Below are 41,158 nucleotides of genomic sequence, written 5' to 3'. Positions count from 1 at the left end.
GACCGTGAAACGACTCCACGCCGATGATAGTGCGGATTGCCCGTGTGAAAGTAGGTAATCGTCAGGCTCCCCTGCAGCATCGGAAACCCCACCCCACAAAGGTGGGGTTTCTGCGTTTACGCCGCTTCCCAGGCAGCAATGCATGCAGCGTCGCAATGAGCGTGGGATCGTGCACAAGACCGCCGGGTACGATGACCGCATTCCTCGCTAAAACCGGCCCACCCGGAATGGAGATGGATCGACAGTCAGATCCGAGCCAGTCATCATCTCCGCAATCATGCGCCCCGTGATCGGACCAAGCGTGAGACCGTGGTGCGCGTGGCCAAAGGCAAACCAGAGGTCCTTATGACGCACTGCCGGCCCGATAATCGGCATCATGTCGGGCGTACACGGACGGCAGCCCATCCACGGCTCGTCGTCGATGCGTGCGCCGAGCGGGAACAGCTTGCGTGCGATCGGTTCGACCGCTGTGAGCTGGTCGGGCGTCCTGGGCGCGTCCCGATGCCCGAATTCGACGCCGGTTGTGAGCCGGATGCCGCGCGCCATTGGCATGATCAGATAACCGTTCTCGATATCCAGTACCGGATGGTTCAGGCGTGCGTCGCCGTCGGCCGCGTAGTGCATGTGATAGCCGCGTTTCACCGCGAGCGGTAGCCGGTAGCCGAGTCTCGTGCTGAGCAGATCCGACCACGGTCCCATCGCCACCACCGCAGAGCGCGCTTCGATTCGACCATGATCGGTGTTCACGGTCCACCCGGGCTCGAGCGACGTCGCGTCGCCGGGCAGAATGCGTCCACCGAGCCTCTCGAAATAGCTCGCGTACGCGCAGACGAGCGCATTCGGATCGCTGACCGAATCTGACGCCGTATAGCGCAATGCGCCGAGCAGAGACGGACTCAGGCTCGGCTCGACCTGCCTCAATTGCGCGGCGTCGAGCGACTCGAACGTGACGCCGAACTCATCGTTCCAGCGCTGCGCAGTACGTGTTTCCTGGTCCTGCTTCGCGGCGCTGCGAAAAATCTTCATCCAGCCGGACTGGCGTATGAGCGCACTTGCGCCAGCCGCTTCGGCGAGCGCGCGATGCTCGCTGACGCAGTGCTCGATCAGCGTCGCGTACGATCGCGCGATCGCCGCGTGGCGGGCAGGATGCGAGTGATGCCAGTAGCGGTAGAGAAACGGCGCGAGTTTCGGCATTGCGCTCGGGTGATAGCGCACATCAAGCGAGCGGTTGCGCGCGTATTGCATCAGCGTGCTGAGCGCGCGCGGGAACGCGTACGGATAAACACCTTCGCGCTGGATCAGCCCGGCATTGCCGAAAGACGTCTCGTTGCCCGGCCGCTTGCGGTCGATGAGGGCGACCGCCCGGCCTCGTTGCTGCAGATGCACCGCCACCGAAACGCCCACTATGCCGCCGCCAAGTACGACGGTGTCGAATTTCATTGCCATGTTTTGTTGACTCGTACCTTGATGTGCAAAGCGGGCAATGGAATCGCCATTCGCGCATCGCGGCAAAACCCTCTCGCCCTTACGACAGAGCCGTTACCGCGACTTCCACGTCGAGGCCGGCCTTCATCAGCAGCGCCTGTACGCATGCACGCGCAGGAGCATGGCCGGCTGGCACCCATGCCTCCCAGACAGCGTTGAATTCGTCGAAATGCTTCGGATCGCTCAACCAGATATTGGCTGTGACGAGACGCGTCTTGTCGACGCCGGCAGACGCAAGCAACGCGTCGATCCGCTTGAGGATTTCGGTCGTCTGCACAGTGATCGACGCGTCTGCCGTGTCGGGCACCTGGCCGGCCAGATGGACGATGCCATTGGCGATCACCACCTGGCTCATCCGGGCGTTGGTCTGCAGGCGTTTGATTTCGTTGGACATGATTTAAACCGCCGAAGTACCGGCATGACTTTCACCGGTTGAGTGGAAAAGGGGTGGCGCCGTTACGATCGACTTCAGCGAAGGCGTAGGCTGCGCGAGCTTTGACAGGTCGGGACGCGGACGGCGCAGCGCCGGCGATGCGTCGAAAGCCTGTTCGAACGCAAGCGCCACCGCGAGGGTCTTGCGGTCGCCACGATACGGCCCGACGATCTGCAAGCCGAATGGCATGCCCGCGTGATCGACACCGCACGGCAGGGACAATGCGGGGTGCGTCGTCAGCGTGACCACATAGGTGAGCGCGAGCCACCGGTAGTAATTTTCCTGCTCGCGACCGTTGATCTGTGCCGCATAGAGTTGCTGCCAGGGAAACGGCGACACGGGCGTGGTCGGCGAAAGGATCACGTCGTAGCGGTCGAACGCGGCCTGGAAACGCTTGAAGATGCGCGTCTGTTCGGCTTGCGCCCACGCGCTGTCGGCGAGCGACATTTTCGCGCCCATTTCGTAGTTCGCCCGGGTGTTCGGGCCGAGCGCGCCGGGGTCACGCGTGTACGCGTCGCGCAAGCCCGCGACGAAGCTCTCCGCGCGAATCACGTCGAAGCAGCGGTGCACATCGCCCAGATCGAACGCGACCTCCTCGCAGGTGCGAACCATCGGCGCGATCGCGTCGATGCGCGAGCGGAAGACGGCGCGGATGGCGTCGTCGACGTCGCAACTGCCGAAGTCTTCAGTCCAGCCCACGCGCAGTGACGACAGGTCGAGCGGCGCAGGCATCGCGAAGGCGAGCGGATCGACTTCGTAGCTCAGCGGGTCGCCGGAGGAAAGGCCGGCGGTCGCGGCCAGTTGCAGCGCGGTTTCAGCGACGGTGCGTCCCATCGGGCCGACCACCGAGATTGGCGTCCAGCCGAGCAGCCGCCGCGAGTTGGGCACCAGTCCTGCCGACGGGCGGAAGCCGACCACCCCGCATTTCGACGCAGGAATACGCAGTGAGCCGCCGGTATCCGAACCGGTGCACACGGGTAGCATGTCGCATGCGAGCGCCGCCGCCGATCCGCCTGACGAGCCGCCCGCGTTCAGTTCCGGATTGAACGGATTGCCGGTGGCGCCCCAAACCGCATTGCGCGTGTTCGCACCCGCCCCGAGTTCCGGCACATTGGTTTTCGCGACCAGAATCGCACCAGCCGCGCGCAGCCGTTCGACCAGCACGACGTCGTGCGCCGGCACATTGCCGCGCGACATGGGCGAACCATATGTTGTCAGGAGGCCGGCTGTGTCTTCGAGATCCTTCACGCCGAGCGGCAAACCGTGCAGCAGGCCGAGCGGTTCGCCCTTCAACACCTGACGCTCGGCGGCTTTCGCGGCTTCGCGCGCTTGTGGATAGCAGGTCGCGGTCACTGCGTTCACCGCAGGGTTGATCGTTTCTATGCGCTCGATGCAGGCGTCGAGCAGCTCGACCGGCGAAATCTCTTTGGCGCCGATCATCCGGCGCAAATCGACGGCAGAGCGGCTGACCAGATTGGCGTTCTCAGTCATGGCGTAGCGTCTTCTAGCAGATAGGGTTCAGTCAAGGATCAGTCGAGTGCTTCGCCGGTTCGGTCGCGTAGCCAGATCACCGGCACCAGCGACACGGCGCAGGCGACGGCGACGTACCACGCCGGCGCAAGCGGGTTGCCGGTATGCGCGACGAGCCCGCTCGCGATGAATGGCGAGAAGCCGCCGAAGAACGATGCACTGACAACATAGGTCAATGCGATGCCAGTGGCGCGAACGTCCTTCGGAAAGAGTTCCGGGATCATCACGAGCACAGGCACGATCTGGCCAGCCACGAAGACCGCGAGGAACGCAGACACCACGCACAGCGTCAGCATCGAAGGATACGCGCCGAGCATTGCAAATGCAGGGTAGACGGACAGCAGCAGTACGACCCGGGAGATCACCAGTACCCGCTTGCGGCTGAAACGGTCCGCGAGGCGGCCTGCGATCGGCGCGGCGACGAACAGCACGAGCGAACTGACGACGCCCGATACAACAGCCGAGGTCGGCGAAAGATGCAGCACACGCACCGCGTGGCTTGGCAGAAAGAACGCGGTGATATACACCGACACCGAGCCGCCAAGTTCCGCAAACGTGCCGAGCACTGTCAGCTTCAGGTGCGTGGTCAGTGCGGCTTTGAGCGCGCCGCTCGGCCGCGTCGTGCCGGACGACGCGTGAGTGAGCGTTTCCTCGAGACGGCGGCGGATCAGCATCCCGACTGGCGCGGCGACAATACCGAGCAGAAACGGCACCCGCCAGCCCCATGCGAGCAGCGCATCTTTAGGCAGCGCGACATTGACGAGCGTTGCGACTACCGCGCCGAGCGCGAGTCCGAGCGCGGTCGCGGCAAAATTCCAGCTCGCGAAAAATGCCCGCGTGTTTTCGGTTGCGTATTCGACCAGGAGTGTCGTGCCCGGCCCGAATTCGCCGCCCGCGGCGAAGCCCTGGATCAGCCGGGCGGCGAGCACGATGAACGGCGCCGCGATGCCGGCCATCGCATAAGTCGGCGCGCAGGCGATCAACGCACAACTGAGCGCCATCAGCATGATGGTCAGCACCATCGCCTTCTTGCGCCCCACGCGATCCGCGTAGGCACCGATCACGATTCCGCCCAGCGGCCTCACGACAAAGCCGACGCCGAATACGCCGATCGACAGCAGAAACTGGTTGACCGGCGATGCGGCTGGAAAAAACAACTGACCGATCTGGATCGCGAAGAAGCTGTAGATCGTGAAATCGTAGTATTCGAGTGCGGTCCCGAGGGTCGTCGCGACGATGACCTGTCCTTTGGAAAGACTTGCCTTGTCTAGTGCGAGGGTGGACACGATCGGGATCCCTTCACGGTTGGAAATCGACGTGAGTTATCATATACGAGAAAAAAATAATTCTCGTATACGACAGAACCCGTACTGAATTTGAGTCTTCATGCCAAAAACGGCCGCTCTCGTACCTGTCCCATCTCCTTCTGATACGCCGCCGCAGATCGATCTCAAGGCCGTCGGTGCGCGCGTTCGCAAAGCGCGCAAGGCGCGTGGTCTGACGTTGATGCAACTGTCCGAACAGTCGGGCATCGCGGTTTCGACCATCTCGAAGACCGAACGCGGTGACATCGCGCTGACGTACGACAAATTCGCAGCGCTCGCGCACGCGCTGCGTTTGGACCTCGATGCGATCTTCGGACGACCGAAGCGCGCCAGGGCGAGTGTGATGACCCCATCGTTCACAGCCGACGGCGAGCAGATGATCTACGACACGCCGAATTACGAGTACGGCATGCTGGCCAACGATCTGACCGGCAAGCGGATGGTCCCGATGCGTGCGCACGTGCGAGCCCGCGACCTGTCCGACTTCCCGGATTACATCCGCCATGCGGGCGAGGAGTTCGTATTTCTGCTGGCGGGCGCGCTGGAACTACGTTTCGAGGACGGCAAGGTATTTACGCTGAAACCTGGCGACAGCCTGTACTTCGACAGCTCGGTTGGCCATGTGTACATCAGCCTGGGGGACGAAGACGCGGAGGTGCTCGTTTGTTGTGTAGATACAGACGACGAGCGGCCACAAGGGGCAATCTAGACGCGCGGCCCCCGAGGTGTGAAGCGTCGCGATGGCCAGTACCATCGTCAATCCTGGCGACTTCGTGTTGAAAAACGTGAAGGCGTGGGCCGACGCGCGATCCGGATCCGGTGTTGCGGGTTTGATCGTGCGCGCGGGCGCCATCGATCAAATCCCTGTTGATTCCGCCGGCCCGCAACGGTTGTCGCCGTGCTCATTCGAGACGACCTGACAGGCCCGGTCAAACGTTTCTGCCGACGGTCAGTCCGGTCGGCCGCCCAATCCCTTCAAGCCTTTGATCACCACGAGCAACGCGCGCCCGTGCTCTTCCGAACCGTCCCACGCGTCGACGATCGCGTTGCGCAGCAACTCGTTGTAGCCGGCGGCCCGTCTCCTCGAAAGGCGCGATTCGACACCGTAGAAATTGCATAGCTTATTGAATGACGCGCTTCTGCGCACCCTGCGCCCATTCGACAGCCGAAGTCTTGAGACAGTAGGCTGACTCACGCCGGAAAGCCGCGCGATTTCGCTGGACGAGCGGGCATCTGCCATCAACCGGCGCAACAGGTCCTGCACGGGCAAATCGGTGTTCGGGGCTTCCATTCCATGCATTATAGCTATACATTAACGGTTATTGAATTGGCCGTTCAACTCAGCGAATGGCAGCGTCTTGAGGAAGTCGATGACACTGAAGCACCTACCGCCCACGTTTTGCTGGACCAAAACAGGCGTCGAGTCTGGCGAGGATCTCCCTACCATCGTTCTGCAAAAGGAGTGGGAGCGCAGGCTCGGAGGCGGGCGCTTTCTGTGGGGCATCAGCCAGTCGCTTGGGAGCAGTGCACAGGTTGCAGCCCACAGGACGGGTTCGCTGATCGCTCTCTTTTCGCCTACGTCGGGCAGGCCGAAGGCGGCCGACAGAAAGCGGGAGGACGTTCTGCTCTGGAACGCGTGGGTCGACAGTGCCGGCCAGGTTCGGCAACTTCCGCCTCACGCCTTTATCGTCAGCCGCACGATGCTGCCTTCGGGGCGACGCAGAGAGCACCACTACGCGCTGGTTTGCTCCTCGCCAACTGAACTCAGCATCGGCAGCAGATTGAGGGTGTATCCCGATCACCTGCGAAGCGTCAGCACAGGAAAGGCGCTGGGCGCGGCGCAGGGTTCGGCTGTAGTCGATTGCATCGCACGAGCAGGCGAACTCACCGGCAAGAGCTATCCGCTCGCGCTCGCGGTCGAGCTCGAAGCACCGTATTTCGTGCGGCTTACGCAGCCGAGTGTCCTGAAAGCGCGCGACTTTCTGGAAGTCAGCAAGGCGCTACGCGACGGCGACTTCGGATCGTTCGCCGATCTGGTGAGACGTTTGCGCAGCCGGCCGTCTGCGGAACGAATGCGCGGATTTACGCGGGATCTTTTCGATTTGCCGCCGGCCGAATCGATCGCTTCTTTCGGTAGCGTGGCTCACGCCCAGGCGAGCTACGCGTGAAGACAGATCGAGCGCTGAACAGAGCGTCGGACAAAAGAAAAATGAAGACGGCTCAGTAGCGGCATATCGTGACGCAGCCCTGTAATTTTCGATTTGCTGCTCAAAAAAAAGACCCGAATACGATTCGGGTCAAGGGGTCGATTCGTTGCGAAAGTTCCACAGTCGACCCAGTCGTGACGGAGGAATTCCCCCTTGGTATTACACGGCACCGTAACAAGTCCCCACCCCGCAGGCGCCGTGATGTATCGGGTTGGAGAGTAGGGTTGGTGCCTTAAACGAAGCTTAAAAACGGCATAGGGTAAACGTTGCGATGACGCTCAGGCGACTGGTCGGCGCACCCGTGTTCGAAAGCGTGACGAGGCCCGGAATGTCGCGTACGGGGCCGTGTGTTGTTGCCGGTAAGGTTTGTCGAATTTGCGCGCGTGAGGCTGTGGCCGCGCAGGCGAATCGATGTTGAGCCAGGACGAGGTGCGCAGGTCAACTGAAAACGGGAATGCCAGCGCACGGCGCGTCTGATGACGACCGGCGGAAAGCGATAACCACGATAAGCTGACTTTTCATTCTTCATCGCGATCATCCTGCGTGCCAGACGTCTGCAACGTGACAGGGTTTGATCTCGTCGACGCCCTCGCGGTCACTGCGCCGTCGTCAGCGTGTTTTCACACCCCGGAAAGCGACCTATCCTAAAGGAGTCTTTCGCAATTAATTTCATCTGCTTCCTTCGAGAGGAGGTTCGTCATGTCAATGTCTGCCACCCTCCAGGACTGCCTGCGCAGCAAGGGCTCCCGGTACGAAATCGTGCATCACCCATACAGCCATTCCAGCATGGAAACGGCTGCGGCAGCGCATATTCCAGGTGATCGCCTCGCCAAGACCGTACTCCTCGAAGATGAGCGCGGCTACGTGGCGGCTGTGCTGCCATCGACCCATGCCGTGCGGTTGTCCGAGCTTTGGGCAAAGACCGGACGCCACCTTGTGCTGGCCAGGGAAGTCGATCTGCGTGAACTGTTTAAAGACTGCGAGGCAGGAGCACTTCCGCCGGTATGCACGGCCTATGGTATGCAAACCTACCTCGACGAGAGCCTGGCACAGCAGCCGGACGTCTACTTCGAGGCCGGCGATCACGAAGAACTTGTTCACATGGGTTCGGACCAGTTCCTGGATCTGATGGATCGAGCCGAGCGGGCACGCTTTGCCCATCGCATCCAGGGTAAGGCGAGCTGACTGGCGCTCGCGTTGGCGGGTGGAAAGCCCTGCCGTGTTGCTTCAGCGGCGAATCGTTGTCGCATGGGGCAGCATCGGGTCGTGGACAGGAACCGTCCGGCGCGAGCCGGCTGAAGGAGCTATTGGCGCGAATCCGCGCGTGACAGTGCAGCGCGGATACACGCCATCAAGCGGCCAGCGGCTCAGCCCTGGCATCGATCCGCTGGCGTGCGAACTTCGATTTCAATATTCCCGCGCGGACGGCTTTTGCATAAGGTCTTGCCGGGTCGGCCGGGATGGCGCTCGTCGCGCCGCGCCAATACCTATAATCGACTGTACAGTGCCCTCCTGATGCGGCAAGACTCGCAAGATGCGGCATGGCGGGCGCTGCTTCATCAAACCTTTCCGCGAGGCAGATCATGCAACGCAGCGATACGGTCCTGACGCAGGTGATGGCGGCCTTCGAGCATGAATCACACCGGAAGCTCCACAATCATTCCATTCATATGAGTTTCGACGACGGTACCTTGACCGTCGCAGGCGAGGTGCCGGACATAGCGTCCAAGAAACGCCTTCTTCGGTTGACTCAGACGCACAGCGAAGGAAAGCCTCTGGTTGACCAGTTGCGTGTCACCGCCAATCCGCCAGTCAGGGATGGCGAATTGCGGACACATGTTTGTGAACGGCTTGCTCAAGCGGTGGATTTCCGCAACTGCGTGATTTGTGCACGCGTCAAGGGTCAGCTCGAAGTGCTGCGCGGCACCATGGACCAGGCTGGCGAAGACGGCAGCGGCGTACTCGAAGTGACGGTAGAAGATGGTGTGGTGACCTTGACTGGGCAAGTGATCAGCCTGTCCCACAGGCGCCTGGCGGGTGTGATTGCCTGGTGGGTCGGCGGCTGCCGCGACGTGGTGAACCTGCTTGAGCTGGTGCCCGCCGAAGCCGATGGCGACGATGAAATTATCGAGGCCTTGCACCTGGTGCTGGAAACCGATCCCCGTTTGCGCGCCGAGCAGATCACCGTCAATGTAAAAGACCACCGGATCACGTTGGGAGGTTGGGTGGCGACCGAAGCAGAAAGCCGACAGGCGGAACAGGACGCCTGGTGCCTGGATGCGATCGAGGGCGTTGTCAACCGTATCGAAGTGCGGGCCTGACGCCGCCGAGGGGCCGGGCAACTCGAGGCGCAGCATCGATCGTGCGACCTCGTGCCCGGCAGGTACAGCCCAGCGACGCCCGGCACCACGTGTCACTGGGCTACCTTGAGACGGCACGTCCGTCGTCTATCGGGCACCCTTTTTTATTCGACTGAAGGGAGTTGTGAGCGGCCTCTCGTAATCGGTTCGCGAATGTCTGTTCACCATGAACACGCCGCGCTCTGGCGGGCGGCGATCGTCGGCCGTTGCGATCGTCCAGGGCCTGCAGCTTGCGGCCGCTTTTCAACGTCCGGTTCAACGCCTGGGATATAAACAGTACCGGCCCTTTGCCGACTGTCTCATTTGATGAAAGCTGACACTGGCTACCCGGTTAAGGTTTCCTTCAGGTTCGGCCGGTAGCATCGATTAGTGCTTCAGATACCCGCAGATGTGTCCTGTAACTCATCCATTAATCCTCTCCCTGTTGTCGATATATATTAGTAAGGAAAGCAAAATTATATCGGCATTGCCATCGATCTATATCGTCGAGCAACGCTATGAAACCGTCCACGATAGAGATGCTCCGCACCTGTCTGCTGCGTGCATCGCCTGGGGTCGTACAAACATAGGCATGTAGATCCAGATCCGTATCGCCATATGCATTCCTCCACGGTCTCTCAGGAGGTTTCATGCGCTCCTTTGAAACAGATCGCTTGCATCGACTTTCCGGTTTCGGAATCAGGCATGGCATCGTAGCGGCCACGCTCGCCATGTTTGCAGCGTGCGCGCATGCTGGCGGTGGCCCACTCGGAATCGACCACGAATGGGCATTGGATCAGAGCGGAATCTGGGCCCGCAATGTTCAGCTCGGACTCGAGTCCGCTGTCATAGCCACTGAAGGGGGTGGCGCCTTGTGGCTTGGCAACGACAATGAACTCGGCCACACGTTCTGGCAAACGCTGGACGCGTCCGCGATATCGGCGGTTGCGGCGCAGGGTCTGAAATACACGTTCAGCCGTGCCCGACCCAGCAGTGGACTGGGACCGAACCAGTGGTTCAAGAGTAGATGCTGCCAAAGCTTCCCCAGTGGTGAGGTCGCCCTGCAGGCGAGCTTCGTTACTCCGTTCATCGTCAACTATGCTCGCCGGAACCCGTGGGTATGGGCACTGGAGATCCTTCCCGTCTATGACGCCGTTGCGCGCATGAAAAACCAGGCGCACTGGCAGACCGATGTGCTCGCCGGCTGGGCCCTCGGTACGGCGGTCGGTTACTGGAGCACGACGCGGTGCCGCGCGTCAAACAAGATAAGAGCAGCGCGTCAATCAGGATGAGAGTACTGGCGTGGCGGCAGCGGTGAAGGGCGTAGCCCGGATCTGATGCATGAGCCTTGCTCCACTCCGATGGCTTGCCACGCGGCGCTGCGTTAAGTGAAATCCCTTACGGACACCGACCGATGATAACGCTACCATTGGCGCCAGTTCAGTGACCACATGAAACACATTTCCACCTGCATCAATACGTTGTCAGCCGATATTTTTCGGCCGGAATGATAGCGATACCATGGAGAAGCCCGTGACCTCGACCCGCAAGACGCCCGAACAGTTGCGCAGCTACCGCTGGTATGGCGCAAACGACCTTCGCTCGTTCGGACACCGCTCGCGCACTGCGCAGATGGGCTATCACGCGTCGGACTACATGGGCAAGCCGGTCATTGCCGTAGTCAACACGTGGAGCGAGATCAACTCCTGCCACACGCACTTCAGGCAGCGCGCCGAGGAAGTGAAACGCGGCATCTGGCAGGCGGGCGGATTCCCGGTCGAAATGCCGGTGATGACACTTGCCGAACCGTTCCAGAAGCCGACCACGATGCTCTACCGCAACTTCCTCGCGATGGAAACCGAGGAATTGCTGAAGTCGTACCCGTTCGACGGCTGCGTGCTGATGGGCGGCTGCGATAAAACCACGCCGGGCCTGCTGATGGGCGCGATCAGCATGAACCTGCCGGCGATTTTCCTTCCGGCCGGCCCGATGCTGCGCGGCAACTGGAACGGCCGAACCCTCGGCAGCGGCTCGGACACCTGGAAATACTGGGCCGAACTGCGCGCGGGCAAGATCACGGAGGAAGAGTGGAAGGGCGTCGAAAGCGGCATCGCGCGCTCGCCGGGACACTGCATGACGATGGGCACCGCGTCGACGATGACCAGCGCGGCCGAGGCGCTCGGCTTGACGCTGCCGGGCTTCTCGTCGATTCCCGCCGTCGATTCGCGGCACGCGCAGTTTGCGTCGCTGACCGGTCAACGCATCGTCGAAATGGTATGGACCGATCAGAAGCCGTCGGACATCCTGACTGCGAAGTCCTTCGATAACGCGGTGACCACGGTGCTGTCGATGTCGGGCTCGACCAATGCGATCGTTCACCTGGTGGCGGTTGCCCGTCGCGCGGGTATCGACCTGACGACCGCGCGCTTCGACGAACTGGCACGCATTACGCCCGTGCTCGCCAATCTGCGACCGGCCGGCAAGTATCTGATGGAGGACTTCTTCTATGCGGGCGGCCTGCGCGCGCTGCTCGTGGAACTGGGCAGCCTGATCGACGGCACGCAGATGACCGTCAACGGTAAAACGCTCGCGGAGAACATCGCGGGCGCTGAAATCTACGACAACGACGTGATCCGGCCGCGCAGTGATCCGCTCGTCGAACGGGATGGGCTCGCGGTGCTGACCGGCAATCTTGCCCCGGACGGCGCGGTGATCAAACCGGCGGCGATGGAATCGCACCTGCTCAGGCATCGGGGCCCGGCGGTGGTCTTCAAGGACTATGCGGACATGGCTGCGCGCATCGACACTGAAGAGCTCGACGTCACCGCAGACTCGGTGATCGTGCTGCAGCACGCCGGTCCGGTGGGCGCGCCGGGCATGCCCGAGTGGGGCCAGTTGCCGATTCCGCAGAAGCTGCTGAAAGAGGGCGTGCGTGACATGGTGCGCATTTCGGACGCGCGGATGAGCGGCACGAGCTACGGAGCGTGCGTCCTGCATGTCGCACCGGAGTCGTTTGTTGGCGGTCCGCTCGCGCTGGTGAAGGACGGCGACATCATTGAACTCGACGTGCCGGGCCGCCGCCTCCATCTCGAAGTCGGCGCGCAGGAACTGGCTGCCCGCAAGGAAGCGTGGCAAGCGCCGAAGCGTCCGTTCGAGCGTGGCTTCGGCGTGATGCATCAGATTCACGTGACGCAGGCGAACAAGGGTTGCGATTTCGATTTCCTCGAAGAGCCGCTCAAGGCCATCGCCACGACGCACGAGACCGCTGCGGCCGCCGACGCGGGCCGCAACGAACCGGAAATCCACTAAATCCAGCGCTTCTACCTATTCCAGCCAGACATCATCATGACCTCAACCGATAAAACCGTCAGCGCTGCCGCGCTCGAACAGCTTCGACATGTCAGCACTGCCACGCTGACCACGCAACTCTTCAAGCGCGGACTGCGCAATGTGTTTCTGCAGGGCGTCGCGCCGCTCGTGAAGCCTGCACCCGGCGCGCCGAACCTCGTGGGCCCGGCGTTCACGCTGCGCAATATTCCGGCGCGCGAGGATCTCGATCACGTCGGCGTGTTCCAGGACCCCGATCATCCGCAGCGCAAGGCGGTCGAAAGCGCGCCGCCGGGCAGCGTGCTGGTGCAGGACTGCCGGGGTGAACGTTCGGTGGCGTCGGTGGGTTCGATACTTGCGCTGCGCCTGGCGAAGCGGGGTGTCGCCGGCATGGTGTCGGATGGCCCGGTGCGCGACAGCGGCACGATCTCCGATCTCGGCCTGCCGCTGTGGTGCGCGGGCGCGAGCGCGCCGCTGAATCTCGCGAAGCACCACGCGGTCGACATGAACGTGCCGATTGCCTGCGGCGGCGTGCCGGTGTACCCGGGCGATATCGTCGTCGCGGATGTGGATGGTGTCGTGATCGTGCCGCACGAAATGGCGGAAGAAGTGGCGCGCGATGCGGCCGAACAGGAACTGATGGAAGTCTTCATCACCGAACGCATTGCCGAAGGCCGGCCGCTACGCGGCACGTATCCGCCGAACGAGGACACCCTGGCTGCCTACGCAGCGTGGCGCGCAGAACGACAATAACCGCCGGCAATACGCTGAGGCGCGCCGCGCCGGCGCTGCAACACGACGCTTGAATTCAGGATGCAGACCGAGGAGACACCTTGAACACCGTTATGCCAACGATCGACGAATCGCGTCTCATCAACCGCCTCGCGCTGAGGCTGATGCCGTTGCTAGGCCTGCTTTATCTGGTCGCCTACATCGACCGATCCAACATCAGCTTTGCGAAGCTGCAGATGCTAGGCAGCCTCGGGCTCTCTGAAGTCGCGTATGGGCTAGGCGCATCGTTGTTCTTCATCGGCTATCTGTTGTTCGAAGTGCCGAGCAACGTGCTGTTGCACAAGTACGGGGCGCCGCGCTGGATGGCGCGCATCATGCTGACCTGGGGCGTCGTCACCGTGCTGCTCGCCTTCACGACAAACGCGCCGATGTTCTATGTGTTGCGCTTTCTGCTCGGCGCGTCGGAGGCAGGGCTGTATCCGGGCGTGATCTATTACCTGACGCTGTGGTTTCCGGCGCGGCATCGCGTGCGCATGCTCGGCTATTTCACGGTGGGCAGCAGCCTCGGCAACATGGTCGGCGCACCGATCTGCGGCTACCTGCTCGACAAGGGCGGACTCGCCGGGCTGCAGGGATGGCAACTGGTGTTCATCGTCACGGGCTTGCCGTCGATCCTGTTGACCTTCGTCGTGCTGTTCCTGTTGCCGGCATCCCCACGCGAAGCCCGCTTCCTGTCCGACGGCGAGAAAACGTGGCTGACGAACGCGCTGGAAACGGACCGCGCCTCCATGCAAAAGAACGTCTCCGGCCATTCGTCGCTGCTGAGTGTGCTGACCGAGCCGCGCGTGATCGGAATGGCGTTGTACTACATGATGCTGTCGATTTCCGTGTATGGCGTGAGCTACTGGCTGCCGACACTCGTGAAGGGTTTCGGCGTCAGCAACACGACCAACGGCTTGCTCAACATCATTCCATGGCTGCTCGCGACGATCGTGCTCGCGTGGCTGCCGTCGAAGCTTCGCGCCGGCAATCGCGCCCTCGCCGCGATGCTGGTTTCCGCATTGCTCGGCGTGCTGTTCTTCCTGAGTTCGGTCTTTCTGCCGACCAACACGCTGCGCTTCGTGGCGCTGTGCTTCGGCGCGCCGTGCCTGTACCTGCTGATTCCGTGCTTCTGGACGCTGCCGTCGAAGTTCCTGTTCGGCGTGCGCGCCGCGGCAGGGATTGCCGCGATCAACTCGCTCGGCAACATCGGCGGCTTCATCGCGCAGAATCTCGTGCCCGCCGTCAGGCAGGCGACCGGCAGCGTACGCGCGCCGATGCTGATTCCGGCAGCCTGCCTGCTGGTGTTCGCGACCATCACCGCCCTGATCACTCGCCGCAACAGCGCGGCGAGGCAGCAACTGGACGGCACCCCCGTCGCCGAATGAAGGGATGTCCGTACGTCGCGTACGGACATCATGTGCCCCGGTATGACAACGCCACATCGGTCGCATCGTAGCGTTGGCGCGCGGCACATCGCGAAGCATGACTACAATAGCCGCAATACATGATCTCCAGCCACTGAACCATGCCGAATCACAAGCCGACCGTCGCCGCCAGCCCCGATGCACCGGAGGTGGCGACGCCCGCGAAACGCATGCGCGGCGGCCCCAAAGGGCTGCGCATCACCGATGTCGCCGCGCAGGCCGGGGTCGCGCCGATTACGGTGTCGCGTGTGTTCAATAGCCCGGAGACAGTCGCGCCCGAAACGCTCGAACGGGTGCGGCAGGTCGTGCAAAAGCTGGGCTATGTGCCCAATCGGCTCGCGGGCGGATTGTCGTCGGCGCGTTCAAGGCTGATTGCCGCGATCGTGCCGACCATCGCTCACTCGCTGTTCTCCGAAACGATCCAGGTGTTCAGCGAAACGATGTCGCGCGCTGGCTACCAGGTGCTGCTCGCGCTGAGCGGCTACAGCGATTCGAGCGAGGAGGCGCTGCTCGACGCCGTCCTGAGCCGGCGCCCGGAAGGCGTGCTGCTGACGGGCGTCGCGCACGCCGACTCGTTGCGCGAACGGCTGCGCAATGTGGGCATGCCGATCGTCGAAACATGGGATATGACGGCGACGCCGATCGACATGCTGGTCGGGTTTTCGCACTACGAGATCGGTGCGGCGGTGGCTGAGCATTTTCTGCAAAGGAAGGTGCGGGCGCCGGGTCTCGTGTCGGCAAATGACGACCGTGCGCTCGCGCGACGGGACGGCTTTCGCGCGCGCCTGGCGCAAGCGGGCATCCTCGAGATCGCTGAGGTGCTGGTGCCGCCGCCGAGTTCGGTCGCTGCCGGGAAGGCCGCATTGCCGACGCTGATCGAACAGGCGCCGCATCTCGATGCGGTTTTCTGCGGCTCAGATCTGCTCGCGATCGGCGTGCTCGGCGCGGCGAAACGCCTGGGATTGAGCGTCCCATCGCAGTTGTCGATCTGCGGTTTCGGTGACCTCGAATTCGCCACCGAAACCACGCCGCAATTGACGACCGTGCGCGTCGACGGCACGCGCATCGGACTCACGGCCGCACGCTGCCTGCTCGACAGGCTGGCCGGCGTCGAAAAAGACAAGGTGACTGACGTCGGTTTTCATATCGTCGAGCGCGAGACGACCTGACGCTCGAACATCTTTTGTCTACATCGTCATGCGAGCCGCGCGGGGGGCGCTCAGTTCCGGTACGCTCCGGCGCTATAGTCTCAACTGCTTACGCCTGAACTCTCGTCGGGTGCCGGACCTGCCTGTCGGAACCCTGTCAGTCAGGCAGGCAAACCGGTTCATCTTGACGATACCCATGCCATGCACGCGCGAAAGCAGATCGGCAAGACAAATGCGGTCAGGATGCCGTTCATTGCCATACCCAGCCCTGCGAACGCACCTGCCTCCTCGCTTATCTGAAAGGCGCGCGCTGTACCGATGCCATGGGCTGCGACCCCTATCGCGAATCCGCGCACATCGTCGCGCCGGATCCTGAGAGAACGCAAGACAGAGCTACCGAGAACGGCACCTGAAATACCGGTGGCGATCACCATGGCTGCAGTCAGAGAGGGTATGCCGCCTATCCTGGCGGAGATCAACATGGCAATGGCGGCAGTGACTGACTTGGGCGCAATCGATGCGACTGTAACGGCGGGAGAGCCGAGCAGCATGGCGATCGCTACGGCGGACACGACGGCAGTGGCCGATCCCGCGACAAGACCCCCAAGCAACGGAACCAGGGCGCCACGGAGTTTTGGCATCTGCCTGTGCAAAGGGACAGCAAGCGCGATGATGGCCGGACCCAACAGAAAGTGGATGAACCGCGCTCCGTCGAAATAAGTGCTGTACGGCGTACCGGATAGTTTCAAAAGCGCGATGAGCATTGCGATCGAGATCGCGACCGGATTGGTGAGAGGGCTTCGCTTCGATCGTCTGTGGATCCAGCATGCGAGGATATACACGCCAAGCGTAGCGGTGAGCGCAGGCAACGGAGATGCGCCGACGAATACGTCCGTAAGCCCAGTTGTTGCGCCGATTTTCATGGCAGCCTCCATGTTTGCCTGCTGAGACTGGCAGCCCTACGCTGTATGGATCTTCGCCGCTTCCGCGCGGGCTTTTTTTTGTTCGAGCCGGGCCATCAATGCAGCGCTTACCAAAGCCGCAACCGCCATCGACAGAATGGTGCTGACAACGAGCGCGATGGCAATGGCCAGCAACTGGGCTTTCATTACGTTTGCAAGCACCATCACACCGACGCCGGCCGGTACGAAGAGGAGCGAGAGATGGTTCAGCAAGCCGCGCGAAACATACTCCACCTGTTCAGTCAGGGAAGGTGCTGCTGATAGAAGAAGCAGAAACAGAACCATGCCTATAACAGGGCCTGGAATCGGCACTCTGGCAACACGCGAAATGGCTTCCCCGAGGCACTGAAACGCAAGCAGGATGCCGAGCGACAGGGTCACGGTCCATTCGCCATGTGCTGGTTGACTCGAGGCAACGGGTGCTGGCGGTGGCACGTTCACGGGATTCCCGCTGGTCGGCGGCAGGTTGCACGACGTGCCGGGAGAGAGATTGCTCATGGTCTCTACCCTCTCATGATCGGCGGATCTGGCCGGTTGGCTTGAACACAGGAGTCAAAGTGCGCGCCTGATTGCGCATCGTGACGTCGTACCAGTAAACGAGCGGGGCAAAGAAAATTTGGAGCGGAGAATGTCGCCCTTTAGCGTCGGGCTGGTCAGCGCTTTAATTTGAAAGGCGTGTCAGGCATTCGTAACAGGCAACATGGGCGGCTCGACTGCCTGAACGTCGAATGATGTTCCTTGAAGGAGCCTCGCGCACAAAAGCCATCGCGCATTACCGTGCCGGCGTGACGGACTCGACCCGATTCCGCCCCGCCCGCTTTGCGTCGTAGAGCGCGGCGTCCGCCGCCTGAACGAGGCCGCTGGGAGTGGCCGGCATGTTTCGCTGCCTCGTCGCGCACCCGGCGCTGACGGTGATCTGACCCGCGGGCACCGGCGCGGTCAAACCCAGATGCATGATTGCGAGCCGTGCCTGCTCGGCAATATCCGATGCTTCATCCGCTCCCGTATCGGGCAACACCAGTGCGAATTCTTCACCGCCGTAACGGGCGACGAAATCGCCTGGCCGACGCGCTGTTCCTGCCAGCGCGCTGGCAATGGCGCTCAGGCAGGCATCGCCGCGAAGATGGCCAAAGGCATCGTTGTAATGTTTGAAATTGTCGACATCGACCATGATGAGCGACAGCGGCTGACCGTTGCGCGCCGAACGGTCGAATTCCCTGGGAAACCGGTCGTTAAAGTAGCTGCGGTTATAAACGAGTGTTAGCGCGTCGTGGGTCGACGACTGCAGCAGAGTCGCATGCGCCTCGGACAACTGACCGTAGAGCACGGTCACTTCCCATACCAGGACGCACACCAGCACACCCGGAGCAAGCATGCTGAAAATCCGTGCGACGTACCAGCCGACGGTGAACGGGACCATGCTCAGCATATTCAGGCTGGCGTCGACGAAGGACGCCAGTACGGCGATGGCGACCCACAGATCGAGCACGGTCCGCAGTCGCCCTTTGAACAGCACGACGACGATCGCGACGACGTTCAGCGAGCAGATGACGAGTACGGTTCGCCTGCCTGACAGCACGTCCGTCTCGGCCGCCATATGAAACGGTTCCGACAGATTTGCATGAATGGCGAGTACGCCTAGCGCAGCGGCCAGCGCGACTGGAACAGCGATCAACGCCCATCTCCACAAATCGCCATGAGGCAGGTCGATCGGCCTGTTCGGGAAGCGGTCGCGGATCAGCGCCGCCAGAATGACGAGCAACGGAAATCCCGCGTGCCAGAACACCCACATCCAGGCCGCACTATAAGGGCCGGCGCCGAACAGGCCCGTGTGCGTGAACACGCCGGGGAACATCAGCAGCTGCAAAGCGACGGTAATCGCTGTGAATGCGTACGCGCCGCCGAGCGCGCCGAGCATCGGTTGTTGCGTTGCGGTAAAGCGGGCGCTGAGGAGGAAGGCGGCGATCCCCGACGTGGTGAACACCGTGAGTGCGGACATCGGCATGAACGGCGTGATGGCCGGTAACGTCTGTTGCGCGCGCGGCGCGGCGATCGCCAACGTGAGCAGAACGAGCATCGCACAGGCACCTGCAAAAACGACCTGTTTGCGTGTCGCCGGCCCGATAAGCAAGCTGTCCATTCTGACCCGTTCGATTGGTGTGCGGTTGTCTCAGTGCATCGGGCATGGCCAACGGCCCGCTGTGTATCCGGCTTTGAGCGATACGTCACCGAGTTCGCTGCGGACCTCGGTGACGCTGTCCCGGCGAAAGCGCGCTGCGCGCGTCGAGGCCTGTCGGCATGTATTGTCCTACAGATCGACCCTCGGTGATCATTGCGCCATTCAAACGCGAGATTTGATGATGGGGCGTACGAGGCAAGGAGGATCTGGGCGGAGAACTGAATGCGCTCTTCGTGCTGGAGACGGCGACGAGAAGTTCTGATACCGGCCTGCAGTCAGACGGTTGCCGCCTCTAGCCTTTCCCCCAGATATGCGTATATCGTGGCTATCATGAACGTCGGCCTTACAGCGGTTGATCAACCCCGTCAGGAGAGGAACATGAGTAAGCTGACCTCCACGATCAGGCATGAATTCATGGAGATGCTACCGCCGACGACCTACTTCTTTGTCATCCTCCACATCGTCGCCATCATGCGAGCGCTGATCAGCCGGGGCTACGAGATCACATTGCCGACGTCGGCCTCCGTTACCATCGCCGCCCTGATTCTCGGCAAATCGGTGCTGATCGCCAACATGCTGCCGTTCATCAACCGTTTTCCCGAGAAGCCGCTGATATGGAATGTCGGCTGGAAGACGGTGATGTACACCCTGGTGGCGTTGATCGTGCACTTCCTGGAGCACCTCTACGAATACTGGAAGGTGGCGCCCAGCCTGGCTGCCGCCCACCACAAGCTGCTCGCCGATCTCAACTGGGCGCATTTCGGGGCGATCCAGATCCTGTTGGTGACGCTGATCGCCATTTACTGCGTGGTCGAGGAATTGGCCCGCGTGGTCGGCCGCGACAAGCTCATGGCGATGTTCTTCGGTCCGATGCCCCCAAAGCCGGTCGGGCAGAGTGCTGGATAGAAGCGATGAGGATATGGCGTCCGATTTCCGGATCTGAAGTGCTGGCCGCGATCCGCCGACTGCTTGTGCCGCTGCTGCTGGCGATGACGTGCGCGCACTCGCCGGCATTCGCGCAGGGCGTGTCGCCGACGGTGCGGGTGACTACGTTCGTGCTCGCGCCCTTCGTGATCGAAGAGGACGGCAGGCTGGGCGGCTTCAGCGTCGAATTGTGGAACGAGATCGCGGCTCGGCTTCGTCTGCAAAGCATCTATCAGAAGACTCCCGACGTGAAGGCGCTGTTCCAGTCGCTGCGGGCGGAGCGTCTGCAGACGACCGACGCGACCGCGCGTGAGCCCTATTTTCCAGGCGTCTTTCGCGCGATGTACTGGGCGGCGACTACCCTGATGTCGCAGGGCGATCAGGCTCCGCGCCACTGGCTCGCCCGTGCGCTTGCAGTGCTCTGGATGTTCGTCGGCATCATCTTCATCGCGTCCTACACCGCGCAACTCACGACAACGCTGACGGTCCAGCACATTCGCGGTGCGATCAACGGGCCGAACGACCTGCCGGACAAGCAGGTTGCGACGCTCACGGGAAGCTCGGCAGTCGCGTACCTGGAGCAGCACGGCGTAGTGGTCCGCGAGTTTGCGCAGAACCGCAATGTGTTCCAGGCGCTGCTCGACGGTGATGCGGATGCGGTCGTGGAGGGCTCGGCGGCCCTCGACTACTATGCGACGCACGCGGGCAAGGATCGAGTGAAGATGGTCGGCCCGGAGTTCAACCCGAACGACGTGGGATTTGTGTTTCCCGTCGATAGTCCGCTGCGCAGGCGGGTGGATGGCGCGCTGCTTTCGATGCGCGAAGATGGTACCTATCAGCGGATCTACGACCGGTGGTTTGGTACGCAGTAGCGGTGCCTTGTCGACCGCTGCATTTCCTGGTCTTGCTGTGGCGGTGCATAATCTGATTGCGGCGCCCGGGTGCGGTTCAAATTCGGTACCACAAAGACAAAGACTAGCGTGACGCCGGCCGGAGGTTCAGCGGCTTGCGACCATCGCTCGACCAGGAGACATCGCGGTTCACCGCCGCGTTGATAGAAGTCATGCCAATCATCACTTGCATCGAAGATCTGCGTATCCTCGCCAAGCAGCGCGTGCCCCGCATGTTCTATGACTATGCCGATAGCGGGTCGTGGACCGAAAGCACCTATCGCGCGAACGAAGCCGATTTTCAGCACATCAAGCTTCGCCAGCGAGTGGCGGTTAACATGGAGAACCGCAGCACGCGTGCGCAAATGATCGGGCAGGACGTGGCGATGCCGGTCGCGCTCGCCCCGACCGGACTCACCGGCATGCAACACGCTGACGGCGAGATCCTTGCGGCGCGAGCCGCGGAGAAGTTCGGAGTGCCTTTCACGTTGTCGACGATGAGCATCTGCTCGATCGAAGACATTGCCGCCAGCACCACGAAGCCGTTCTGGTTTCAGGTTTATATGATGCGCGACCGCGATTTTGTCGTGAGGCTGATCGAGCGGGCGCGCGCCGCACAATGCAGTGCGTTGATGCTCACGCTCGATTTGCAGATCCTTGGGCAGCGCCACAAGGACATTAAAAACGGACTGTCGGCGCCACCCAGGCCCACCATTGCGAACCTGATCAATCTGGCGGGCAAACCTCGCTGGTGCCTCGGCATGCTCGGAACCAGGCGGCACAGTTTTGGAAATATCGTCGGTCACGCGAAGGGTGTCAGCGACCTCTCATCGCTGAGTTCATGGACTGCAGAGCAGTTTGATCCCGCACTTAGCTGGGCAGACGTGGAGTGGGTGAAAAAGCTGTGGGGCGGCAAGTTGATCCTCAAGGGAATCATGGATCCCGAAGATGCGCGACTTGCAGCGGACAGCGGAGCCGACGCGCTGATCGTTTCCAACCATGGCGGACGCCAGCTTGACGGCGCGCCGTCCTCGATCTCGGCGCTTCCGGACATCGTCAGGGAGGCCGGGTCGCGGATCGAAGTGTGGATGGATGGAGGCATTCGCAGCGGACAGGACGTCCTGAAAGCCGTCGCGCTTGGCGCCAGGGGAACGCTCATTGGTCGCAGCTTCCTGTACGGCCTGGGCGCCATGGGCGAAGAGGGCGTGACCCGATGCCTGGAGATCATTCAAAAGGAACTGGATACCACGATGGCATTTTGTGGACATACCCGTCTCCAGACTGTGGATGAGCGCATTCTCCTGGGCGGCCGCCAGGCAACTTCGACACTGGGGCGCGCGACGGGTAGTGCCGCGCATCAGACCGGTTTGACGGTCCACGAGGGGATCAGCGCAGACGAGTAGACGGCTTTTTAACGATCTTGTGCCTACATTGAAACGGAGGACGGAACAGGCGCAGCGTTGCTCCTGAAACGTTCGACAAGAAAATCGATGAAGGCTCTTGCGCGTGCAGACTGATTCCGCTTGTTCGGGTAGTAGACGTACAGGTCCGCCGATGGCTGGACGAACTCCGGAAGAACAATTCGTAGTCTTCCGCTCTCCAGATACTTCGCCAGATCCCATTCCGAGCGAACCAGGATGCCGTGACCGTCGAGCGCCCACCCGAGGACAATATCTCCGTCATTGCTTGACAGCGTGCCGTGGACCTTGACGGCTTCGCTGTGACCGTTGTGTATCAGACGCCAGATTCCATATGCGTCATTGTTCTGACGGTGGATGATGCAGTGGTGATCGGCGAGGTCGGCGAGCGTGGCAGGCGTGCCATGCCGTTCCAGATATCGTGGCGATGCGCACAGGAACCGTCGATTCGACATGACGCGCCGGGCGTTGAGCCGCTTGTCGGGCAGCGAACCAAAGCGGATCGCCAGATCAACACCGCTTTCGACAAGATCGATCGGCCGGTCCGTGACATCGAGTTGCACCTCGACATGCGGATAACGCTTTGCAAACTCGGAGACGAGCGGTGCGATGGTGGTACGCCCGAACCCCAACGTAGCATTCACGCGCAGCAGCCCCCTCGGCACTGAGCGACTGGACGATACGGCATCCTCCATCTCCCGAACCTCGGCCAGGATCCGTGTCGCGTAGTGCAGGTAGGTCTCGCCTTCACTGGTCAGGCTGATCCTGCGTGTCGTTCTGTTCACCAGTCGCACGCCGAGCCGCGCCTCCAGCTGAGCCAGCCGCCTGGTCGCGGCGGGCGGCGTCAGATCGAGCGCTCGCGCGGCCGCTGACAGGTTCCCATGTCGCGCCAGCAGGACGAAAAACTCGAGGTGGGAGGCAATGTCAGTTTTCACCGAAAGTTAATAAAGAAGTGATTCTTCGTGAATCATAACGCCGCTTTTGGCGAATACCCTGGTGACTCCTGCAGCCCGTTGCATCGACAACGTGCGATGCCCCAAGGAGACACCATGAGAATCGTTGAAATCCGCGAAAAGACCGTTCCGATCAGCTCCCCGATCCGCAATGCCTATATCGACTTCAGCAAAATGACGCTGAGTCTCGTCGCCGTTGTGACCGATGTCATTCGGGACGGCAAGCCGGTGGTCGGCTACGGCTTTAACTCCAACGGCCGCTACGGCCAGGGCAAGCTGATGCGCGAGCGTTTCATTCCGCGCCTGCTCGAAGCCGATCCGGCCACGCTCGTCAACGATGCCGGCGACAACCTCGATCCCCACAGGATCTGGGCGACGATGTTCACCAACGAGAAGCCTGGCGGTCACGGCGAGCGCTCGGTCGCCATCGGGACGATCGACATGGCCGTGTGGGATGCCGTGGCGAAGATCGAAGGCAAGCCGCTATTCCAGCTGCTGGCGGACCGTTACGGCAATGGTCAGCCCGACCGCAAGATCTTCGTGTATGCCGCGGGCGGCTATTACTATCCGGGCCAGGACCACGAAAAGCTCAAGGACGAAATGCGCAGCTATATCGACCGTGGTTATACGGTCGTGAAGAAGAAAATCGGCGGCGCATCGCTCGATGAAGACCTGCGCCGGATCGACTCGATTCTGGGCGTGCTCGGCGATGGCCAGAAGCTTGCCGTCGATGCCAACGGCCGGTTCGACCTCGACACGGCCGTCCAGTACGCCAAGGCACTCTCGCAGTACGACCTGTTCTGGTACGAGGAACCGGGCGATCCGCTGGACTTCGAACTGCAGGCGACGCTGCGCAACTACTACGACAACCCGATGGCGACCGGCGAAGATCTGTTTTCGATGCAGGATGCCCGCAACCTGATCCGTTACGGCGGCATGCGACCTGACCGCGACTGGTTGCAGTTCGACTGCGCCTTGAGCTACGGACTGGTCGAGTATCTGCGCACGCTCGACATGCTGCGTCAACACGGCTGGTCGCCGAGCCGCTGCATTCCGCACGGCGGTCACCAGATGTCGTTGAACATCGCGGCTGGCCTCGGGCTGGGCGGCAACGAATCCTATCCGGACCTGTTCCAGCCGTACGGCGGTTTCCCCGACGGGGTCAAGGTCGAAAAGGGTTACATCACCATGCCCGACTTGCCCGGCATCGGCTTTGAAGGAAAAGCCGATCTCTTTGCCGAGATGAAAAAGCTGTCCGCTTAAGCCATCAACCGGCAACAGCGCCGACACAGAAGTGTCGGCGCAGCGTTCACAAAAACAAGAACGAACGCAGGCGAAATCCTGGCGTACTCAAGGCCGCGGCAGACGCGGCTGCTGCTCGCCCTGATTCCATTGGAAGACGCCACGCATAGGAGACAGACATGCGGGTTTCAAAGATCGGAAGATATCTTTCCAGGCTCTATGTACAGGTATTGATCGGCATTGTCGCGGGCGTCCTTGTCGGGCATTTCTATCCCGACATCGGTTCGCAGCTCAAACCCCTCGGCGATCTGTTCATCAAGCTGATCCGGATGCTGCTTGCCCCGATCATCTTCGCATCCGTCGTCGTCGGTATCGCCCGCATGAATGACCTTCACGAGGCGGGTCGCGTAGGCGTGAAGGCGGTCCTGTACTTCGAAGTGGCATCGACGATCGCACTTGTGGTGGGCCTCGTCGTCGTGAACATCATCAGGCCCGGCAGCGGGATGAACATCGACCCCGCCCATCTCGACAGTTCGGGCATCGCGAGCTACACCCATGCGGCGCAACAGCACGGGATGCTCGATTTCTTCCTGAACATCGTCCCGAACAGCATTGTTGGCGCGTTCGCGAATGGAGAGATCCTGCCGATCATTTTCTTTTCCCTTTTACTCGCCATCTCCCTTGCGAGGCTCGGACCCCGTACTGCGCCGCTCGTAGACATGCTCGACATGTTCCTTCAGCGCATGTTCGGCATTGTGCGCATCGTGATGCATGTTGCGCCTGTCGGCGCCTTTGGCGGCATGGCATTCACCGTCGCCCGGTATGGGATTGGCACGCTGGCATCGTTCGGTCAGTTGATGCTCTGCCTCTATCTGACCTCCGTCTTCTTCGTGGTTGTGGTTCTTGGGCTCGTCATGCGAATGTGCGGGTTGTCGTTGTGGAAGTTCCTTCGCTACATCAAGGACGAAATCTTCATTACGCTTGGCACGGCGTCGACTGAAGCAGTGCTGCCGCAGATGCTCATCAAGATGGAGAAGCTGGGCTGCTCGCGACCGGTCGTCGGGATGGTATTGCCTACCGGCTATACGTTCAATGCCGATGGAACCGCGATCTACCTGACGATGGCCTCCATGTTCGTTGCGCAGGCGATGAATATTCAGTTGACGATCTGGGATCAGTTGCTCGTGCTTGGCGTGCTGCTGCTGACGTCCAAGGGCTCTGCAGGTGTGGCCGGGGCGGGGTTCGTGGCTCTCGCTGCGACGCTGGCCTCGATGCACAAAATCCCTGTGTCGGGGCTGGTGCTGCTGCTGGGCGTTGACCGATTTCTCAATGAGGCGCGTGCGGTGACGAACCTGATTGGCAATGGGGTTGCGACCATCGTGGTCGCGCGGTGGGAGGGGGCGCTCGATATGAACACGGCACGAGCGATGCTCAACCGCGATACCGAAACAGGCATGAGTGTCCTCGAGCCTGGCGGACAGGAGCGGGCAGACCGGCCGGCTTCCGCGGAACAATCCATCATTCGGTCCAACGTTCGTTGAGTCGACGATTGCGTCGACACGCTACATCATGATGAACCCGTGCCGCATCCCGAGCATCACCGCTTCAGTGCGGTTGGTCGCGCCCAGCTTGCCGAAAATGGAGGAGAGGTGGAATTTCACCGTGTTGTCCGAGATGTCGAGTTGCCGCGCGATGTCCTTGTTGCCGAGTCCTTCGGCGAGCATCGCAAGTACTTCGATTTCGCGTAAGGTCAGCGTTTCGAAGGGGATGCCGGAGGCCATCTGACGCGGCGGCTTCCGTTCGGCAAGTAGCCTCTCGAGAGTCTCCGGCGGCAGTACGCAAAGGCCCGCGGCGGCGGCTTTGATCGACGCGACGATTTCGTCTGGCATCGCGTCCCGATGCAGGATCGCCATCGCGTCGCCCGCCAAGGCTGCGACGATCCAGTCGCTATCCGCGTCGTCGGTCAACACGACGAGCGCGGGCGGCGCGTGCCCCAGGTCAAGTGCTGCCTTGAGCGTGTCGCTCGTCTCCGGCTCCATGTCGATGACGATCACATCGGGCACGGAGCCGACAAGGCGATCCGCGAGCAAATCGACGCCGGCTGCGCTTCCCGCGAACCCGATTGCGGGGCTGGTCTCGACAAGCGCCTGCAAGCTTGCGCGGACCTGCGGCGAATCCGCAATGACCGCGACCCGGATCAGCCCCATCTGTGTCGTCTGTGCCGTCTGCGCCATCTGTTCATCCGACAATTGACTGTTACCCGGACCTCATCGGCACGCGTTCCGTTGCGGGCGTTCACCGACGGTGACCGAACACTCGCTGCGCTCACCGCCCCGGATCAAGGCGATCTTCAACTGCTGTCCGATGCTCCCCGAGCCAAGCGCGGTGTGCAGGTCGTCCATGTCGCGGCACGGCTTGCCGTCCAGTTCGATCAGCACATCGCCGATGAGCACGCCCGCCTGTTCCGCAGGACCGCCCGGCGCGAGCGAGTTGACCAGCAATCCACGACTGGATGACGGGTTCATCTTCCTGATCCACGCCTCCGACAGGTTGACCTGCTGCGTGCCGACGCCAAGATAGCCCCTTGAGACGTGCCCCTTGGCAAGCAGTTCCTCGGTCACGCGCTCCACAGTCATCCCGGGGATCACGATACCGAAGCCACGCGCAAGCGCCGATGTGCAGATGCCCATGACTTGCCCGCGCGCATCCGCAAGGGCCGCGCCGGAGAAACCGGGATGCAGGCCGCCGTCCAGCCGCACGAGCGCGTCGAGTTGACCGCCCCTCCAGGTCCGCCACGGACCACCCGTGCCGCCGATCACGCCAAAATCAGCGCTGATGCTGGATCCGTCCGCCCGCGCGATCGCGAGCGCAAGATGGCCGGCCTTGAGCGAGCGTGCATCACCGGACTCGACTGGGTCCAGGTTCACGCCGTCCAGTTTCAGCACGGCGATGTCGGTGCCCGTGTCACGGCCCACGAGGACTGCCGCGACCGTCCGGCCATCGGTCAGCGTGACTTCGATTCCGTCGTCACGCCTGAGCGTGTGCGCAGCCGTGACGACAATGCCCTGGCGCCAGATTACCCCACTTGACGGAATGCGATGCCGGCCGTGTACCGCGACGACGCCCCGGCCGACCCGCTCGACGATTCCTGCCAGATTGTCGGACAGTTCCAGCAACGGATTTCCGCTAGACGATGCATTTTCCATGTTCAACCTCCTGCCATTTGCGATACGACCCATTCGTGCTTCACACCGCCCATTGCGCGCCGAGCCTTCGCAGGTAGCAGCGTGGCAACGGGCGGATTCGGCATGACATTCAGCATGGCAGAACGACAGGAGGCGCACACCACCCGAACGGGTAGTCCACGGCCGCCAGAGACGATCAGCTTGCGACGCCTTCTCCACGGCGATATCTGTTGTTGATCAGGCGCACGAATTGGTGACTGGCAACAAGCCGCTTGCCGTGGTTGCTCAGCAGATTGACTACGATTCGGACGCCCGCCTTCAGTCGCGACGACACACCGCAGTTGACTGCGTGCCATCGCCACCGTGACCCGACGCAACCCCGGCCGCGAGTACCTGTTAAGCCTGTGGCATGCATCTCCTTACACCGGCATTCGCGAAAGCACGCGTCTACCGGATCGAACGGGTGAAATAACCGGGGCGCAGTCTCCCGCCGGCACAGTGACCGAAGCAACGCTATACCGGGAAAATACCTAGCCCGAACGGAGAACGGTTCCTTGACAGAGTAATTCATGGGTGTGAATATAAGTTCACGGGAGAGAAATCGCGTTGTGTCGCGCTTTCTGGGCACCAACGCCGTCAACACTTCACCCCTGTTGCTGTTCAGCGCGGTCCCCGGTGTGCGTGGCGTCTCCGCCTTCGCCGGTGTTTGGGCCCGGTTCCCGGCAGCAAGGGGAACCGGAACAGGCCGTCAGGCGGGTTCACGCTGTCTGATAATAGATCAGGACTACATATTTAAAAATGGGCAGGCATGAAACAGGAAATGAATGTGTACGCAAAAGCGGGATCATTGAGCGGCTTACGTGTGGTCGACCTGTCGCGTGTCCTGGGCGGACCTTATTGCACCCAGATCCTGGCCGACCACGGCGCTGAGGTCATCAAGATCGAGCCACCGTCCGGCGACGAAACGCGCACCTGGGGGCCGCCGTTTGACGGCGACACGGCAGCGTACTTCCAGGGCGTCAACCGCAACAAGCTGGGTGTGACGCTTGACCTCACACAGACTGGCGAACGGGAAAAGCTGCTGCAGCTGCTTCAGACGGCTGACGTACTGATCGAGAATTTCAAGGTCGGCACGCTGGAGCGCTGGGGCATCGGCTACGAACAGGCATTACAGGCGCGCTTTCCGCGGTTGGTGCATTGTCGCGTGTCAGGCTTTGGCGCAGACGGACCGTTGGGTGCGCTGCCGGGTTACGACGCGGCGGTGCAGGCGTTGTGCGGACTGATGAGCGTCAACGGTGAAGCCGGTGGAGCGCCGCTGCGCGTGGGTGTGCCGGTCGTCGACATGGTAACGGGACTCAACGCGGCACTCGGCGTCCTGATGGCGTTGCGTGAGCGGGAGATCAGCGGGCGCGGGCAGTTCGTCGAATCGACGCTGTTCGATAGTGCGCTGTCGATCCTTCATCCGCACACGCCAAACTACTTCTGTTCGGGTAAGGAACCACAACGTACCGGCAACGCGCACCCCAACATCACGCCATACGACCTGTTTCATACCGGCGGCGCTGACATCTTTCTCGCGGTTGGCAACAACTCGCAGTTCGCTGCCATGTGCGCGGTCATCGACTCGCCCCATCTTGCGAGCGATCCGCGCTTCACCGACAACAGGATGCGCAGCACGAATCGTCGCGAGCTACGTGCCGAGCTGGAAAGCCGCTTTGCCTGTCGGGATGGGGTACAGCTCGCCGACACGTTAATCCGCCACGGCGTTCCATGTGCTCCGGTGCTTGCGCTGGGTGCGGCGCTTGATCATCCGCATACCGCCCATCGCGGCATGTGCGTGCAGATCGGAACCTATCGTGGCATTGCCTCACCGATCAAGTTGAGCCGTACACCTGCCACGTACCGCACCAGGCCGCCCGGACTGAACGAGCACATGGAGCAGGTATTCGGTTGCCAGGGCGGCATTGAAGACACACCTGCCTGACGCGTCGTCAAGAACCAGATCAGCAACACGCGACCCCGAGTCGCCCAGGAGACAGACATGTGCAACATTGACCTACCCGGTTCGGGCGAATCCCCACGGGCACCGGCAACGCCGAAACGAGGGGCTGCGACGTGTGCGGCTTCGTTCGCTGATCCACTGCTGCCGCCGCGCGTGACGTTCCCGCTCACCTGCCAGGGAGCCGCCCCATGCTTGCGCTGACCGGAACCGTTGCTATCGTCGCCCTGTTCGGGCTGATCATCACGAAACGCCTGTCGCCGCTGGTCGCGCTGATTCTCGTGCCGGTCGTGGCGGCGCTCGCCGCCGGCTTCGGGCTGTCGACCGGCAAGTACATCGTGCATGGCGTGCAGAACATCGGTCCGATTGCAGGCATGTTTGTGTTCGCCATCCTGTTCTTCGGGATTGTGACCGACGCGGGCATGCTCGATCCGGTCATCAACGGCGTGCTCCGTCTGGTGGGTTGCAATCCGACGCGCATCGTCATGGGCTCGGCGTTGCTAGCGCTGCTGATCCACCTGGATGGCTCTGGCGCCGTCACGTTCCTGGTCACACTGCCCGCGATGATGCCAATTTACACCCGCCTCGGGCTCGACCGGCGGATTCTCGCCTGCGTGACGTCGATGGCCGCAGGCGTGAATTTTCTGCCGTGGGTGGGGCCGATGCTGCGCGCGTCGGCGGCGCTGCATATTCCCGGCACCGTGATTTTCTATCCGATGATTCCCGTGCAGATCGTCGGTCTGTGCTTTGTCTTTGGCACTGCGTTCATGCTCGGCAAACGCGAGGAAAAGCGCCTCGGCTTTGATCGTGCAAGCGCTGCGGCGACCACAATCACGCTGCGGGAGCTGACACCGGATGAGCAGGCGCTGCGCCGTCCAGACCGCTTCTGGATCAACTGCGCCTTGACGCTGGTGGTGCTGGCGACACTCGTGTCCGGCATCGTCGATCCGATGGTCATGTTCATGATCGGCACCGTGGCCGCCCTCATCGTCAACTATCCGAACGTGCAGCAGCAGCGCGAACGCATCGATGCCCATGCGAAGGCCGCCCTGATGATGGCGAGCGTGCTGCTGGCGGCCGGTGCATTCACCGGCATCATGTCCGGCACCGGCATGCTGACCGCGATGGCGCAGGTCGTCGTCCAGCACGTGCCGGTGGAGCATGCACGCCACATGCCGTTCGTGCTGGGTCTTGTGTCGATGCCGCTCAGCCTGCTGTTCGATCCCGATTCGTTCTACTTTGGCATCCTGCCCGTGCTGGCTGAGAGTGCACAGCTGCTGGGCGTACCGCCGGTACAGATGGCGCAGGCCGCGCTGCTCGGGCAGATGACGACCGGCTTCCCGATCAGTCCGCTCACGCCCGCGACGTTCCTGATCGTCGGGTTGACCGGTGTGGAACTGGCTGAACACCAGAAGTTCACCATTCCGTTTCTTTTCGCCGCTACCGTGCTGATGGTGTTGACCTCGGTAGTGGTCGGCGTATTTCCGCTCTGAGTGCGTGCAGGCGCAGGGACAACACAGGACATCTCACATGAATTTCGACCTCACCGAAGACCAGCAATCGATCCAGTCGGCCATCGAAAAGATCTGCGAAAAATTCGACGACGAATACTGGCTCGAACGCGACCGTGAAGGTGGCTTCCCGCACGCGTTCCACCGCACGCTGGCGGATGCCGGCTGGCTCGGTATCGCGATGTCGCCGGAGTATGGCGGCGCGGGTCTTGGCATGACCGAAGCCGCGCTGATGATGCGCACGATCAGCGGCTCGGGCGCGGGTCTGTCGGGCGCCTCGGCAGTGCATATGAACATCTTCGGTCTGAATCCCGTGCAGGTGTTCGGCAGCGACGAACAGAAGCGGCGTTTTCTGCCGCCCCTGATCGAAGGGCGCGACAAGGCATGCTTTGCGGTGACGGAACCCGACGCCGGCCTCGACACCACGCACCTGAAAACCCAGGCCGTGCGCGACGGCGATCACTACGTCCTGACCGGCCGCAAGATCTGGATTTCAACCGCTCAGGTCGCCAGCAGGATGCTGATCATCGCGCGCACGACGCCACTGGAGCAGGTCGCCAGACCAACGGAGGGCTTAAGCCTGTTCTATACAGAGCTTGACCGCTCGCGCGTCGAAGTGCGCGAAATCGACAAGATGGGCCGTAAGGCGGTCGATTCGAACATGCTGTTCATCGACAACCTGCGCGTGCCAGTGGCGGACCGTATCGGTGAGGAGGGCGAGGGCTTTCGCTACCTGCTGCACGGGCTGAACCCGGAGCGCATCCTGATCGCAGCGGAAGCGATCGGGCTCGGCCAGGCAGCCTTGCGGCGCGCGACTCAGTATGCGAAGGAGCGTGTCGTGTTCGGCCGGCCGATCGGTCAGAACCAGGGCATCCAGCATCCGCTCGCGCAGGCCTGGATGCAGCTCGAAGCGGCCAACCTGATGGTGCTGAAGGCGGCGACACGGTACGACGCCGGCCAACCGTGCGGCGCTGAAGCGAACGCGGCAAAGTACCTGGCGGCTGAGGCCGCGTTCCAGTCGTGCCAGACGGCGATGGCTACGCTGGGCGGCATGGGCTACGCGAAGGAATACCACGTCGAACGCTACCTGCGGGAGTGTATGATTCCAAGGCTCGCACCCGTGAGCCCCCAGTTGATCCTGTGTTTCATCGCAGAGAAGGTGCTGGGGTTGCCGAAGTCGTATTAGGGTCCGCGAGGCCGCATATTCACAGTCCGCGCAACCATCCGTGAACGGATAAACCACTCGCCATGGACGTCAAACTTGTTGCCCGCACACTCGACCTGTTCGAACTGTTCGCCACCGAACAGCGACCGCTCTCGCTGACCGAACTCGCCCGTTTGATGGACGTGCCGATGTCGAGCTGTCTGGCGCTGGCGCGCACGCTCGTGAGCCGCGGCTATCTGTACGAGGTCAGGAAGCGCGGCGGCTACTATCCGACACGTCGCCTGCAATTGCTCGCAAGCGCCATCGATGCGGTTGATTCGATCGTCGCGATGGTGCATCCGCAGTTGGTCGAATTGCGCGATGTGAGTGGAGAGACGGCCGTTCTCGGCAAGATTCACGGCACGGCCGTTGTCTATCTCGACGTAGTCGAGTCGACTCAAGCAATTCGTTACACGCGAGAGCCTGGCGAATTGCGACCGCTTCATGCGAATTCGATTGGCAAGGCGATTTTTGGAGAGATGTCCGCGCAGGAGCAGCAGGCGTTTGGCAGTCAGTTAAGTTTTGAACGCTTTACCGAAGCCACAATCCCGAATCTGCCGGCGCTTGTTTCGGAGGCCGCGGTGGCAAAGAAACGCGGCTGGAGCGTTAACTTTGCGGAAAGCGCTCCGGAACTCTCAGCCGTTGCGATCGCGCTAAGGATCGGAGACGAGCTATATGGCTTATCCGTCGTCGGGCCAACGGAGCGCATTCGAAGGGACTGCGAAACTCACGCGAAAACACTTCAGGCCGTTAAACACGAGATTCTCGCGCTGGAGAATGGACCAACGGTCTCTACGGACTGACCTTGCGGATGCGCGCGGCGCGGTGATGGGGTTGAGATCGCGTCATGGCTGTGGGATTTTCGCAACAAATTATGTTGGGGGTAGAACCGACGCGAGTCTCGTGCGCCTGCTGCCCGAGCAGATTGCGCTGACCCGGTCATACTGGCTCGTATCACACGCGGAAACGCGCGACGTCGCGAGAGTCAAGCTGCTCGCCGACTTTATCCGCTCCGAGTCCGAAGCATCGCCGTCTTTCTGGGCAGCCTGACGATTGTCGGTCTGCGCGACGCGAGTTCTCTGGATCACCACCGCTATCGTCTTCTACTGCGCGGCACCTATCCTCTGCGTGATCGTGCCCCGAGTTGATTTGCCCCAGCTTGTCACCTAGACTTTTTGCTAGTGCCCTCTTTAGGAACCTGAAGACGTGGCTTCGAACAGCGAAAAACCGGTCACGTCGTTCGCTCCGCAGGGGATGCTCAGCCTGTGGGTCGTCCTGTTCACGGTCTGGATGATCGCCAACGCGTCGCTGGCGGTGGAACCGGCACTCACCGGCGCTGCGATCACCCTGGTGCTGGCCTACGTATTCGCCTCTTCCAGCGACGCCTGGGGCCGGATTCGCTGGACGCCGCGCGGTCTCTATCATTTGGTCGCCTATGGCGCGACCTTCATCGTCGAGCTGGCGCGCGCCAATCTCAACATGATGCGATACGTCTATGCGCCACGTATCGACATCGCACCGGGCATCGTCAAGGTCCGCACCCGTCTGACATCGCCCATGGGCCGGCTGGCGCTGGCCAATTCGATCGCACTCACGCCGGGCTCGCTTGTGATGGATCTTCAGGGCGACATCCTGTTCATCCACTGGCTGGACGTCAAGACGACCGACATCGATGCCGCAACACAGGCGCTCGTCACGCCTTTCGAAAAGCATCTGGAGAAGGTCTTTGGCTGAAATCATGCTCGAGATCGCCTCCGTACTGATCTTTTTCGCGATTCTGTTCGGTGTCATTCGCCTCGTGCTCGGCAAGACCCTTATCGACCGGGTCGTCGCCATCGATATGCTCACTGTCATTTCGATTTCGCTGATTGCGCTTTACGCCCAGTTTTCTGGTCGTTTCGTCTATATCGACGTGGCTCTGGTCTATGGGCTGCTAAGTTTTCTGGCCGTTCTGGCGATTGCCCGCTTTCTGGAAAAGGGGCTTTAGACCGTGCTGGAACTGCTCGTCCTGCTCATGTGCGCCAGCATTCTCGTCAGCGGAATACTGGCCGTTTGCCTGAAAAATCTCATGGCCGCGATGGTGAGTTCAGGGCTGGCCAGCCTGTTCGCCGCGGTGGCCTTTCTGCTGCTCGCCGCCCCCGACGTGGCGATGGCCGAAGCGTCGATTGGCTCGGGCCTGGCGACCTTCATCTTTCTGTATGCGATCCGCAAAACCGGCTATGAGAAGGGCTGACGCATGACCGAACTGATCGGCAGCGTATTCATCCTGGCGGGGGCCGTTTTCCTGTTTTCCGCGGGGCTTGGCCTGGTGCGCATGCCCGATGCCTATACGCGCATCCAGGCGGGCACCAAGGCTTCGACACTCGGCAACATGCTGGTGCTGATCGGCCTCGCGTTCTATCACCCGGACTGGACATTCCGGCTGATCCTGGTCATCGCTTTTGTGCTGGTGACCAACCCGGTGTCCTCGCATGCGCTGGCGCGCGCGGCCTGGCTCAACCGCACGCCGATGGCGCCGTCCACCGTGACCGACGCGCTCGCCGAAGCGAACGAACGCCGTGCCGGGGAGAGCGAATCGTGATCCGACGCGTGCTGGTCCTGCTGACAGTCTTTCTGTTCGCGCTGATCTTCTGCCGCCTGATCGGTGGCTATAGCGAGCTGCAGGAACTCAGGCCGCTTGCCCTGCACTATGTGATGCAAGGGCCGGCCGAACTCGGCGCGCCGAACATCGTCACGGGCATTCTGATCACTTACCGCGGCTTCGATACGCTCGGCGAGGTGGCCGTGCTGTTCATGGTGGCGGCGAGCGTCGGTGTGCTTCTGAAGAACGAGAGCACTGCAGGCGTCGCCGTTGTCGATGACGACAGCGACCCGCGCCGCGAAGCCGGCGAGATCGTCAGGACTGGAAAGCAGGTTCTGCTGCCGATGATCCTGACCTTCGGCGCCTATGTGATCGTGAACGGCCATCTGTCGGCCGGCGGGGGCTTTCAGGGCGGCGCCATCGTCGCGTCCGGCGGCATGATGATGATGCTGGCCCGGCCAGGCGCCGCGCTCAACGTCGCGCTGCTTGGCGTCATCGAATCGCTGGCCGGCGTGATCTACGTGTGTATCGGCATTTTGGGGCTGGTGCTGGCGGGCGGCTTCCTCGATGCCCGCTTTTTGCCGCGCGGCGAATTCGGCGCGTTTTTCAGCGCTGGCGCGATCCCGCTGATTTCCGCGCTGCTCGGGATCAAGGTCGGCGCGGAACTGAGCGTCATCATCGACCGGTTCAGAAGCTGAGCGAGGAGGGCGGGGCATGACGACAGGCCTACCGGTTTCGACCATTCTGCTGGTCACAGGCTTCAGCCTCTCGTTGATCGGCCTGTGGGGCATGCTGACCCATCGCAACATCCTGCGCATCATCATCGGCTTCGCGGTGATCGACACGGGGCTGCATCTCGTCATGGTCGCGACGGGCTACATCAGGGGCGGCACGGCGCCGATCATCGACGCCGCCATGAGCAAGGCGGACGCCGCGCATCGCGCAATCGATCCGATTCCGTCCGCGCTCGTGGTGACCGCCATCGTGATCGGTCTGTCGGTCACGGCGATCATGCTGTCTTTCGCGATTCGCCTTTATGCGGCTAAGAAGACGCTCTCCATCGACGCGTTCGCGGAGTCGAAATGGTAGCCGGGCTGTTCCATCCGCTCTACATCTTCATTCTTGGACTGGGCGGCGGCTTCGTCATTCCCTTGCTTTACCGGCTCGGCAAGCCGTGGCTCACCGGTGGCTTCTTCGTCGCGCTCGGCGGCATCGTGCTGGTCAGCGGCGTCTCGTTCCTCGGCCTGTTGCAGGGCGGCGAGACCATCGAAGTGCTGACTGCGGGCGCGTTGCCGCCGGTCTCCATCAATCTGCGCTTCGGCCTGTGGGAAGGCCTCTTCACCTTCAGCGTCAATGTGGTGTCGCTGCTCGGCGCGCTGCATCTGTGGGACCGCCTGCGCGGCAATTACGCGGCGTTGCTGCTCTATCTGATCATGGTCATGGGCATCGACGGCATGGTGATGACCCGCGACCTGTTCAACCTCTTCGTGTTTCTCGAAATCGTATCGATTGCCACCTATGGGCTTTTCGGCCTGGAGCGCGCGCCGGCCGCGCTGGCCGCCGCGTTCAAATACATCGTCGCGACGGTGATCGCTTCGACCTTCCTCCTGCTTGGCGCGGTGCTGCTCTATTACGTCACCGGCACGCTGAACATCGATGACCTGATTGCCGTCCGTACCCAGATCACCGACCCGATCGGCGAGACGGCGCTCCTTCTCGTGCTCGGCTGCCTCGTGATCGAACTCAAGCCGTTTCCGGCGAACGGATGGGGGCTCGACGTCTACGAAACCGCGCCGAGCGGCGTTGCCTCGATGGTGTCGGTCGGCGTTTCCGCAGGCGTATTCTTCGCGCTCTTCAAGCTCCTGCCGCTCTTCGACGGAGATCTCGGCATCATCGCCGTGTCCGGCGGGATCACCTTCCTGTTTTCCAATCTGCTCGCCCTCAAGCAGACCGAACCGCAGCGGGTGCTCGGCTATTCATCGATCGGCCAGATGGGGCTTCTCATGCTGGCGCTCGCCCTGCTGCGGCAGGTCGGGGCGGATGCGTCGGTCCCCCTCGTGGTCGGTGGCCTGTTCGTCAACCATCTTCTCGCGAAAGCGGGCCTCTTCTGGCTTGTCGGCGTGCTCAAACGGCACGGCGCCGATGCGCGCGCCATCCTGTCGCGCAGCCCGCTTCTGATCGGCCTGCTCGGGCTGTTCATGGTGGCCATTGCCGGCCTGCCGCCCTTTCCCGGCTTCTGGGCGAAATGGGAACTGGTGATCCAGCTGACCCGTGCCGGCAAGCCGTACTGGATCGGGCTGATCCTGACCGGCTCGCTTCTCGAAGCCGCCTACATGTTCCACTGGTTCGTGCGCGCGCTGCGTCCCTCCGAGGACGCGGTCAAGGCGGGACCGGGTCTGGTTGCGCTGTTGCCGCTGTTCGGCGTGGCCATCCTTCTGATCGCCGCCGGCTATGTCGCCGCGTCAGTCTCGGGCACGGGATCGATATGGATCTTCTCGCCGCTCATCGCGGGCGCCCTGTTCTACACGGCGGATCGCCTGCCCGGCCGGGTGAAGGGCGTCGCCATGCTGATCGTCGTCGCGCTGGTGGGCTCGAGGCTCGCCGAAAGCACGAGCGGCATCGCCGGGCTCGTCGCGTGGCTGCTGCTGACCGGCAGCTTCGTCATCGCGTCGGCGAGCCTCTACCGCAGCGATGTGCGCCCGGGCTTCTATCCCATGCTGGTGGTCCTGCTGCTTTCGATCCCGGCGCTGCTGCGCTCCACGACCACGCTCGAATTCTTCTATAGCTGGGAGATCGTGACGCTGTCGTCCTGCTTCCTGATCGCGAAATGCCGCAGTGCCGGCGCGCATGTGCTGACTTTCCTGCTGTTTTCGCTATTGTCGGCTTTCTTCCTGCTGGCCGGCTTCGCCGCCGTTGCCGCGATCGACGGCAGCATCGAGCTGGCCGGGCTTGTCAGGTCGGGCCCTGACGCGAGCCGGGCGTTCGTCCTGCTGGCGGCCGGCTTTCTGATCAAGGCGGGCGCTATCGGCGTGCATGTCTGGCTGCCCGCCGCCTATACGGAAGCGGAGGACGACGTGACCGCCATGCTGTCGGCCGTTGTCAGCAAGGTAGCGATTTTCGGCCTGCTGATCGGCACCTATCTGACGATACGCACGGAGGTCGGTCTCGAGCTTGCACATGTCATGGCGTGGATCGGTGCGCTGACGACCCTGGCGGGTGCGTTCATGGCGCTGCGGCAGAATGACTTCAAGCGCATGCTGGCTTATTCGAGCATGAGCCAGCTCGGCTATATCGTCACCGCGATCGCGCTGATGAGTCATCTTGGCTGGGTTACGGCGCTCTATCTGGTCGCTAACCACATGATGGTGAAAGGCATCCTGTTCCTCGCGCTGGCGGGTGTCACATTGCGCACGGGCACGCACGGCGCTGCCGGGGCGGGTGGGCTTGCCCGCGCGATGCCATTCACTTTTGCGATGGTGCTCGTCGCCATCATCTCGATGTCCGGCTTGCCTCCGCTCATGGGTTTTGGCGGGAAATGGCTGCTGCTCGTCGCCTTGTCGGGCAAGGGGTGGTACGCGCTGACCATATGCGGGCTGGTTGCCACGTTCGCCGGTTTCCTCTACATGTTCCGCTTCATCAGCGGTCTGTTCTTCGGAGCGCGCCCGGCGGGACAGACGGAGATCCACGAAGCGCCTGTGCTGTTGCTGGTGCCGCAATTCGTTCTGGTCGCCGGAATTTTCCTCCTGTCGTTCTTCCCGAAGGTGCTGATCGAACCGGTGTCGGCGGCGATCGACCCGCAATTTGCGTCGACGCTGGTCTGGCAAGGCATGTCGCTGGAGAGCATCTATGGTTTCTGGAACCCGACGCCCGTCGTGATCGTGGTCCTGGCGGTGACCGCCGTCCTGTTCGCATTTTTCCTGCTGCTTTATCGCAGCCGGCGTCGCGATGCGGGAAGTGTCTCCGGCTTCTTCAGGTTCTACCGGCCGGTGCTGGCCCGCACGGTCCCGCCAGTCGCGACAATGTTCTGGCGCGGTGTTTCAAGCGGTGCGCTCGCTGCCGCGGGGACCGTTCGCAAGGTCTACACCGGCAACGGCCAGACCTACGCGCTCTATGTGCTCGGCTATTTCCTTGTGATTTATGTCGCAAGCACGGGGTTCGGCGGACTTTGGCCCGCAGGATGACACTGTGTCGAACGTGCGGCGGCTCACCGACACCGTCTGCACTATCGCGTCGAAGGGTTTCGGCAACTGACAGCAGGAGAACTCAACATGAGCGAACATGACCGCGATGCCGGCAAGGCACGGCGCACGGAAGTGATGGGTGCGCCATTCGTCGAGCGCGCGATGAGCGATCTGGACGGGTTTTCACGCCCGCTTCAGGACTGGCTCAACGAGCATGCGTGGGGCAGCACCTGGTTGCGCGAGGGGCTCGACCTCAAAACGCGCAGCCTGTGCACCTGCGCGATGCTTGCCGCGCTCGGCAGAGGGACGGAATTGCGTGGGCATGTGCGAGGTGCGTTGAACAACGGCGCAACCATCGTGGAGATCCGCGAGGTTTTGCTGCATGGCGCGGTGTATGCCGGCGCGCCTGCCGCCATCGAAGCGTTCCGGAATGCCCGGGAAGTATTCAACGAACTCGGGCTTCGGGTTCCCGACGAAGCGTAGCGGTAGCGGGTTGCGTCAGATTACCCGTGCGCCGTCGATCAGCGAGCGACGCATCAACCGGCCGTCGTCAGGGCGGCGATGCGCCTCGTCATGTCCGGGTGGTGGTTGAATGCAAAGCCCTTGTGCTGGAATGAAGTCGCGAAGAAGAGCACCTGATACTGGATCGCATTGGCCCAGTACTGCCACGTGTGGCCGCCGGGACGTTCCGCGTAATCATGCGGCACGCCCAGTTCGACGAGCCGTTCGTGCAGCGTGCGATTCGATTGGACGAGCGAGTCGTTGACACCGCAATCGATCGTCAGATCGATATGGGCGTTTTCAAAGCTTTGGGCGTTTTCGACTATGGCCTTGCTGTTCCAGAAAGCAGCGTGCCGGGCCGGGGTGCCGAACACGCGGTTGATACCGGGTTCGTCTTCGCATCCACGCGGATCGACCGCGCCGCTGATGCTCCCCACTGCGCCGAATGTATCCGGCCGGTCGAGAGCAATGCTTAACGCGCCGAAGCCGCCCATGCTCAAGCCCGTGATCGCGCGTGCCTGCCTGGCGGCAATCGTGCGGAAATGCGCGTCGATATACCCAACGACTTCCACACCCACGAACGTTTCGTAGCGGCTGCGCGGATCAACGGGGCTGTCGATGTACCAGCTCTCATGACCGCCGTCAGGCATCACGAGGATCACGTGATAGCGGTCTGCCAGCTTGCCGATCTGCGTATTCGCGGTCCAGTCGGTGTGGTCTCCGCCTGAGCCGTGCAGCACATAGACAACCGGGAACCGGTCGGTCTCGTCGCCTCGCGCGTATTCATCGGGCAACACCACGGTCGCGTCGAAAGACTTATGCATCGCAGCGCTGGGAATCGCGACGACCCTGGACTGAAACGCCCAGGCAGGGTTCGTGAAAAGCAGCACCACAATGAGCCAGAATGCACGCGCTGTGTTCATGGGTTGTCGCTCTTGTCCTTTCTGCCTGTCCGCAGGGAGCCCGTCCGGCATCCGGAGGCAAAGGCTTTCGAGGACTGTAGCAACGGCGACTTACAGCCAAATTTCAGCGAAGCATACGGGAAACATACGGTGTCGCTGTGAATCCCGGTACAGGTCGGCGACCGCCGAATGCGTCATGGACGCAGAACAGGGAATGTCAGCAGGATTCCCCGTGTCGGGCCACATGCGGTAAAGTGAACATTCCTCTGAACAACTATATGAATCATCGATATGCAATCGTTCCCGGACAGGCCAGACGGTCGATTGCCCCGCTACCAGCAATTGCGCGATGACCTGGCGCGTCGTATTGCGGAGGGCGAGTGGGCGCCTGAAAAAGCGATCGCCACCGAGGCAGAACTCAGTGAGTTCTATAACGTGTCGACAGGAACCCTTCGAAAAGCCATCGATTTGCTGGTGGCCGACGGGGTGCTGACGCGCACTCAGGGCAGGGGAACGTTTATCCGCCGGCCGCGC

The 41,158-nt window shown here is 61.9% G+C and carries 40 protein-coding genes (1 of these 40 cut by a window edge); 28 read left to right on the top strand and 12 right to left on the bottom strand.

Annotated features, from left to right (window positions below):
- Window positions 1-207: 207 nt before the first annotated feature.
- The 4 genes from P3T23_RS36440 to P3T23_RS36425 form a co-directional block, all read right to left on the bottom strand.
- Complete coding sequence (locus P3T23_RS36440; RefSeq protein WP_429320915.1) at window positions 208-1,440, bottom strand: NAD(P)/FAD-dependent oxidoreductase; 1,233 nt, start codon at window positions 1,438-1,440, stop codon at window positions 208-210.
- Between the two features lie 85 nt (window positions 1,441-1,525).
- Window positions 1,526-1,879, bottom strand: a complete 354-nt coding sequence (locus P3T23_RS36435; RefSeq protein WP_429320910.1) for a RidA family protein — start codon at window positions 1,877-1,879, stop codon at window positions 1,526-1,528.
- Between the two features lie 3 nt (window positions 1,880-1,882).
- Window positions 1,883-3,409 carry an amidase gene (locus P3T23_RS36430; RefSeq protein WP_429320909.1) on the bottom strand — a complete coding sequence of 509 codons (1,527 nt, stop codon included), beginning with the start codon at window positions 3,407-3,409 and terminating at the stop codon, window positions 1,883-1,885.
- A gap of 38 nt (window positions 3,410-3,447) precedes the next feature.
- Window positions 3,448-4,734 carry an MFS transporter gene (locus tag P3T23_RS36425; RefSeq protein ID WP_429320908.1) on the bottom strand — a complete coding sequence of 429 codons (1,287 nt, stop codon included), beginning with the start codon at window positions 4,732-4,734 and terminating at the stop codon, window positions 3,448-3,450.
- Window positions 4,735-4,834: 100 nt separating this feature from the next.
- On the opposite strand from P3T23_RS36425, the gene P3T23_RS36420 reads away from it, so the two are divergent.
- Window positions 4,835-5,482 (top strand): helix-turn-helix domain-containing protein, encoded by a 648-nt coding sequence (locus tag P3T23_RS36420; protein WP_429320907.1) that lies wholly within the window; start codon window positions 4,835-4,837, stop codon window positions 5,480-5,482.
- Window positions 5,483-5,722: 240 nt separating this feature from the next.
- On the opposite strand, the gene P3T23_RS36415 is transcribed toward P3T23_RS36420, so the two are convergent.
- Window positions 5,723-6,064: a helix-turn-helix domain-containing protein gene (locus P3T23_RS36415; protein WP_429320906.1), complete on the bottom strand. Its 342-nt coding sequence runs from the start codon at window positions 6,062-6,064 to the stop codon at window positions 5,723-5,725.
- Window positions 6,065-6,143: 79 nt separating this feature from the next.
- On the opposite strand from P3T23_RS36415, the gene P3T23_RS36410 reads away from it, so the two are divergent.
- The 8 genes from P3T23_RS36410 (at window position 6,144) to P3T23_RS36375 (ending at window position 16,013) form a co-directional block, all read left to right on the top strand.
- Window positions 6,144-6,941 carry a hypothetical protein gene (locus P3T23_RS36410; protein ID WP_429320905.1) on the top strand — a complete coding sequence of 266 codons (798 nt, stop codon included), beginning with the start codon at window positions 6,144-6,146 and terminating at the stop codon, window positions 6,939-6,941.
- A gap of 738 nt (window positions 6,942-7,679) precedes the next feature.
- Window positions 7,680-8,165, top strand: a complete 486-nt coding sequence (locus P3T23_RS36405; RefSeq protein WP_429320904.1) for an aminoacyl-tRNA deacylase — start codon at window positions 7,680-7,682, stop codon at window positions 8,163-8,165.
- 398 nt (window positions 8,166-8,563) lie between these two features.
- Window positions 8,564-9,301: a BON domain-containing protein gene (locus P3T23_RS36400; protein ID WP_429320903.1), complete on the top strand. Its 738-nt coding sequence runs from the start codon at window positions 8,564-8,566 to the stop codon at window positions 9,299-9,301.
- 668 nt (window positions 9,302-9,969) lie between these two features.
- Window positions 9,970-10,611, top strand: a complete 642-nt coding sequence (locus tag P3T23_RS36395) for a phosphatase PAP2 family protein (protein ID WP_429320902.1) — start codon at window positions 9,970-9,972, stop codon at window positions 10,609-10,611.
- 241 nt (window positions 10,612-10,852) lie between these two features.
- Window positions 10,853-12,628 (top strand): L-arabinonate dehydratase, encoded by a 1,776-nt coding sequence (araD, locus tag P3T23_RS36390; protein WP_429320901.1) that lies wholly within the window; start codon window positions 10,853-10,855, stop codon window positions 12,626-12,628.
- A 36-nt stretch (window positions 12,629-12,664) separates the two neighbouring features.
- Entirely contained in the window at window positions 12,665-13,399 is a 735-nt protein-coding gene (locus tag P3T23_RS36385; protein WP_429320900.1) for a ribonuclease activity regulator RraA, read from the top strand.
- Window positions 13,400-13,491: 92 nt separating this feature from the next.
- Window positions 13,492-14,805, top strand: a complete 1,314-nt coding sequence (locus P3T23_RS36380) for an MFS transporter (RefSeq protein ID WP_429320914.1) — start codon at window positions 13,492-13,494, stop codon at window positions 14,803-14,805.
- Window positions 14,806-14,945: 140 nt separating this feature from the next.
- Window positions 14,946-16,013 (top strand): LacI family DNA-binding transcriptional regulator, encoded by a 1,068-nt coding sequence (locus tag P3T23_RS36375; RefSeq protein ID WP_429320899.1) that lies wholly within the window; start codon window positions 14,946-14,948, stop codon window positions 16,011-16,013.
- A gap of 158 nt (window positions 16,014-16,171) precedes the next feature.
- Here P3T23_RS36375 and P3T23_RS36370 read toward each other — a convergent pair whose 3' ends face one another.
- From P3T23_RS36370 to P3T23_RS36360, 3 genes are all read right to left on the bottom strand, one after another.
- Window positions 16,172-16,927, bottom strand: a complete 756-nt coding sequence (locus tag P3T23_RS36370; protein ID WP_429320898.1) for an LrgB family protein — start codon at window positions 16,925-16,927, stop codon at window positions 16,172-16,174.
- A 24-nt stretch (window positions 16,928-16,951) separates the two neighbouring features.
- Window positions 16,952-17,335, bottom strand: a complete 384-nt coding sequence (locus tag P3T23_RS36365; protein ID WP_429320897.1) for a CidA/LrgA family protein — start codon at window positions 17,333-17,335, stop codon at window positions 16,952-16,954.
- A 391-nt stretch (window positions 17,336-17,726) separates the two neighbouring features.
- Entirely contained in the window at window positions 17,727-19,094 is a 1,368-nt protein-coding gene (locus tag P3T23_RS36360; protein WP_429320896.1) for a sensor domain-containing diguanylate cyclase, read from the bottom strand.
- Between the two features lie 417 nt (window positions 19,095-19,511).
- Between P3T23_RS36360 and P3T23_RS36355 the strand changes: the two genes are divergently transcribed.
- The 3 genes from P3T23_RS36355 (at window position 19,512) to P3T23_RS36345 (ending at window position 22,350) form a co-directional block, all read left to right on the top strand.
- Complete coding sequence (locus P3T23_RS36355; RefSeq protein WP_429320895.1) at window positions 19,512-20,039, top strand: hypothetical protein; 528 nt, start codon at window positions 19,512-19,514, stop codon at window positions 20,037-20,039.
- 5 nt (window positions 20,040-20,044) lie between these two features.
- Window positions 20,045-20,929 (top strand): transporter substrate-binding domain-containing protein, encoded by an 885-nt coding sequence (locus tag P3T23_RS36350; protein ID WP_429320894.1) that lies wholly within the window; start codon window positions 20,045-20,047, stop codon window positions 20,927-20,929.
- A gap of 191 nt (window positions 20,930-21,120) precedes the next feature.
- Entirely contained in the window at window positions 21,121-22,350 is a 1,230-nt protein-coding gene (locus P3T23_RS36345) for an alpha-hydroxy acid oxidase (protein WP_429320893.1), read from the top strand.
- A 23-nt stretch (window positions 22,351-22,373) separates the two neighbouring features.
- Here the strand turns inward: P3T23_RS36345 and P3T23_RS36340 are convergent, their stop codons facing one another.
- Complete coding sequence (locus tag P3T23_RS36340) at window positions 22,374-23,300, bottom strand: LysR family transcriptional regulator (protein ID WP_429320892.1); 927 nt, start codon at window positions 23,298-23,300, stop codon at window positions 22,374-22,376.
- Window positions 23,301-23,414: 114 nt separating this feature from the next.
- Between P3T23_RS36340 and P3T23_RS36335 the strand changes: the two genes are divergently transcribed.
- Both P3T23_RS36335 and dctA read left to right on the top strand, forming a co-directional pair.
- Window positions 23,415-24,581: a mandelate racemase/muconate lactonizing enzyme family protein gene (locus tag P3T23_RS36335; RefSeq protein ID WP_429320891.1), complete on the top strand. Its 1,167-nt coding sequence runs from the start codon at window positions 23,415-23,417 to the stop codon at window positions 24,579-24,581.
- 158 nt (window positions 24,582-24,739) lie between these two features.
- Complete coding sequence (dctA, locus tag P3T23_RS36330) at window positions 24,740-26,101, top strand: C4-dicarboxylate transporter DctA (protein WP_429320890.1); 1,362 nt, start codon at window positions 24,740-24,742, stop codon at window positions 26,099-26,101.
- 21 nt (window positions 26,102-26,122) lie between these two features.
- Here dctA and P3T23_RS36325 read toward each other — a convergent pair whose 3' ends face one another.
- Together P3T23_RS36325 and P3T23_RS36320 are read right to left on the bottom strand one after the other, a co-directional pair.
- Window positions 26,123-26,794 carry a LuxR C-terminal-related transcriptional regulator gene (locus P3T23_RS36325; RefSeq protein WP_429320889.1) on the bottom strand — a complete coding sequence of 224 codons (672 nt, stop codon included), beginning with the start codon at window positions 26,792-26,794 and terminating at the stop codon, window positions 26,123-26,125.
- A 33-nt stretch (window positions 26,795-26,827) separates the two neighbouring features.
- Complete coding sequence (locus tag P3T23_RS36320) at window positions 26,828-27,733, bottom strand: S1C family serine protease (RefSeq protein WP_429320913.1); 906 nt, start codon at window positions 27,731-27,733, stop codon at window positions 26,828-26,830.
- 832 nt (window positions 27,734-28,565) lie between these two features.
- On the opposite strand from P3T23_RS36320, the gene P3T23_RS36315 reads away from it, so the two are divergent.
- From P3T23_RS36315 to P3T23_RS36255, 13 genes are all read left to right on the top strand, one after another.
- Window positions 28,566-29,729, top strand: a complete 1,164-nt coding sequence (locus tag P3T23_RS36315; RefSeq protein WP_429320888.1) for a CaiB/BaiF CoA transferase family protein — start codon at window positions 28,566-28,568, stop codon at window positions 29,727-29,729.
- 206 nt (window positions 29,730-29,935) lie between these two features.
- On the top strand, window positions 29,936-31,237 hold the full coding sequence (locus tag P3T23_RS36310) for a CitMHS family transporter (protein ID WP_429320887.1): 1,302 nt from the start codon (window positions 29,936-29,938) through the stop codon (window positions 31,235-31,237).
- A 37-nt stretch (window positions 31,238-31,274) separates the two neighbouring features.
- Window positions 31,275-32,441 (top strand): acyl-CoA dehydrogenase family protein, encoded by a 1,167-nt coding sequence (locus tag P3T23_RS36305; RefSeq protein ID WP_429320886.1) that lies wholly within the window; start codon window positions 31,275-31,277, stop codon window positions 32,439-32,441.
- 62 nt (window positions 32,442-32,503) lie between these two features.
- The gene (locus P3T23_RS36300; protein ID WP_429320885.1) at window positions 32,504-33,262 is read left to right on the top strand and encodes an IclR family transcriptional regulator; all 759 of its coding nucleotides are present in this window, start codon (window positions 32,504-32,506) and stop codon (window positions 33,260-33,262) included.
- 100 nt (window positions 33,263-33,362) lie between these two features.
- On the top strand, window positions 33,363-33,509 hold the full coding sequence (locus P3T23_RS36295; RefSeq protein WP_429320884.1) for a hypothetical protein: 147 nt from the start codon (window positions 33,363-33,365) through the stop codon (window positions 33,507-33,509).
- 204 nt (window positions 33,510-33,713) lie between these two features.
- Window positions 33,714-34,193: a Na+/H+ antiporter subunit E gene (locus tag P3T23_RS36290; RefSeq protein WP_429320883.1), complete on the top strand. Its 480-nt coding sequence runs from the start codon at window positions 33,714-33,716 to the stop codon at window positions 34,191-34,193.
- Window positions 34,186-34,446: a monovalent cation/H+ antiporter complex subunit F gene (locus P3T23_RS36285; protein WP_429320882.1), complete on the top strand. Its 261-nt coding sequence runs from the start codon at window positions 34,186-34,188 to the stop codon at window positions 34,444-34,446. Before P3T23_RS36290 ends, P3T23_RS36285 begins: the two co-directional genes overlap by 8 nt.
- Before the next feature lie 3 nt (window positions 34,447-34,449).
- On the top strand, window positions 34,450-34,692 hold the full coding sequence (locus P3T23_RS36280; protein WP_133664685.1) for a hydrogenase subunit MbhD domain-containing protein: 243 nt from the start codon (window positions 34,450-34,452) through the stop codon (window positions 34,690-34,692).
- Between the two features lie 3 nt (window positions 34,693-34,695).
- Complete coding sequence (gene mnhG, locus P3T23_RS36275; RefSeq protein WP_429320881.1) at window positions 34,696-35,040, top strand: monovalent cation/H(+) antiporter subunit G; 345 nt, start codon at window positions 34,696-34,698, stop codon at window positions 35,038-35,040.
- The gene (gene mbhE / locus P3T23_RS36270; protein ID WP_429320880.1) at window positions 35,037-35,738 is read left to right on the top strand and encodes a hydrogen gas-evolving membrane-bound hydrogenase subunit E; all 702 of its coding nucleotides are present in this window, start codon (window positions 35,037-35,039) and stop codon (window positions 35,736-35,738) included. The genes mnhG and mbhE overlap by 4 nt, the downstream gene beginning before the upstream one ends.
- A 16-nt stretch (window positions 35,739-35,754) precedes the next feature.
- Window positions 35,755-36,129, top strand: a complete 375-nt coding sequence (locus P3T23_RS36265; RefSeq protein ID WP_429320879.1) for a sodium:proton antiporter — start codon at window positions 35,755-35,757, stop codon at window positions 36,127-36,129.
- Complete coding sequence (locus tag P3T23_RS36260) at window positions 36,123-39,221, top strand: proton-conducting transporter membrane subunit (protein WP_429320878.1); 3,099 nt, start codon at window positions 36,123-36,125, stop codon at window positions 39,219-39,221. The genes P3T23_RS36265 and P3T23_RS36260 overlap by 7 nt, the downstream gene beginning before the upstream one ends.
- Before the next feature lie 87 nt (window positions 39,222-39,308).
- On the top strand, window positions 39,309-39,704 hold the full coding sequence (locus tag P3T23_RS36255; RefSeq protein WP_429320877.1) for a carboxymuconolactone decarboxylase family protein: 396 nt from the start codon (window positions 39,309-39,311) through the stop codon (window positions 39,702-39,704).
- 53 nt (window positions 39,705-39,757) lie between these two features.
- Here the strand turns inward: P3T23_RS36255 and P3T23_RS36250 are convergent, their stop codons facing one another.
- Window positions 39,758-40,645 carry an alpha/beta hydrolase gene (locus P3T23_RS36250; RefSeq protein WP_429320876.1) on the bottom strand — a complete coding sequence of 296 codons (888 nt, stop codon included), beginning with the start codon at window positions 40,643-40,645 and terminating at the stop codon, window positions 39,758-39,760.
- Between the two features lie 270 nt (window positions 40,646-40,915).
- Between P3T23_RS36250 and P3T23_RS36245 the strand changes: the two genes are divergently transcribed.
- Window positions 40,916-41,158: the 5' end (the start) of a GntR family transcriptional regulator gene (locus P3T23_RS36245; RefSeq protein ID WP_429320875.1), read on the top strand. It continues 495 nt past the right edge of the window; 243 of the gene's 738 nt are visible here — the first part of the coding sequence; it begins with the start codon at window positions 40,916-40,918; its stop codon lies beyond the right edge, outside the window.

The sequence above is a fragment of the Paraburkholderia sp. GAS448 genome, from assembly GCF_050435685.1.
Taxonomy (GTDB): domain Bacteria; phylum Pseudomonadota; class Gammaproteobacteria; order Burkholderiales; family Burkholderiaceae; genus Paraburkholderia.
Note: the sequence above shows the minus strand (reverse complement) of the source record. Positions and strands in the feature narration are given on the sequence as shown.

What these genes read in the sequence shown, in the direction of transcription:
- P3T23_RS36415 (WP_429320906.1), bottom strand. Translation starts at nt 6,064, where the DNA reads ATGGAAGCCCCGAACACCGATTTGCCCGTGCAGGACCTGTTGCGCCGG.
- P3T23_RS36380 (WP_429320914.1), top strand. Translation starts at nt 13,492, where the DNA reads ATGCCAACGATCGACGAATCGCGTCTCATCAACCGCCTCGCGCTGAGG.
- P3T23_RS36355 (WP_429320895.1), top strand. Translation starts at nt 19,512, where the DNA reads ATGAGTAAGCTGACCTCCACGATCAGGCATGAATTCATGGAGATGCTA.
- P3T23_RS36310 (WP_429320887.1), top strand. Translation starts at nt 29,936, where the DNA reads ATGCTTGCGCTGACCGGAACCGTTGCTATCGTCGCCCTGTTCGGGCTG.
- P3T23_RS36345 (WP_429320893.1), top strand. Translation starts at nt 21,121, where the DNA reads ATGCCAATCATCACTTGCATCGAAGATCTGCGTATCCTCGCCAAGCAG.
- P3T23_RS36430 (WP_429320909.1), bottom strand. Translation starts at nt 3,409, where the DNA reads ATGACTGAGAACGCCAATCTGGTCAGCCGCTCTGCCGTCGATTTGCGC.
- P3T23_RS36300 (WP_429320885.1), top strand. Translation starts at nt 32,504, where the DNA reads ATGGACGTCAAACTTGTTGCCCGCACACTCGACCTGTTCGAACTGTTC.
- mnhG (WP_429320881.1), top strand. Translation starts at nt 34,696, where the DNA reads ATGACCGAACTGATCGGCAGCGTATTCATCCTGGCGGGGGCCGTTTTC.
- P3T23_RS36385 (WP_429320900.1), top strand. Translation starts at nt 12,665, where the DNA reads ATGACCTCAACCGATAAAACCGTCAGCGCTGCCGCGCTCGAACAGCTT.
- P3T23_RS36370 (WP_429320898.1), bottom strand. Translation starts at nt 16,927, where the DNA reads ATGGAGGCTGCCATGAAAATCGGCGCAACAACTGGGCTTACGGACGTA.
- P3T23_RS36325 (WP_429320889.1), bottom strand. Translation starts at nt 26,794, where the DNA reads ATGGCGCAGACGGCACAGACGACACAGATGGGGCTGATCCGGGTCGCG.
- P3T23_RS36305 (WP_429320886.1), top strand. Translation starts at nt 31,275, where the DNA reads ATGAATTTCGACCTCACCGAAGACCAGCAATCGATCCAGTCGGCCATC.
- dctA (WP_429320890.1), top strand. Translation starts at nt 24,740, where the DNA reads ATGCGGGTTTCAAAGATCGGAAGATATCTTTCCAGGCTCTATGTACAG.
- P3T23_RS36435 (WP_429320910.1), bottom strand. Translation starts at nt 1,879, where the DNA reads ATGTCCAACGAAATCAAACGCCTGCAGACCAACGCCCGGATGAGCCAG.
- P3T23_RS36255 (WP_429320877.1), top strand. Translation starts at nt 39,309, where the DNA reads ATGAGCGAACATGACCGCGATGCCGGCAAGGCACGGCGCACGGAAGTG.
- P3T23_RS36360 (WP_429320896.1), bottom strand. Translation starts at nt 19,094, where the DNA reads ATGGACAGCTTGCTTATCGGGCCGGCGACACGCAAACAGGTCGTTTTT.
- P3T23_RS36250 (WP_429320876.1), bottom strand. Translation starts at nt 40,645, where the DNA reads ATGAACACAGCGCGTGCATTCTGGCTCATTGTGGTGCTGCTTTTCACG.
- P3T23_RS36335 (WP_429320891.1), top strand. Translation starts at nt 23,415, where the DNA reads ATGAGAATCGTTGAAATCCGCGAAAAGACCGTTCCGATCAGCTCCCCG.
- P3T23_RS36315 (WP_429320888.1), top strand. Translation starts at nt 28,566, where the DNA reads ATGAATGTGTACGCAAAAGCGGGATCATTGAGCGGCTTACGTGTGGTC.
- P3T23_RS36350 (WP_429320894.1), top strand. Translation starts at nt 20,045, where the DNA reads ATGAGGATATGGCGTCCGATTTCCGGATCTGAAGTGCTGGCCGCGATC.
- P3T23_RS36395 (WP_429320902.1), top strand. Translation starts at nt 9,970, where the DNA reads ATGCGCTCCTTTGAAACAGATCGCTTGCATCGACTTTCCGGTTTCGGA.
- P3T23_RS36400 (WP_429320903.1), top strand. Translation starts at nt 8,564, where the DNA reads ATGCAACGCAGCGATACGGTCCTGACGCAGGTGATGGCGGCCTTCGAG.
- P3T23_RS36260 (WP_429320878.1), top strand. Translation starts at nt 36,123, where the DNA reads ATGGTAGCCGGGCTGTTCCATCCGCTCTACATCTTCATTCTTGGACTG.
- P3T23_RS36405 (WP_429320904.1), top strand. Translation starts at nt 7,680, where the DNA reads ATGTCAATGTCTGCCACCCTCCAGGACTGCCTGCGCAGCAAGGGCTCC.
- P3T23_RS36420 (WP_429320907.1), top strand. Translation starts at nt 4,835, where the DNA reads ATGCCAAAAACGGCCGCTCTCGTACCTGTCCCATCTCCTTCTGATACG.
- P3T23_RS36410 (WP_429320905.1), top strand. Translation starts at nt 6,144, where the DNA reads ATGACACTGAAGCACCTACCGCCCACGTTTTGCTGGACCAAAACAGGC.
- P3T23_RS36290 (WP_429320883.1), top strand. Translation starts at nt 33,714, where the DNA reads ATGCTCAGCCTGTGGGTCGTCCTGTTCACGGTCTGGATGATCGCCAAC.
- P3T23_RS36375 (WP_429320899.1), top strand. Translation starts at nt 14,946, where the DNA reads ATGCCGAATCACAAGCCGACCGTCGCCGCCAGCCCCGATGCACCGGAG.
- P3T23_RS36265 (WP_429320879.1), top strand. Translation starts at nt 35,755, where the DNA reads ATGACGACAGGCCTACCGGTTTCGACCATTCTGCTGGTCACAGGCTTC.
- P3T23_RS36440 (WP_429320915.1), bottom strand. Translation starts at nt 1,440, where the DNA reads ATGAAATTCGACACCGTCGTACTTGGCGGCGGCATAGTGGGCGTTTCG.